Annotated in this window: 50 protein-coding genes (2 of these 50 running past the window's edge); 39 read left to right on the top strand and 11 right to left on the bottom strand. The window is 67.3% G+C overall.

Going from position 1 to position 56,551, the window contains the following annotated elements:
* Positions 1-2,015 carry the 3' portion of a DUF294 nucleotidyltransferase-like domain-containing protein gene (locus BSY19_RS24740; protein ID WP_069056483.1) on the top strand. It extends 94 nt beyond the left edge of the window, so only the last 2,015 of its 2,109 coding nucleotides appear in the window; its start codon lies beyond the left edge, outside the window; its stop codon occupies positions 2,013-2,015.
* A gap of 57 nt (positions 2,016-2,072) precedes the next feature.
* Positions 2,073-3,803 carry a carbamoyltransferase family protein gene (locus BSY19_RS24735; protein WP_069056482.1) on the top strand — a complete coding sequence of 577 codons (1,731 nt, stop codon included), beginning with the start codon at positions 2,073-2,075 and terminating at the stop codon, positions 3,801-3,803.
* Between the two features lie 18 nt (positions 3,804-3,821).
* Here the strand turns inward: BSY19_RS24735 and serA are convergent, their stop codons facing one another.
* The 4 genes from serA to BSY19_RS24720 form a co-directional block, all read right to left on the bottom strand.
* Positions 3,822-5,411, bottom strand: coding sequence for a phosphoglycerate dehydrogenase (gene serA, locus BSY19_RS24730; protein ID WP_069057376.1), 1,590 nt, complete (start codon positions 5,409-5,411; stop codon positions 3,822-3,824).
* 209 nt (positions 5,412-5,620) lie between these two features.
* Complete coding sequence (locus BSY19_RS24725) at positions 5,621-6,799, bottom strand: phosphoserine transaminase (protein WP_069056481.1); 1,179 nt, start codon at positions 6,797-6,799, stop codon at positions 5,621-5,623.
* A 124-nt stretch (positions 6,800-6,923) separates the two neighbouring features.
* A complete protein-coding gene (locus tag BSY19_RS27735; RefSeq protein WP_150129721.1) occupies positions 6,924-7,478 on the bottom strand; it encodes a hypothetical protein in 555 nt (184 codons plus the stop codon).
* Between the two features lie 1,012 nt (positions 7,479-8,490).
* On the bottom strand, positions 8,491-8,967 hold the full coding sequence (locus BSY19_RS24720; protein ID WP_257785751.1) for a YqhA family protein: 477 nt from the start codon (positions 8,965-8,967) through the stop codon (positions 8,491-8,493).
* A gap of 276 nt (positions 8,968-9,243) precedes the next feature.
* Between BSY19_RS24720 and BSY19_RS24715 the strand changes: the two genes are divergently transcribed.
* Together BSY19_RS24715 and BSY19_RS24710 are read left to right on the top strand one after the other, a co-directional pair.
* Complete coding sequence (locus tag BSY19_RS24715) at positions 9,244-9,609, top strand: endonuclease domain-containing protein (protein WP_210184397.1); 366 nt, start codon at positions 9,244-9,246, stop codon at positions 9,607-9,609.
* A 235-nt stretch (positions 9,610-9,844) separates the two neighbouring features.
* A complete protein-coding gene (locus tag BSY19_RS24710) occupies positions 9,845-10,108 on the top strand; it encodes a hypothetical protein (protein WP_069056478.1) in 264 nt (87 codons plus the stop codon).
* Between the two features lie 13 nt (positions 10,109-10,121).
* Here the strand turns inward: BSY19_RS24710 and BSY19_RS24705 are convergent, their stop codons facing one another.
* The 3 genes from BSY19_RS24705 to BSY19_RS24695 are packed head-to-tail and all read right to left on the bottom strand — an operon-like array spanning position 10,122 to position 12,479.
* Complete coding sequence (locus tag BSY19_RS24705) at positions 10,122-10,577, bottom strand: RbsD/FucU family protein (protein ID WP_069056477.1); 456 nt, start codon at positions 10,575-10,577, stop codon at positions 10,122-10,124.
* 31 nt (positions 10,578-10,608) lie between these two features.
* Positions 10,609-11,457, bottom strand: coding sequence for an amidohydrolase family protein (locus BSY19_RS24700; protein WP_069056476.1), 849 nt, complete (start codon positions 11,455-11,457; stop codon positions 10,609-10,611).
* The gene (locus tag BSY19_RS24695; protein ID WP_069056475.1) at positions 11,454-12,479 is read right to left on the bottom strand and encodes an aldo/keto reductase; all 1,026 of its coding nucleotides are present in this window, start codon (positions 12,477-12,479) and stop codon (positions 11,454-11,456) included. Before BSY19_RS24695 ends, BSY19_RS24700 begins: the two co-directional genes overlap by 4 nt.
* Before the next feature lie 182 nt (positions 12,480-12,661).
* On the opposite strand from BSY19_RS24695, the gene BSY19_RS24690 reads away from it, so the two are divergent.
* The 8 genes from BSY19_RS24690 to BSY19_RS24655 all read left to right on the top strand — a co-directional run bounded on the left by BSY19_RS24690 (position 12,662) and on the right by BSY19_RS24655 (position 20,933).
* Positions 12,662-14,014 (top strand): ABC transporter substrate-binding protein, encoded by a 1,353-nt coding sequence (locus BSY19_RS24690; RefSeq protein ID WP_069056474.1) that lies wholly within the window; start codon positions 12,662-12,664, stop codon positions 14,012-14,014.
* Positions 14,015-14,224: 210 nt separating this feature from the next.
* On the top strand, positions 14,225-15,160 hold the full coding sequence (locus BSY19_RS24685; protein ID WP_442856674.1) for a carbohydrate ABC transporter permease: 936 nt from the start codon (positions 14,225-14,227) through the stop codon (positions 15,158-15,160).
* Positions 15,161-15,272: 112 nt separating this feature from the next.
* On the top strand, positions 15,273-16,091 hold the full coding sequence (locus BSY19_RS24680; protein ID WP_069056473.1) for a carbohydrate ABC transporter permease: 819 nt from the start codon (positions 15,273-15,275) through the stop codon (positions 16,089-16,091).
* A gap of 93 nt (positions 16,092-16,184) precedes the next feature.
* The gene (locus tag BSY19_RS24675) at positions 16,185-17,081 is read left to right on the top strand and encodes a dihydrodipicolinate synthase family protein (protein ID WP_069056472.1); all 897 of its coding nucleotides are present in this window, start codon (positions 16,185-16,187) and stop codon (positions 17,079-17,081) included.
* An 11-nt stretch (positions 17,082-17,092) separates the two neighbouring features.
* Positions 17,093-17,770 carry a GntR family transcriptional regulator gene (locus BSY19_RS24670; protein WP_069056471.1) on the top strand — a complete coding sequence of 226 codons (678 nt, stop codon included), beginning with the start codon at positions 17,093-17,095 and terminating at the stop codon, positions 17,768-17,770.
* A gap of 223 nt (positions 17,771-17,993) precedes the next feature.
* Complete coding sequence (locus BSY19_RS24665; protein ID WP_069056470.1) at positions 17,994-18,989, top strand: sialic acid TRAP transporter substrate-binding protein SiaP; 996 nt, start codon at positions 17,994-17,996, stop codon at positions 18,987-18,989.
* A gap of 163 nt (positions 18,990-19,152) precedes the next feature.
* Positions 19,153-19,650, top strand: coding sequence for a TRAP transporter small permease (locus BSY19_RS24660; protein WP_069056469.1), 498 nt, complete (start codon positions 19,153-19,155; stop codon positions 19,648-19,650).
* Positions 19,647-20,933, top strand: a complete 1,287-nt coding sequence (locus BSY19_RS24655) for a TRAP transporter large permease (RefSeq protein ID WP_083247818.1) — start codon at positions 19,647-19,649, stop codon at positions 20,931-20,933. Before BSY19_RS24660 ends, BSY19_RS24655 begins: the two co-directional genes overlap by 4 nt.
* A 30-nt stretch (positions 20,934-20,963) precedes the next feature.
* On the opposite strand, the gene BSY19_RS24650 is transcribed toward BSY19_RS24655, so the two are convergent.
* Together BSY19_RS24650 and ppk2 are read right to left on the bottom strand one after the other, a co-directional pair.
* Entirely contained in the window at positions 20,964-21,713 is a 750-nt protein-coding gene (locus BSY19_RS24650; protein WP_069056468.1) for an SDR family NAD(P)-dependent oxidoreductase, read from the bottom strand.
* Between the two features lie 109 nt (positions 21,714-21,822).
* Entirely contained in the window at positions 21,823-22,797 is a 975-nt protein-coding gene (gene ppk2 / locus BSY19_RS24645) for a polyphosphate kinase 2 (RefSeq protein ID WP_083247817.1), read from the bottom strand.
* Positions 22,798-22,951: 154 nt separating this feature from the next.
* Here ppk2 and BSY19_RS24640 point away from each other — a divergent pair, with 154 nt between their 5' ends.
* The 8 genes from BSY19_RS24640 to BSY19_RS24605 all read left to right on the top strand — a co-directional run bounded on the left by BSY19_RS24640 (position 22,952) and on the right by BSY19_RS24605 (position 31,062).
* A complete protein-coding gene (locus tag BSY19_RS24640; RefSeq protein WP_069056467.1) occupies positions 22,952-24,010 on the top strand; it encodes an ATP-binding protein in 1,059 nt (352 codons plus the stop codon).
* A 122-nt stretch (positions 24,011-24,132) separates the two neighbouring features.
* On the top strand, positions 24,133-25,158 hold the full coding sequence (gene pstS / locus BSY19_RS24635; protein WP_069056466.1) for a phosphate ABC transporter substrate-binding protein PstS: 1,026 nt from the start codon (positions 24,133-24,135) through the stop codon (positions 25,156-25,158).
* 163 nt (positions 25,159-25,321) lie between these two features.
* Complete coding sequence (gene pstC / locus BSY19_RS24630) at positions 25,322-26,293, top strand: phosphate ABC transporter permease subunit PstC (protein WP_069056465.1); 972 nt, start codon at positions 25,322-25,324, stop codon at positions 26,291-26,293.
* 14 nt (positions 26,294-26,307) lie between these two features.
* Positions 26,308-27,198, top strand: a complete 891-nt coding sequence (gene pstA / locus BSY19_RS24625; protein WP_069057372.1) for a phosphate ABC transporter permease PstA — start codon at positions 26,308-26,310, stop codon at positions 27,196-27,198.
* A gap of 46 nt (positions 27,199-27,244) precedes the next feature.
* On the top strand, positions 27,245-28,045 hold the full coding sequence (pstB, locus tag BSY19_RS24620) for a phosphate ABC transporter ATP-binding protein PstB (protein ID WP_069056464.1): 801 nt from the start codon (positions 27,245-27,247) through the stop codon (positions 28,043-28,045).
* Between the two features lie 43 nt (positions 28,046-28,088).
* Positions 28,089-28,808 (top strand): phosphate signaling complex protein PhoU, encoded by a 720-nt coding sequence (phoU, locus tag BSY19_RS24615; protein ID WP_069056463.1) that lies wholly within the window; start codon positions 28,089-28,091, stop codon positions 28,806-28,808.
* Between the two features lie 158 nt (positions 28,809-28,966).
* Complete coding sequence (gene phoB, locus BSY19_RS24610) at positions 28,967-29,665, top strand: phosphate regulon transcriptional regulator PhoB (RefSeq protein ID WP_069056462.1); 699 nt, start codon at positions 28,967-28,969, stop codon at positions 29,663-29,665.
* 158 nt (positions 29,666-29,823) lie between these two features.
* On the top strand, positions 29,824-31,062 hold the full coding sequence (locus BSY19_RS24605) for a TIGR03862 family flavoprotein (protein WP_069056461.1): 1,239 nt from the start codon (positions 29,824-29,826) through the stop codon (positions 31,060-31,062).
* A gap of 178 nt (positions 31,063-31,240) precedes the next feature.
* On the opposite strand, the gene BSY19_RS24600 is transcribed toward BSY19_RS24605, so the two are convergent.
* Positions 31,241-31,693, bottom strand: a complete 453-nt coding sequence (locus BSY19_RS24600) for a tetratricopeptide repeat protein (protein ID WP_069056460.1) — start codon at positions 31,691-31,693, stop codon at positions 31,241-31,243.
* A 419-nt stretch (positions 31,694-32,112) separates the two neighbouring features.
* Here BSY19_RS24600 and uvrB point away from each other — a divergent pair, with 419 nt between their 5' ends.
* From uvrB to lpdA, 14 genes are all read left to right on the top strand, one after another.
* On the top strand, positions 32,113-34,800 hold the full coding sequence (uvrB, locus tag BSY19_RS24590) for an excinuclease ABC subunit UvrB (protein WP_069056458.1): 2,688 nt from the start codon (positions 32,113-32,115) through the stop codon (positions 34,798-34,800).
* 379 nt (positions 34,801-35,179) lie between these two features.
* Entirely contained in the window at positions 35,180-35,803 is a 624-nt protein-coding gene (locus tag BSY19_RS27730; RefSeq protein ID WP_150129720.1) for a hypothetical protein, read from the top strand.
* A complete protein-coding gene (locus tag BSY19_RS27190) occupies positions 35,803-36,942 on the top strand; it encodes a DUF262 domain-containing protein (RefSeq protein ID WP_083247816.1) in 1,140 nt (379 codons plus the stop codon). The genes BSY19_RS27730 and BSY19_RS27190 overlap by 1 nt, the downstream gene beginning before the upstream one ends.
* Before the next feature lie 252 nt (positions 36,943-37,194).
* Entirely contained in the window at positions 37,195-37,488 is a 294-nt protein-coding gene (locus tag BSY19_RS24585; protein WP_069056457.1) for a hypothetical protein, read from the top strand.
* A gap of 819 nt (positions 37,489-38,307) precedes the next feature.
* On the top strand, positions 38,308-39,219 hold the full coding sequence (locus tag BSY19_RS24580) for a PepSY-associated TM helix domain-containing protein (RefSeq protein WP_236840446.1): 912 nt from the start codon (positions 38,308-38,310) through the stop codon (positions 39,217-39,219).
* Between the two features lie 275 nt (positions 39,220-39,494).
* Positions 39,495-40,673 carry a cell division protein ZapE gene (gene zapE, locus BSY19_RS24575; RefSeq protein WP_069056456.1) on the top strand — a complete coding sequence of 393 codons (1,179 nt, stop codon included), beginning with the start codon at positions 39,495-39,497 and terminating at the stop codon, positions 40,671-40,673.
* 42 nt (positions 40,674-40,715) lie between these two features.
* Positions 40,716-41,315 (top strand): TetR/AcrR family transcriptional regulator, encoded by a 600-nt coding sequence (locus BSY19_RS24570; protein WP_069056455.1) that lies wholly within the window; start codon positions 40,716-40,718, stop codon positions 41,313-41,315.
* A gap of 262 nt (positions 41,316-41,577) precedes the next feature.
* Positions 41,578-42,540 (top strand): malate dehydrogenase, encoded by a 963-nt coding sequence (gene mdh, locus BSY19_RS24565; protein ID WP_069056454.1) that lies wholly within the window; start codon positions 41,578-41,580, stop codon positions 42,538-42,540.
* A 94-nt stretch (positions 42,541-42,634) separates the two neighbouring features.
* Positions 42,635-43,831 carry an ADP-forming succinate--CoA ligase subunit beta gene (gene sucC / locus BSY19_RS24560; RefSeq protein WP_069056453.1) on the top strand — a complete coding sequence of 399 codons (1,197 nt, stop codon included), beginning with the start codon at positions 42,635-42,637 and terminating at the stop codon, positions 43,829-43,831.
* A gap of 9 nt (positions 43,832-43,840) precedes the next feature.
* Positions 43,841-44,725 carry a succinate--CoA ligase subunit alpha gene (gene sucD, locus BSY19_RS24555; RefSeq protein ID WP_069056452.1) on the top strand — a complete coding sequence of 295 codons (885 nt, stop codon included), beginning with the start codon at positions 43,841-43,843 and terminating at the stop codon, positions 44,723-44,725.
* 125 nt (positions 44,726-44,850) lie between these two features.
* Positions 44,851-47,808, top strand: a complete 2,958-nt coding sequence (locus tag BSY19_RS24550; RefSeq protein WP_069056451.1) for a 2-oxoglutarate dehydrogenase E1 component — start codon at positions 44,851-44,853, stop codon at positions 47,806-47,808.
* Positions 47,809-47,854: 46 nt separating this feature from the next.
* Positions 47,855-49,135 (top strand): 2-oxoglutarate dehydrogenase complex dihydrolipoyllysine-residue succinyltransferase, encoded by a 1,281-nt coding sequence (gene odhB, locus BSY19_RS24545; protein ID WP_069056450.1) that lies wholly within the window; start codon positions 47,855-47,857, stop codon positions 49,133-49,135.
* A 28-nt stretch (positions 49,136-49,163) separates the two neighbouring features.
* Positions 49,164-49,547: an MAPEG family protein gene (locus tag BSY19_RS24540; RefSeq protein WP_069056449.1), complete on the top strand. Its 384-nt coding sequence runs from the start codon at positions 49,164-49,166 to the stop codon at positions 49,545-49,547.
* A gap of 108 nt (positions 49,548-49,655) precedes the next feature.
* On the top strand, positions 49,656-51,056 hold the full coding sequence (gene lpdA / locus BSY19_RS24535; RefSeq protein WP_069056448.1) for a dihydrolipoyl dehydrogenase: 1,401 nt from the start codon (positions 49,656-49,658) through the stop codon (positions 51,054-51,056).
* A gap of 174 nt (positions 51,057-51,230) precedes the next feature.
* Here the strand turns inward: lpdA and folD are convergent, their stop codons facing one another.
* Positions 51,231-52,100, bottom strand: coding sequence for a bifunctional methylenetetrahydrofolate dehydrogenase/methenyltetrahydrofolate cyclohydrolase FolD (gene folD, locus BSY19_RS24530; RefSeq protein WP_069057370.1), 870 nt, complete (start codon positions 52,098-52,100; stop codon positions 51,231-51,233).
* A 110-nt stretch (positions 52,101-52,210) separates the two neighbouring features.
* Here folD and BSY19_RS24525 point away from each other — a divergent pair, with 110 nt between their 5' ends.
* From BSY19_RS24525 to BSY19_RS24505, 5 genes are all read left to right on the top strand, one after another.
* Positions 52,211-53,539: a cytosine deaminase gene (locus tag BSY19_RS24525; protein WP_069056447.1), complete on the top strand. Its 1,329-nt coding sequence runs from the start codon at positions 52,211-52,213 to the stop codon at positions 53,537-53,539.
* A 127-nt stretch (positions 53,540-53,666) separates the two neighbouring features.
* Positions 53,667-55,091, top strand: coding sequence for an FAD-binding oxidoreductase (locus tag BSY19_RS24520; protein ID WP_069057369.1), 1,425 nt, complete (start codon positions 53,667-53,669; stop codon positions 55,089-55,091).
* 2 nt (positions 55,092-55,093) lie between these two features.
* Positions 55,094-55,675: an NAD(P)H-dependent oxidoreductase gene (locus tag BSY19_RS24515; RefSeq protein WP_069056446.1), complete on the top strand. Its 582-nt coding sequence runs from the start codon at positions 55,094-55,096 to the stop codon at positions 55,673-55,675.
* A 118-nt stretch (positions 55,676-55,793) separates the two neighbouring features.
* A complete protein-coding gene (locus BSY19_RS24510) occupies positions 55,794-56,276 on the top strand; it encodes a MarR family winged helix-turn-helix transcriptional regulator (RefSeq protein WP_069056445.1) in 483 nt (160 codons plus the stop codon).
* Positions 56,277-56,402: 126 nt separating this feature from the next.
* Positions 56,403-56,551 carry the 5' end (the start) of a DMT family transporter gene (locus BSY19_RS24505; RefSeq protein WP_069056444.1) on the top strand. It continues 769 nt past the right edge of the window, so only the first 149 of its 918 coding nucleotides appear in the window; its start codon is at positions 56,403-56,405; its stop codon lies beyond the right edge, outside the window.

Genomic DNA, 56,551 nt, shown 5'->3' with positions numbered 1-56,551 from the left:
TGATCGAGTTCGCGGCGGTTCATCTCGATGGCGGGCGTCTCGACCGCGCCAACGCCTTCCAGAGCCTCGTCGCCTGCGATGTCGAGATCCCGGCCGCGTCCCGTGCCGTCCACGGGCTCGACCGGGAGGCCCTGCGCGGGGCGCCCGCCTTCGAGGTGCTCTACCCCGGCATCATGGCCTTTCTCGCCGGGCGGGTGGTGATCGGCCACACGATCGGCTTCGACATCGCCATGCTGACGAAGGAGGCGGAGCGGCTGGGGCAGCGCTTCGTGCAGCCGCTCGCGCTCGACATCCGCCTGCTGGCGCAGCTCGCCGAGCCGGGCCTGCCCTCCTATTCGCTGGAGGCGCTGGGCGCCTGGCTCGAGATTGCGCCGCAGGAACGCCACCGGGCGCTGGGCGATGCGATGGCGGCCGGGCTCATCTTCCTCGCGCTCGCCCCGCGCCTGCGCGACCGGGGCATCCGCACGGTCGGGGAGGCGGTGGCGGCCAGCCGCCGCATCACCGACGCGATGGCGGGCGCGGCCCCGCCCGCCTGGGAGCTGCGCCCGCCCGCGCAGGATGGCGACCCGCTGCCCAAGCTCGACAGCTATCCCTACCGCCACCGCGTCCGCGACGTGATGCGGGCCGATCCGGTGATCCTGCCGGAGGAGACGCCCGTCGCCGCGGCGCTGGCCGCGATGACCGGCCGGGGCGTCAGCTCGGTCTTCCTCGGTGGCGAGGGCGCCGGTCCCGAGGCCACCGCCATCCTGACCGAGCGCGATCTCCTGCGTGCCATCGGCCGGCACGGCGCCGAGGCGCTGGCGCTGCCGGCCGGCCGCTTCGCCTCGCGGCCGGTCGTGGCGGTTCCGGCCGACGCGTTTCTCTACCGCGCGATCGGGCGGATGAGCGCCCGCAACATCCGCCATCTCGCCGTGACCGACGACGAGGACCGGATCGTCGGGGTGGTGACGCCGCTCAAGCTGCTGCAGCTGCGCGCCGGCACGGCGGTCGCGCTGGGCGACGACATCGACGCCGCCCCCGATGCGCCTGCGCTCGGGCAGATCTGGTCGCGCCTGCCGCTGATGGCGCGTGCGCTGCTGGCGGAGGACGTGCCGGCTCGCCTGATCGCGGCGGTGATCGCGCGCGAGGTCGGCGCGCTGACGCGGCGCGCCGCCATCCTGGCCGAGGCGGAGCTCGTGGCCGAGGGCGCGGGGCCGGCGCCCTGCGCCTATGCGGTGCTCGTCCTCGGCTCGGCCGGGCGTGGCGAGAGCCTGCTGGCGATGGACCAGGACAATGCGCTCGTCTTCGCGGAGGGGGAGCCGGAGGGGGAGGCCGATCGCTGGTTCGCGCGGCTCGGCCGGCGCATGGCGGCGATCCTCGACGAGGTCGGCGTGCCCCTGTGCAAGGGCGGGGTGATGGCCTCCGAGCCCGCCTTCCGCGGCTCGCTTGCGACCTGGCGCCAGCGCATTGCGCAATGGCTCGGCCGCTCCAGCCCGGAGGATCTGCTCAGCGTCGACATCGTCTTCGACTTCAAGGCCGTGCATGGCGACAAGGCGATGGCGGAGCGGCTCTGGCGCGATGCCTGGGCTGCGGCCAAGGGGCAGATCCCCTTCCTCAAGCTGCTGGCGGAGAATGCCGGCCAGCCGGCGGCGGGGCTGACCCTGTTCGGGGGGCTGCGCACCGAGGATGACGGCCGCATCGACCTGAAGCGGACGGGGCTGAAGGACATCGTCACCACGGCGCGGCTGCTGGCGCTGCATCACGGCCTGCCGCGGCACGCGACGCAGGCGCGGCTGGAGGCGGTGGCGGAACTCGGCGCGGGCGGTGCGAGCGATCTCGCCGAGATCGACCGCGACCATGCGCTGCTGCTCGACTGCATCCTGAGCCAGCAGCTCGCCGACATCGCCGAGGGGCTGAGCCCGTCCAACCGGGTGGCGCCCGGCACGATCGGCAAGGCCCGGACGGCGGCGCTGAAACAGGCGCTCGGGCGGCTCTCGATCCTCGACGATCTGCGCCGCGACCAGCTCTCGGGGTGATCCCCGCCGATTTCATGCTAGGGAGGGCGGTGCTCACCGGATGCCCGACCTGCCAGCATGACCTACACGATCGGCCTCGCCACCACCTTCCATGATCCCGCCATCGCGATCATCGGCCCCGACGGCAGCGTCCTCTTCGCCGAGGCGACCGAGCGCTATCTCCAGTTCAAGCGCGCGCCGAACTGCGAGCCCGACACCGCGCCGCGGATGGAGGCGCTGCTGAAGCGCTACATCCCCGCCGATGCCCAGGTCGCGATCGCGACGAGCTGGGGCGAAGACTTCACCGGCTTTCTCGACCAGATGAGCCGGGCCGGGTCCTTCACGCTGGAGGCGCTGCTCAAGCTCTCGCCGGAGCTGAACCGCTCGCTGGTGCCCGAGCGCACCGAGCGCGCGCTGATCGCCTCGCTGCATCAGGGCCAGCAGCGTGCCGGCATCGGCACGTTGCTCGGGCTCGACCGCGCCTTCGGCCGCGCCAACGTCACCGGGCTCACGCGCTTCGGCCATCACCTGTCTCATGCGGCCTATGCCTGCTGGTCCTCGCCCTTCACGGACGCCGCCTGCCTCGTCGTCGACGGCATGGGCGAGACCGGGGCGTCCGCCATCTTCGCGCTGGAGGGCGGGCGTATCCGCGAGGTCAAGCGCCATCGCGGGCGCGAATCGATCGGCTTCTATTTCGGCCTCGTCACCGATCTCGCCGGCTTCGACCAGGCCAAGGGCGAGGAGTGGAAGATCATGGGGCTCGCGCCCTATGGCCGGACCGACGACCGCCTGATGGCGCTGCTGCGCCGGCTCTATACGATCGAGGGCCACAGGCTGTCCTTCGCCAAGGCCGATGTCGTGCAGGCGGTGGCGGCGGAGATCCTGAGCCTGCGCCCGGCGGACGCGCTCGACAGCGGCTGGGCTGATCTCGCCCGCTGCGGGCAGGATGTCTTCGCGGAGATGATGGAGGCGCTGCTGGGGGAGACGGCCGCGCTGGTGCCGTCGCCCAACCTCGTGCTCGCCGGCGGCTGCGCGCTGAATTCCTCCTTCAACGGCAGGATCGCGGGCCGGCATGGCTTCGCGCAGGTCTTCATGCCCTCGGCGCCGGCCGATGACGGCAATGCGATCGGCGCCGCCTGGCTCAGCCATGCGCAGCGCAATCCCGACTGGCGCGCGCCGAAGGGGCCGCTCTCGCCCTATCTCGGCTCGACCGTCTCGACCGAACCGCTGGAGCGGATGCAGGCCTGGGAGCCGCGGCTGCGCAAGCTCGCGCCGCAGGAGGTCGCGCCGGTGACGGCGAAGCTGCTCACGGAAGGCAAGCTGATCGGCTGGGTGCAGGGGCGCGCCGAGTTCGGGCCGCGCGCGCTCGGCAACCGCTCGATCATCGCCGATCCGCGCCCGGCCGACGCCAAGGACATCCTCAACGCCAAGGTGAAGTACCGCGAGGCCTTCCGGCCCTTTGCGCCCTCGATCCTGGCCGAGCAGGCGCCCGACTGGTTCGAGCATTATCAGGACGCGCCCTATATGGAGCGCACCCTGACCTGGAAGGCGGCGGTGCGCGCCCGCGTCCCGGCCGTGGTGCATGAGGACGGAACGGGGCGGCTGCAGAGCGTCACGGCGGCGCGCAACCCGCGCTATCACGCGCTGATTTCGGCCTTCCACGATCTCACCGGCGTGCCGGTGATCCTCAACACCTCCTTCAACATCATGGGCAAGCCGATCCTCCACAGTGCGGAGGATGCGATCCTGATGTTCTACACCAGCGGGCTCGACGCGCTGGTGATCGAGGACTGGCTCCTGGTGAAGTAGCCAGTCCTCGCGCGGTGGTCAGAACTTCAGCCGCCGGGCGCGCTTGACCATCGGAATCTCGTGGATCTGGTCGAGCAGCGCGTCGGAGATCGCCTCGTCGACCGCGACATAGCAGATCGCGTCGCCGCCCGGCTTGTCGCGGCCGAGCGAGAAGGTCGCGACATTGACGCCGGCGGCGCCGAGCAGCGAGCCGAACTGGCCGATGAAGCCCGCCTTGTCGGCGTTGCGGACATAGAGCATGTGCGGGGCGAACTCGGCATCGACCTGGATGTCGCGGATCTCGACGATGCGCGGCTTGCCGTCCTGGAAGACCGTGCCGGCGGCGTGGCGCGGCATGTCCTCGGCATCGACGACGATCTTGATGCGGCTTTCGAGATTGCCGGCGACCTCGCGGGTCAGCTCCTCGACGACGATGCCCTTCTCCTTGGCCACCATGGCGGAGTTGACCATGTTGATCTCGGGCAGGAAGGGCCGGAGCACGCCGGTGATGGCGGCGGCCGAGATCGCCTTCAGGTTCAGGCTGGCGACCGCGCCCTCGTATTCGATGCGGATGCCCTTGACCGGGGCCTCGGTGAGCTGGCCGAGGAAGGAGCCGAGCTTCTCGGCGAGATCGACGAAGGGCTTCACCCGCGGCGCCTCTTCCGCCGTGATCGAGGGGAAGTTCACCGCATTGGTGATGGCGCCCTTCAGCAGATAGTCACTCATCTGCTCGGCGACCTGGAGGGCGACATTCTCCTGCGCCTCATTGGTGGCGGCGCCGAGATGGGGCGTGCAGACGACATTGTCGAGGCCAAAGAGCGGGTTGGATTCCGCCGGCTCGACCGAGAAGACGTCGAAGGCCGCGCCCGCGACATGGCCGGACTTGATCAGCGCGGCCAGCGCCTGCTCGTCGACGAGCCCGCCGCGGGCGCAGTTGATGATGCGCACGCCCTTTTTCGTCTTCGCCAGCGCCTCGGCCGAGAGGATGTTCCTGGTCTTCTCCGTCATCGGCACGTGCAGCGTGATGAAATCGGCGCGCTTGAGCAGATCCTCGAGCTCGACCTTCTCGACGCCGAGCGCGACGGCGCGCTCGGGCGAGAGATAGGGGTCATAGGCGATGACGCGCATCTTCAGGCCGATCGCGCGGTCGGCGACGATCGAGCCGATATTGCCGGCGCCGATCAGCCCGAGCGTCTTGCCCGTGATCTCGACGCCCATGAAGCGGTTCTTCTCCCACTTGCCGGCCTGCGTCGAGGCGTCGGCCGCCGGGATCTGGCGGGCGAGCGCGAACATCATCGCGATCGCATGCTCGGCGGTGGTGATCGAATTGCCGAAGGGCGTGTTCATCACGATCACGCCGCGCGCCGTGGCGGCGGGGATCTCGACATTGTCGACGCCGATGCCGGCGCGGCCGATCACCTTCAGCCGGGTCGCGGCCTCCAGCAGCTTGGCGGTGGCCTTGGTCGCCGAGCGGATGGCGAGGCCGTCATAGTCGCCGATGATCGCGGCAAGCTTGTCCTTGTCCTTGCCGAGATTGGGATCGAAGGTCACGTCGATGCCGCGATCCTTGAAGATCTGCACGGCGGCGGGGGAGAGGGCGTCGGAAATCAGAACCTTGGGCGCTGTCATGAGGATGGCTTTCGACTGGCGCGGCGCGTCGGCGCTCTGCGCTTGCGTGAAGGAGGAGGCGGAAGGAAACACGGCCGTCATCCTGGACAAGCGGCGAAGCCGCGCAGGCCGGGATCCATCCTAGGGCACCGCGGTGCCTTATGATGGATCCCGGGACTTCGCTGACGCGAAGCCCCAGGATGACGGTGAGGGTGTTGGAAGGGGCGCGCTTACGCCGCCTTCTTGCCCAACCCGGCCTTCGCCTCGGCGAAGGCGTAGGCCACCCACGGCAGCAGCGCCTTGAGGTCGCGCGACTGGACGGTGGCGCCGCACCAGATGCGCAGGCCGGGAGGGGCGTCGCGGTAGTGGCCGAGGTCGTAGCCGGCGCCGGCCTTCTCGATGATCGAGACGACCTGCTTGGCAAACGCCGCCTGCGCGTCCGGAGCCAGCGCGGTCACCGCCGGGTCGGTGAAGGTCAGGCACACGCTCGTGTTCGAGCGCGTCTTCGGCTTCACCGCGAGGAAGTCGATCCAGTCGTTCTCTTTCACGAATTTCGCGATGACGCGCAGGTTCCCGTCGGCGCGCTTCACCAGCCCGTCGAGCCCGCCGACCTTCTTGGCCCAGGCTAGCGCATCGAGATAATCCTCGACCGCGAGCATGGAGGGGGTGTTGATCGTCTCGCCCGAGAAGATCCCCTCGATCAGCTTGCCGCCGCTCGTCATGCGGAAGATCTTCGGCAGTGGCCAGGCCGGCTTGTAGGTCACCAGCCGCTCGACCGCGCGCGGCGAGAGGATGATCATGCCATGGGCCGCCTCGCCGCCCAGCACCTTCTGCCAGGAGAAGGTGGTGACATCGAGCTTGGGCCAGTCGAGCTTCTGGGCAAACGCCGCGGAGGTCGCGTCGCAGATCGTCAGACCCTCGCGGTCGTCGGCGATCCAGCTCGCATCGGGCACGCGCACGCCCGAGGTCGTGCCGTTCCAGGTGAAGACGACGTCGCGGTTCTTCGTGTCGACCTTCTTCAGGTTCGGCAGCTCGCCATAACCGGCCTCGAAGGTGCGGACATCGGCCAGCTTGAGCTGCTTGACGACATCGGTGACCCAGCCGGCGCCGAAGCTCTCCCAGGAGACCATGTCGACGCCGCGGGCGCCTAAGAGCGACCACATCGCCATCTCGACGGCGCCGGTGTCGGAGGCGGGCACGATGCCGATGCGGTAATCGGCCGGCACCTGCAGCACCTCGCGCGTCAGGTCGATCGCCGCTTTTAGCTTGTCTTTGCCGATCTTGGCGCGGTGCGAGCGGCCGAGCGCGGCGTCACCGAGTGCCTTGAGGGACCAGCCGGGGCGCTTGGCGCAGGGGCCGGACGAGAAATGCGGCACGCGCGGACGCGCGGCCGGAACCGAATTCACCATCGATGTCTCCATCCTTACAGATGGGCGCGCCGCGTTGGGGCGGCGTGTCCCGTCGATGGGGGTAAGGCGCGAGGGCGGGGGGAGTCAAGGGTAGGGGGCTAATGCCGACGTGCAAACCAGAAACCTAGCCTTTTTTCGTCAGCCCAGAACCTGATTTGTTCTCATGTGCAATGTAGTCGTGTATTAGCTGTACGTGGATAACGTTCATATCGACGCCGGTTTGCCCAAGTTCTGCCAGTAGATTTTTTTGACGGCTTTTATCCATATCGACTTGGTCGAACGAATCGCCGGCATTGCCTCTCGTGCGCAACGATCGGAGCGGCGGCATGCCGATCTTTGTGAACTCGAATAGATATTGAGAATGTACGAGTGAATTTCGAGTTTCTCGTAATTTATGAAGATCATTCATTATAGATTCAAAATGCGCGATCCATTCGGGTCGGGTGCGCGCTCGAGCAAAAACTGGATCTTGAAGAACCATTTCCCTCAATTTTTTGATCTTTTCGTAATTTGACATTCTTGCTAGTCGCGACTGGCTCTTCCCCCAGTTTTCGTGGCCCCACCCCAATAAGAGACATTGATCAATCAATCCTTCTACCCATTGGAAAATGATTACGTATTTCCCAATCATCGCGAACATGGATTCTGTATCGGCATCTGTCCAAGCTGATTTTTCCAAGATCACCCCCCCCAAATTTTCCATTTTCGTGGAAGATGAATCATGCGACGGTGTCAAGCAAGGCGCGGGGAACCCCTCTCCTTACAGGAGAGCGTTCTCTGTCGCGGTTCCCGCGGCTGTTCGGCTGGGTGGGAAGAGGCGTCGCGGTTGCGAGGGCGTCGGCGAAGGGCGCGGGGAACCCTTCTCCCGGATGGGAGAAGGGCAGGGATGAGGGACCGCCGCTGATTGTTTGAGACGAGACGGAGCCGTTGCGCCTTCCATTGAAACGGCAGGCCCTCATCCGGCGCTCCGCGCCACCTTCTCCCATCCGGGAGAAGGGAAGAGAGCGTCGCGGTTGTTTATCCCCGCCTCTCCCAGCGCCGTTAATCTGCCCCCACCTCATCCCCGAGGGGCCGCCATCCGGAAGGCAAGCCGTTGGTGGGGATGGGCGCGGCGCCTGCGGCTGGCCTTGCACGCCAGTCCCGGGAGGCTTCGGGGCACCGCCCTGGGGGTACTACGGCCCCTGCGCGAGGAGCTCGCTGGACCGGTCGTTGGCATCACGCCTTCGTCCCATGCCGGACGGCGCGACAACCCGATGAGGGGAACTGGCGCCCGAGGGCTCGCGGCGCAGGCTGGCCTTCGACCCGATAAGCGCGGCCCGAGGTCCGAAATCGCCGACAAGCGGAGCGCCACGGGGCGTGCGGGCAGTGGCTCAATCTGCCCGCGCCGCATCCTGGCTCAATGGATGCGGATTTACACCCACGCGCCTCGCGGCGCTCCGCTGCCCCTCGTTTTCGACGCCTGCGTGCGAGCGCGGGCGGGGATTTCGGCTGTGTGCGCTTGAGGTGAAGCGCGGGGAACCCTTCTCCCGGATGGGAGAAGGGCAGGGATGAGGGACCGCCGCTGATCGTTGAAACGCGACGGAGCCGCAGCACCTTATTGCCGAAACGGCAGGCCCTCATCCGGCGCTCCGCGCCACCTTCTCCCATCCGGGAGAAGGGTAGACGGCGTCGCGCTTGCGGCGCGGGGCGCTTTACGCGTGTTCCCGCGTCAACCGCTCGGCGAAGGAGATGCCGATGGCGGACAGGACGAAGGTGAAGTGGATCACGGCCACCACCGCGACGATCTGGATGTTTTCGAAGCTCAGGCCGCTGCCCAGATACGTCTTCAACGCATGAACGCCGGAAATGGAGATGATGGCGAAGGCGAGCTTCAGCTTGAGGTTGTAGGTGTTGACGTGGTCCAGCCAGTCCGGCTTTTTCGCGACCTCGTCGTCAAAATGGCCCGTGGTCACGAAGAGCGAGACACCCGCCAGCGCCACGACCCAGACCAGTTGCGCCACCATCGTCATGTCGACCAGTTCGAGCACCTTGATGATCAGGTCGATCTTGCTGAGGTCGCCGAACATCAAGGTGGTCATCAGCTTGTAGGCTTCGACGAGGAACTTGCCGAGGATGCCGAGAATGATCGCCACTAGGCCCACGTAGAAGAACATCATGGTGAATCTCATGCCGTAGAGCAGAGAGCCGACCCAGGACAGTAGTCTTTCCATTTCTGATGACCTTCAACCAGCATTCCCCAGATGAGCGCTGGATTCGGGCGACTTCTGCCCGGTTTTGTGATGTTTGACAAGGCCGTGCCGACGTCGCCCGCCTGCGCAGGACGTTGCGGAGATTGCAGGCGAGCGCGTGACGCCGGAGGCGAACCGCGTTGGCGGCGAAGGACGCGGGGAACCCCTCTCCCGGATGGGAGAGGGGCAGGGGTGAGGGACCGCCATTGATCGTCGATGCGATCGGCGGCAGCATCACGGCCTATGACGTCCGAACAGCGCCAATTTGCGAGACGGCTCCGGCGGCAAGCCACCGAGCCAGAAGACGTCCTCTGGTCGCTGTTGCGCAACCGCCGTCTCGATGGGCTCAAGTTCCGCCGGCAGGTTCCGTTGCTCGGCTACACCCTCGATTTCGTCTGCATCGACCGCAGGCTGATTGTCGAGGTCGATGGACGCCAGCATGGCTGGGAAGCCGACTATGACGCCGAGCGAACGGCCGAGATCGAGCGCTTTGGTTTCACCGTGATCAGGTTTCGGAATGCCGAGATCATCGATGACCGGGATGCCGTTCTGGCTGCGATCCGCAAGGCGGCCGGCGGCTAGCGCGAGCCTCAGGCGGTGAGGGCCCGCTGCTGATGAACAGAGCGAAACGGAGCCGTTGCGCCTGCTTGGGGCGACGGCAGGCCCTCATCCGGCGCTCCGCGCCACCTTCTCCCATCCGGGAGAAGGGAAGAGGCGTCGCGACACCGGCACCTCTCCTGCTGGGACGGGTGCGCCTTCGGGGCAGCATCCCTGCGGCGATCGTGCTAGGGCGACCCCAGTGCAAGGAAAACGGACCATGGCCCAGAAGACGCCCGAACAGCTCGCCCGTGAATTCGAGGGGCGCAAGGCCAAGGGGCTGGCCAAGGGCGCCGCCGCCTTCTGGCCGAACATCCTCGCCAATGCGGTGCTGAAGCTGACCGCGGCGCGCGAGGAGATCACGGTCGCGGCGCTGACCGAACTGCTGACGAAGGACGCCGAGTCGAAGGACACGACGCTGGCCGCCGGGGCCAAGGAGGCGCTGGCGCGTCTGCGCCAGGCGGTGGCGAAGGGGGAGGATTGAGGGTTGTGGAGCCTCACCCCGGCTCGCCGGCGATGACGCCCTTGCGCAGCAGGAAGCAGCCATAGGGCCGGGGGTCGCCGACCTGGACCACGGCGAAGGCGTGCCGTGCGGTCTCGTAGAAGGCGAAGCGCTCCATGCCGGCGAGCGGGTGGGGCGCGCCCAGCGCGGCTTCGACCTCGCGCTGCACGGCGGCCTGCACGGCGGGAATCGTCTTGGGCTCGTCGACGACATACATGCGGCGCACGGCGTCGGGCTCGAAATCGTCGATCGGCAGCACGGAGAGGATGGCGCGGGCCGCCCGCTCCATGGTGAGCCCCGGCAGGCGCACGAGCCGGCCGCTGGTGGTGGCCCGCGCGATCGTCTCGGCGGGGTGGTTGGCATCGACCAGCGCGAGATCGTCGCCATGGCCCATGGCGGCGAGGATCCAGAGCAGATCGGCGGAGAGGACGGGGTCGAGGGTCTTCAGCATGGCGGGGTCGTCCTCTCCGGCGAAAGGCGGGTCACAGCCGCCCCCGCCGGGCGCAATAGACGCGTTGCGCAGTGCCGCCGAAGATCGCAGCTCGCTCGTCCTCGTTGCAGCCGCCGAGCAGCGTCTGCGCCGCGTCGAACCAGCGGTCGTAGGGCGCGCGCAGTGTCACCACCGGCCAGTCGCTGCCGAAGATCAGGCGGTCCGGGCCGAAGGTCAACAGCAGATGGTCGACGACCGGGCGCAGCGTCTCGAGGCTCCAGTCCGGCGCGGCTTCGGTGACGAGGCCGGAGAGCTTGCAGAATGTGCCGGGATGGGCGGCGAGCGCTTTGATCCCCTCGCGCCAGGGCCCGAGATCGCCAGCGACGAGATCGGGCTTGGCGCCGTGGTCGATGACGACGGTGAGCTGCGGCTCGCGGGCGAGCAGCGCGAGCGTGGCGGGGATATGCGGCGTCTTGATCAGGGCGTCGAAGACGAGGCCGTGGGCGACCATCGCGGCAAGAGCCGGCGCGAGCGAGGGGCGCGCGAGAAAGGCGAGGTCGGGGATGTCCTGCACCATCGGGCGCAGGCCGACCAGCAGCGGGTCGGCGGCCAGCGCGGCGATGCGGGCGGGGGCGTCGGGCGCCTCGACATCCACCCAGCCGACGACGCCGGCAATGAGCGGCGTGCGCGCGGCGGTGTCGAGCAGGAAGCGCGTCTCGGCCTCGGTCGGCGCGGCCTGGACGAGGATCGTCCGGTCGATGCCGTGGCGGGCGAGCAGGGGGGCGAGGTCGTCGGGCGTGAAGTCGCGGTGGATCGGGCCGAGCGCGGGCGTCAGCCAGCCATAATCGCCGCGCGCGATCTGCCAGAGATGCTGGTGGGCGTCGATGCGAAGCGGATTCATTGGGGCACCGGGACATCGGCGGCGAGGAGGCCTTCCGCCTTGAGGTCCGCCCAGAGCGCGGCCGGGACGGGCTGGGCGAGTTCGGCGATCTGGTCGGCGACCTCGGCGGGCGAGACCGCACCCATGACGAGGCTCGCCACCGCCGGATGGCCGAGCGGGAACTGCAGCGCGGCGCGGCGCAAGGGAACGCCATGGCGGGTGCAGACGGCCTCGATCGCGGCGACGCGGGCGAGGATCCCGGGCGGGGCGGGGTTGTAGTTGTAGCGCGCGCCGGGGACCGGGCCGGTGGCGAGGATGCCGGAGTTGAAGACGCCGCCGAGCATCAGGCCGATGCCCTTCTCCAGCGCGAGCGGCATGAAGGAGGCGAGTGCCGGCTGCTCCAGCAGCGAATAGCGCCCGGCGAGCAGCATGGTGTCGAAGTCCCCAGTGCGGGCGAAGCGCTCGCACATCTGCGCCTCGTTGACGCCGACGCCGATCGCGCGGACGGCGCCGGCCGCCCGCAGGGCCTCCAGCGCGCGATAGGCGCCGTTCATGGCCTCGCCGAAGCGCTGCTCGATCAGCGCCGCGCCATGCGTCCAGACATCGACATCGTGGATCAGGACGATGTCGATGTGGTCGACGCCGAGCCGCAGGGCCGACTGCTCGAGGGAGCGCATCGCGCCGTCATAGGAATAGTCGAAGCGCATCCCGTGCGGCAGGCCGCCGCGATAGCCCGAGCCGTCGCCGCGCCCGGCAAAGGGCTCCGCGACGCGGCCGACCTTGGTCGAGAGGACGAGCCCCTCGCGCGGCACCCGCCGCAGCGCCGCGCCGATGCGATGCTCGGAGAGGCCGTGGCCATAGAGCGGGGAGGTGTCGAAGAGCGTGACGCCGCCCGTGATCGCGGCCTCGACGGTGGCGACGGCTTTCGCCTCGTCGAGATGGGCATAGAGATCGCCCAGCGGCGCGCCGCCGAATCCGAGCGTCGAGACGGGCAGGCGGCTGCGGCCGAGCGGGCGCGGCGCGAGGGCGGGGGCGGGCGGCATCGGGCGTTTCCGTGATCGTTGGCGGGAGTATGTGCACACCGACATGTTAGCTTGCAACCGTCTTCGATCGGGATTAGCGTCCGCCCCAAGATGGTGGCCGGCGATCAGGGACGAGGTCCCGCGCCAGCGCCGCAGAACAGCCCGAAACGGGCGATGCGTGAGCAGTCCAGGGAGGACGAGAGATGAGCCAGACCCCGATCAAGCCGAGCCGCCGCGCGCTGATGCGCGGCACCGCCGCCTTCGCCGCCGCGGGCGCGATCGGCTCGCCGCTGGTGCTGCGCGAGGCGCGCGCCCAGGCGGCCTTCAACTGGAAGCGCTTCGCGGGCACCAGCATCGACGTGCTGCTGGTGAAGAACCCGCGCTCGGAGATGTTCCAGGCGGCGGAGAAGGAGTTCACCGAGCTCACCGGCATCAAGGTCTCCTCCGAGCAGGTGCCGGAGCAGCAGCGGCGCCAGAAGGCGGTGATCGAGTTCGCCTCGGGCAAGCCGAGCTTCGACGTGTCGGGCATCTCGCTGCATGTGCAGAAGCGCATGGCCGCCAAGGGCAAGTGGTTCGAGGATCTGAACCCCTACATCAAGGACGCCTCGCTGACCTCGCCGGACTTCGCCTTCGAGGATTTCGGCGCCGGCCCGGTCGCCTATGCGCGGCAGGCCGACGGGTCGCTCGATACGCTGCCCTTCTTCGTCGACTACTGGATGGTCTACTACAACAAGGAGCTCTTCGACGCGAAGGGCGTCGCCTTCCCCAAGACGATGGAGGAGATGTTCACCGCGGCGCAGAAGCTGCACGATCCCGCCAAGGGCGTCGCCGGCTTCGTCTCGCGTGGCCTCAAGAACGCCAACGTCCCGGTCTGGTCCTGCCTGATGCTCGGCCAGGGCATGGAGGCGACCTCGGCGGACGGCAAGCTGCAGACCGATACGCCCGAGGCGATCTGGGCGGCCGATCTCTACCGCAAGCTCAACAAGGAGACCGGCCCGGTCGGCTCCGTCGGCTTCAACTGGAACGAGTGCCAGACCACCTTCATGCAGGGCCGCGCCGCGATGTGGCTCGACGGCATCGGCTTCGCCACGCCGCTGGAGGATCCCAGCAAGTCGCGCATCGTCGGCAAGGTCGGCTATGGCGTGACGCCGCCGGGGCCGAAGGCGCATCATGCCGGCATGTTCGGCGACGGCATCGGCATCTCGCGCGGCTCGCAGAAGAAGCAGGCCGCCTGGCTCTACATCCAGCACATGACCAACAAGGCCCAGCAGCTCGCCATGCTCAAGGCCGGCGCCGGCGCGCCCGCGCGCTCCTCGGCCTATCTCGACACCGCGACGATCCAGGCGTCGAAGTTCGGCAAGCAGTATTTCGACTGCCTGCTGGCCTCGGCCAAGATCGCCCGGGCGGCGCTGCCGCAGATCGTGCCGGTCACCGAGTTCCGCGACGTCTTCGGCGTGGCGCTGACCAACATGATCGGCGGGTCGGATGTCGCCGCCGAGCTGAAGAAGGCGACGGAAGCCTTCGCGCCGGTGCTCGCCAAGAGCGAGCAGGGGTAACTGGTTTCGTTGGAAGGAAGAGCGCGGGGAACCCTTCTCCCGGGTGGGAGAAGGGCAGGGATGAGGGACTGCCGCTGATTGCTGAGGTGCGACGGAGCCGTTGCGCCTCTTTGCTACAGCGGCAGGCCCTCATCCGGCGCTCCGCGCCACCTTCTCCCATCCGGGAGAAGGGAAGAGACGTCGAGCTTGCACAAAATCGCCGATGACCAAATGAGCATGACCACGACGACCCTTCCCGCAGAGCGGACCGAGCCGGCACAGCCTGCGCCCTTCGTCCACTCGGCCGATTTCACGCCGCGCTACTGGCTGTTCGCGGCGCCGGCCGTGCTCGTGGTCGGGACGGTGATCGTCTTCCCCTGGCTGTTCACGCTCTACATGTCCGGCCATGACTGGAAGATCGGCGGCGGGCCGGAATTCGTCGGCCTGCAGAACTTCGCCGAGCTGTTCCGCGATGCGCGCTTCATCGAGTCGATGGGGCACACGCTGTATTTCACCGTGCTGGCGGTCGTGCTGCCGATCCTGTTCGGCACGGCGGCGGCGCTGGTGTTCCACCGCGAATTCCCGTTCCGGGGCCTGCTGCGCACGGTCTTCGTGATGCCGATGATGGCGACGCCGGTGGCGGTCGCGCTGGTCTGGACGATGATGTTCCACCCGCAGCTCGGCGTGCTGAACTATCTGCTGTCCCTTCTCGGCATCGGGCCGCAGGCCTGGGTCTATTCGCCCGATACGGTGATCCCGACGCTGATCCTCGTCGAGGTCTGGCACTGGACGCCGCTGGTCATGCTGATCGTGCTGGGCGGGCTCGCCGGCCTGCCGCGCGAGCCTTACGAATCCGCGCTGATCGACGGCGCCAATGACTGGCACATGTTCCGCCACATCACGCTGCCGCTGGTCTGGCCCTTCATCATGGTGGCGATCGTCATCCGTACGATCGACGCGCTGAAGGCCTTCGACACGATCTTCGTGATCACCCAGGGCGGGCCGGGCACGGCGTCGGAGACGCTGAACATCTTCCTCTATCTGCAGGCGTTCCAGTTCTACAAGATCGGCTACGCCTCGGCCGTGGTGGTGATCTTCTTCGTCATCGTGATCATGCTCTCGCTGCTGCTGCTCTACGCGCGGCAGAAGTCGAAGTGGAACGCGTGATGGGCTTGCATCCGTCATTGCGAGCGCAGCGAAGCAATCCAGACGGATTGCGTGTTGCCCCTGGATTGCTTCGTCGGCTGCGCCTCCTCGCAATGACGGAGAGGGCTGCACGATGACCCGCCTCGCCAAGAAACTCGGCTTCTACGCCTCGGTCTTCGTGCTGGTCTCGCCGGCGGTGCTGGTCTTCCTCTGGATGATCTCGCTGTCGCTGAAGAACGAGCTCGACAACACCGCCTTCCCGCCGGTCTTCATTCCCGATCCGCCAACGCTGAAGAACTACATCGACGTCTTCGCGCAGAACAATTTCGCGCTCTATCTGTGGAACTCGATCCTGGTCACGGGCGGGGCGGTGCTGATCGGTCTCGCGGTGGGCGTGCCCGCCGGCTACGGCATCGCGCGCGGCAAGGCGACGAAGTTCGCCATCCTGATCCTGGTCGCGCGGATGACGCCGGCGCTGTCCTACCTGATCCCGCTGTTCCTGCTGTTCCAGATGACCGGGCTGGTGGGGACGATCACGGCGCTGGTCATCACCCATCTCGTCATCACCATCCCGATCATCGTCTGGATCATGATCGGCTATTTCGAGAACATTCCGATGGAGCTGGAGGATGCGGCGCGCATCGACGGCGCCTCGAGCTGGCAGGCCTTCCGCCATGTCGCGCTGCCGCTGGCGATGCCGGGCGTCACGGTCGGCGGCATCCTCGCCTTCATCTTCTCCTGGAACAACTTCATCTTCTCGGTCGTGCTCGGCGGCAAGAACAGCCGCACGCTGCCCTCGGCGGTCTACAACTCGCTGACCTTCGAGCAGATTTCCTGGGGCCCGCTGGCGGCGGCCGCGCTTCTGGTGACGCTGCCGGTGCTGCTGGTGACGGTGCTGGCCCAGCGCCAGATCGTCGCCGGGCTCTCGGCCGGAGGGCTCAAGGATGGCTGACGCGCGCAATCCCCATGACGGCGGGGCGCAGGGTCCGCCCCTGCCATCCCACCCACACGCCTATTGATCTCTCGCTCTGAAAGACGGTTTTCCATGTCCATCGATCCCAACCGCTTCGGCCTCTCCTGCGCCATCACCACCCCGATGCGGGAGGGCGGCAGCGTCGACCTGCCGCGTCTCGTCACCCATGCCCGCCATGTCCTCGCCCAGGGCTGCGACAGCGTCACGCTGTTCGGCACGACGGGCGAGGGGGCCGCGCTCGGCCTGCCGGCGCGGGCAGCGATGATGGGAGCCCTGATGGGGGCGGGGGTCGATCCGGCGACGCAGATCTATGCCGGCGTCGCGGCGGCCTCGCTGAACGAGTCGGTCGAGCAGGGGCGCCTCGCGCTCGATGCCGGCGCCAAGGGGCTGCTGGTCGCGCCGCCCTTCTACTTCAAGGGCGTCAGCGACGAGGGGCTCTTTCGCTGGTTCTCGCAGCTCTTCGAGAAGCTCGGCCCCTCCGTGCGCAACGTCATCCTCTACCATATCCCCTCGGTGACGGCGGTGGGCCTGAGCGTCGGGCTGATCGACCGGCTGAAGAAGGCGTTTCCTGGCGTCGTCACGGGCGTGAAGGATTCGTCGGGCGACTATGCCAACACCGAGGCCTATCTGAAGGCGCATGGCGAACTCGCCATCCTCGTCGGCGACGAGCGCCTGCTGGCCAAGGCGGTGCGCAACGGCGCGCAGGGCTCGATCTGCGGCGTCGCCAATCTGGTGCCGCATCTGCTGCGCCCGATCGTCTACGAGGGCAAGGACGACCCGACCGTCAACGCGCTGGTCGACGAGATCTGCTCGCATCCGGTGCTGGCGGCGGTGAAGGCGCTGGTCGGCCACTTGCACGGCGACGCCGGCTATGGCGCGATGCGCGCGCCGCTGGAGGCGCTGGACGAGGCGAGGCGCCAGCGGCTGTTTGCGGCCTATGACCGGATCATGCAGGCCAGAGCGGCCTGAGGGAGGGTGTCTTGAACCAGTCCGAGCAGGATCCGCGCGAGGGCGAGCCGCTGAAGCTGAGGGAGCGCGCCTATGCCTCCTTCACCGAGCGGCTGCTGGCGCGCGAGATCAAGCCCGGACAGTTCGTGACCCAGCGCGAGCTGGTGGCGCTGACCGGCCTGCCGCTCGGCGCCATCCGCGAGCTGATCCCGCGTCTGGAGGCCGAAGGGCTGATCAAGACCGTGCCGCAGCGGGGCATGCAGGTCGCCCATGTCGACCTCAACCTGATCCGCAACGCCTTCCAGTTCCGGCTCTTCCTCGAGAAGGAGGCGACCGCGCTCTACGCGGTGAATGCGACCGATGACGAGATCGCAGAGCAGCGCGCCCGGCACGAGGCGATCATCGCCCGGGCCGAGGCCGGCGGCGACCCGCAGCTGATCGAGGATGCGGAGGATGTCGACCGGCTGATGCACGAGGCGATCATCGACCATCTCGACAACGACATCGTCTCCAAGGCCTTCCGCGTCACCTGGCTGAAGATCCGGCTGATCCGGCAATATGAGACGCGCATCCAGAACCACATCCTGGTGCCGGTGATGCGCGACCACCTCAAGATCATCACCGCCATCGAGGCGCGCGACCCGGTCCGCGCCGCGGAGGAGATGAGCATCCATATCGGCAACGCCCGCACGCGGGCGATGAGCTACTGAGGACGTCAAGCAGGCGAGCCGGGCGAACCGGCCGTCATTCGGGAGGGACCAGCGTCGAGATCCCACAGCCCTCATCCTGAGGAGCCGCGAAGCGGCGTCTCGAAGGATGCTCCCGGAGGCTCCGGAACCATCTGGAGCATCCTTCGAGACGCGCCCCTGCGGAGCGCTCCTCAGGATGAGGGCTGTGAATCGAGGCGATGGTCCGCACAGGGAAGGAACCACCATGACCAAGATCACCAAACGCGACTTCCTCGCCGGCTCCGCTGTGCTTGCGGGCGGCGCCATCGCCATGCCGAGCGTCCTGCGCGCACAGGCGACCGTGCTGCGCTGGGGCGAGATGCTCCCCGTAACGCATCCGCAGGTGCAGATGGTCGAGCGCATCGCCAAGCAGGTGAAGGAGAAGAGCTCCGGGCGTATCGACATCCAGACCTTCCCGGCCGGCCAGCTCGGGTCCGGCAAGGACATGATGGAGTCGGTCGCCTCGGGCGCGCTGACCATGACCACGGACGGGGCGGCCGCGCTCGGCTCCTTCCTGCCGCAGCTCTCGGTGGTCGAGGCGCCCTATCTCTGGCGCGACGCCGCCCATATGGCGAAGGTCGCCAAGGCCCCGGTGTTCACGCAGATGAATGCCGAGCTGGAGAAGAAGCGCGGCATGCGCATGGCCGCCGTGACCTATTACGGCAAGCGCCATCTCACCACGGGCTCCAAGCCGGTGAAGAGCGTCGCCGACGTCGCGGGCCTCAAGCTGCGGGTGCCGCCGGTCGACACCTTCCGCGCCATGGTCGAGGCCTGGGGCGCCAAGGCGACGCCGGTGAACTTCAACGAGCTCTACCTGGCGCTGAGCCAGGGCGCGGTCGACGGGCAGGAGAACCCGCTGCCGACGATCCACAGCGCCAAGCTGCAGGAGGTGCAGAAGCACCTCATCCTGACCGGCCACATCATCACGCCGCGGCTGGTCATCGTGAACGGCGATTTCTGGAAGGGCCTCAAGGACGCCGACCGCAGCCTGCTGGAGGCGGCCATCGCCGAGGGCGTCGCCTGGCAGGACGCCGAACTCGCCAGCCAGGAGGGCAGCCTTGTGGCGACGCTGAAGGCCGCCGGCATGAGCGTGACCGAGCCGGATCTCGAAAGCTTCTCGAAGCCGGTGCTGGCGACACTGCCCAAGCAGTTCGAAAGCAAATGGGGCAAGGGCACCTGGGACGCGCTGGCGGCGCTTTGAGCTGAAGCTGGCCTTCGAAGGCTCACCGTCATGGTCGGGCTTGTCCCGACCATCCACGTCTTCCTTTGGCGAGAACTGTGTTCAAGACGTGGATGCTCGCCACAAGGGCGAGCATGACGTCGAGGGCCCTGGGGTCGCTTCCTTCACAGCCAGTGCGTAACCGATGAAATCCCTCCTCCACCTCTCCGACCGCATCGTGCGCGGGGCTGCCGTGGCGCTGCTGCTCTCGCTGCTGGTCGCGGTCCTGCTCGGCGTGCTGTCGCGCCAGCTCAATGCGCCGCTGGCCTGGACCGACGAGCTCGCGCAGTACCTGCTGGTCTGGACCGGCTTCGTCGGCTGGATCATCGCGGCGCGGCGGCGCTCGCATATCCGCATCACCGTCTTCGCCGACAAGCTGCCCGCGGGCGCCGGCCGGGTGCTGGAGATCGTCACGCAACTGGCCATCATCGTCTTCGCGGCCGTGCTGATCCGCTATTCCTTCGCGCTGATCGAGCGCAACTGGGATGTCGAGTCGATCGCGCTGCCGATCTCGGGGGCGGCGCTCTACATCGTCATGCCGCTGGCGGGACTCGCGCTGATCCTGCAGGCGCTGGCCGAGATCGGCGATGTCGTGGCGGGCCGACGCCACGTTACGGCCGAGCCGGGGAGCCAGCCGCTGTGACCACCCTGATGCTGCAGATCCTGCCGGTCTGGTTCGCCGCGCTCCTGATCGGCGTGCCGCTCTTCGTCTCGATGGGGCTGGCGGCGATCGCGTTCGCCTTTCTCGGCGGCTTCCCGCTCGGCATCGTGCCGCAGAAGATCGCGCAGTCGGCCAATTCCTTCCCGCTGCTGGCGGCGCCGCTGTTCATCCTGATGGGCAACATCATGAACTCGGCCGGCATCACCGACCGGATCTTCGCCTTCGCCACGGCCTGCGTCGGCTGGCTGCGCGGCGGCCTGTGCCACGCCAACATCCTCGCCAGCGTGATCTTCGCGGGCATGTCGGGCTCGGCGGTGGCGGATGCCGGCGGCGTCGGCACGCTCGAGATCAAGGCGATGAAGGACGAGGGCTACGACGCCGAGACGGCGGCCGCGATCACGGCTGCGTCGGCGACGATCGGCCCGATCATTCCGCCCTCGCTGCCGATGGTCATCTACGGCGTCTCGGCGGATGTCTCGATCGGCGGGCTGTTCCTCGCCGGCGTCATCCCCGGCCTGCTGATGGCCGGCGGGCTGATGGCGATGGTGGTGCAGGTCGCGAAAAAGCGCGACCTGCCGCGCCATCCCTTCCCGGGCGCGGCCCAGCTCTGGGTCGCCTACAAGGAGGCGCATTGGGCGCTGATGACGCCGGTGATCCTGTTCGGCGGGATGATGGCGGGCATCTTCACGCCCACCGAGGCGGCCGCAGTCGCCACGGCCTATGCGCTGGTGCTCGGGCTCTTCGTCTATCGCAGCTTCGATCTCGACGATCTGCCGGAGCTCGTCGTGCAGACGGTCGAGACCACTGGCGTCGTGCTGGCGCTGGTGATGACGGCCGCCGCGCTCGGCTGGTGCCTGTCGATCTCGCGCATCCCGCAGGTGGTCGGGCCGATGCTGGTCGACCTCGCCGGCAACCCGCTGATCTTCCTCCTGATCGTCAACCTGCTCCTGCTCTTCGTCGGCTGCTTCATGGAGGCGCTCGCCGCCATGCTGATCCTGATTCCGATCCTGACGCCGGCGGCGGCGCAGTTCGGGATCGACCCGATCCAGTTCGGGCTGATCTTCGTGCTCAACCTGATGATCGGCACGATCACGCCGCCGGTCGGCGTCGTCCTCTTCGTCACGGCGAAGGTCGCCAATATCAGCTTCGAGTCGATGTCGCGGGCGATCGTGCCCTGGCTGATGCCGCTGCTGGCGGTGCTGGTGGCGATCACGCTCTGGCCGCCGCTGACGACCTGGCTGCCCAATCTGGTGATGGGGCGCTGAGGTTTTGCTACCCCAGCGCCCGATCCGGGATCAGCTTTTGCGGTGGATCTGGAAGCCGGCGAAGGACTGGCTCACCGGCATGATCTCGAGGCTGTTGATGTTGACGTGGGCGGGCAGCGTCGCGACCCAGAACACCGTGTCGGCGATGTCCTGCGGCTGCAGCGGATCGGCGCCGCCATAGAGCGCGTCATAGGCGGCCTTGTCGCCGCCGTTGCGGACCAGCGTGAACTCGCTCTCGCAGAGGCCGGGCTCGATCGAGGTGACGCGCACGCCGGTGCCCTGCAGGTCCGAGCGCAGGCCGAGCGAGAACTGGCGGACGAAGGCCTTGGTGCCGCCATAGACGTTGCCGCCGGCATAGGGCCAGTTCGAGGCCACGGAGGCGATGTTGACGATGGCGCCGCGCCGCTCGATCAGCCCGGGCAGGAGGTGATGGGTCAGCGTCACCAGCCCGGTGACGTTGGTGCCGATCATCGTCTTCCAGTCCGAGAGCTTGGTCTGTGGCGCTGGCTTGGTGCCGAGCGCGAGGCCGGCATTGTTCAGGAGCACGTCGATCTTGGCGAAGTCGGCCGGCAGGGCCGCGAGCGCCGCGGCCATCGCCGCCTCGTCGGTGATGTCGAAGGTGGCGCCGTGGAAGCGCTCGCCGAGCTCGGCCTTGAGGGCGTCGAGCCGGTCGGCCCGGCGCCCGGTGCCGATGACGCGCCAGCCGGCGGCGATGAAGCGGCGGGCGGTCGCGGCGCCGAAGCCGGCGGTGGCGCCGGAGATCAGGATGGTCTTGGTCATGGTCGGGCTTCCGGGTTGGTGGGCATCGAAAAGGGAGCGCAGGACCGGGCATCGCCCGGCCGCGGGAGGGCGTTGCGCAGGCCGCTCGGCCGTGCAGCGGCGGGGTCGCTCAGACCTCGCCGCCCTTGTGGAGATAGTGCTTCACGTCGACGACGATCTTGTGGTCGAGCTCGCCGATCGCGGCCTCGTCGCGCCCGTCATAGGGGATCGCGAGCAGGACGTGGCGGATCGCATTGAGGCGGGCGCGCAGCTTGTCGTTGCCGCGGATGACGTGCCAGGGCGCCCAGTCGGTCGAGCTGCGCTCGAGCATTTCGTCGAAGGCCTCGGAATAGGCGGCGAAGCGCGGGATCGCCTCGAAGTCGATCGGCGAGAGCTTCCAGCGCTTGAGCGGGTCGTGCCAGCGCGCATGCAGCCGCAGCATCTGCATCTCCGGGCCGATGGTGATGAAGAGCTTGATCAGCCGGATGCCGTCGCGCACCAGCATGCCCTCGAAGGCCGGGGCCTCGTGCAGCAGCGTCTCGGTCTGCTCCGGCGTGCAGAAGCCCATGACGCGCTCGACGCCGGCGCGGTTGTACCAGGAGCGGTCGAAGAAGACGATCTCACCGGCCGTGGGCATCTGCGCCGCGTAGCGCTGGAAATACCATTGCCCGGCCTCGCTGTCGGAGGGCTTGGAGAGCGCGACGACGCGGGCCTGGCGCGGGTTGAGATGCTGGGTGAAGCGCCCGATGGTGCCGCCCTTGCCGGCGCCGTCGCGGCCCTCGAAGAGGATGACGACACGCTCTTTCCGCTCGCGCACCCAGGTCGCGAGCTTCTGCAGCTCGATCTGCAGCGGCTCGATCTCGGCCTCGTAGCGCTTTCGCTTCATGCGCTTGCCGTAAGGGTAGTCGCCGCTGCGGAAGGCGGCGTCGACGATCGCGGCGGGCAAGGTTTCCGCCTCGATGTCGAAGCCCTTGGGCCCCGGCGGCTTGCGGGCCGGCCTGGTCTTGCTCTTGCCCGCCGTCTCGGGCGTGGGCGCGTCCTCCTTGCCGCCGGAGACGAGGCGGATCGTGGTCTTCTGCTTGCGCGCTGACAGGCTCTTGGCCATCGGGCCCTCCTTGGCAATCGGCCCAGCCTAGCGGGGCGCGGCGCCGAAGGGAATTGACGGGCGCCGGGCTTGCCATCGGCCGGGCTTGCCATCAGGAAGAAGCGCCCGCGCGGTGCCTCCTCGTCCATCGGCGTCGCGCGCGTCGAGGTCTCCCATGCCCGATGCCGTCGATCCCCGCTCCCCTGCGACGCATGCCCTGGTGGAGGCGATCGGTTCCGCCGCCGTGTTGCTAGACGGCCAGGGCGTGGCCCAGGCGCTGAGCCCGGCGATGCGCGCGCTGATCCCGGCGCTCGATGTCGGGCAGCCGCTGACGCTGGTGATGCGCGATCCGGACCTGATCGAGGCGATCGACGGCGTCGCCCGCCAGGGCGGCCGTCAGGTGATCGAGCTTGTCGAGCGGGTGCCGGTCGAGCGCACCTTCCGCATCCATATCGCGGCGCTGACGGGGGCGGGCTGGCGGCGGCCGGTGCTCCTGACCTTCGAGGATCTGAGCGAGCAGCGCGTCACGGAGCGGATGCGCGTCGATTTCGTCGCCAATGCCAGCCACGAGCTGCGCACGCCGCTCGCCTCGCTGCTCGGCTTCGTCGAGACCCTGCAGGGCCCGGCGCGCAACGACGCCGGCGCGCGCGACCGGTTCCTCGCGATCATGCGCGAGCAGGGGCTGCGCATGGCGCGGCTCGTCGACGACCTGCTCTCGCTCTCGCGCATCGAGCTGCGCGCGCATCTGGCGCCGGAGACGCCGGTCGATCTCACCGGGATCTCGCGCGAGATCGTGGATTCGCTGACGCTGATGGCGCGCGAGCGCGAGGTCATGCTGACGCTGAAGGCGCCGGCCGAGCCGGTGAAGGTCGCGGGCGACCGCGACGAGCTGCTGCGGCTGATGGAGAACCTCGTCGAGAACGCGATCAAATACGGCAAGAGCGGCGGCGAGGTCGTGATCGACGTCGTCGACGGTCCGCTGGAGGTCAGCGTCGGCGTGCGCGACGACGGGCCTGGCATCGCGCCGGAGCATCTGCCGCGGCTGACGGAGCGCTTCTACCGGGTCGATACGGCGGCGAGCCGCGAGGCCGGCGGCACCGGGCTCGGCCTCGCCATCGTCAAGCACATCGTGCTGCGCCATCGCGGGCGTCTGACGATCGAGAGCGCGCTCGGCCAGGGAGCGACCTTCCGGGCCGTCCTGCCCCGTTTCGGGGCGCCGCCGCGCAAGCCCTGAGCGCCAGTCCTTAACGCTGCGTGACGGCTGTGTGACAGCCCTCGTGACGAATTGTCATGAAGCTGTCATGCAGACAGTGTTCTGAACGGCTCGCTGAACCTGCGACCCAGAGAGGACATCTCATGCGCAAACTTCTCATTCTCGCGGCCGCGACCATCGGTCTGTCCGGCGTGGCCCAGGCCGCCGACATCACCGGCGCCGGCGCGACCTTCCCCTTCCCGATCTATTCGAAGTGGGCCGAGGCCTACAAGAAGGAGACCGGCATCGGTCTGAACTACCAGTCGATCGGCTCGGGTGGCGGCATCCGCCAGATCAAGGCCAAGACGGTCGCCTTCGGCGCCACCGACGCCCCGCTCAAGGGCGAGGACCTGACCAAGGACGGGCTGATCCAGTTCCCGACCGTCATGGGCGGCGTCGTGCCCGCCATCAACATCGCCGGCGTCGAAGCCCGCCAGCTCAAGCTGACCGGCCCGCTGATCGCCGAGATCTACATGGGCACCGTCAAGAAGTGGAACGATCCGAAGATCGTCGCCCTCAACCCCGGCCTGAAGCTGCCCGACGCCAACATCACCCCCGTCTACCGTTCGGACGGATCGGGCACGACCTTCGTCTTCACCGACTATCTCTCGAAGGTCTCGGCCGACTGGAAGTCCAAGGTCGGCACCAACACCTCGGTGCAGTGGGCTGTCGGCATTGGCGGCAAGGGCAATGAGGGCGTCTCCGCCTCGGTCAAGCAGGTCGCCAACTCGATCGGCTATGTCGAGTATGCCTATGCCAAGCAGAACAAGCTCAGCTACGCGCTGATCCAGAACGCCGACGGCCAGTTCCCGGATCCGGACGACAAGTCCTTCCAGGCCGCTGCCGCCAATGCCGACTGGAATGCCGCTCCCGGCTTCGGCATCTCGCTGAACAACCAGAAGGGCGCCGAGGCCTGGCCGATCACCGCCGCGACCTTCCTGCTCGTCCACGCCAAGCCGGAGAAGCCGGAAGAGGTCGGCGCCGCGCTGAAGTTCGTCGACTGGGCCTTCAAGAACGGCGACAAGCTCGCTCTCGACCTCGAATACGTGCCGCTTCCGGCGACCGTCAAGGACCAGGTCCGCGCCTCCTGGAAGGGCGTCACCGACCCGGCCGGCAAGCCGATCTTCTGATCCAAGCCAAGAAGGGGCGAGGCGGGTCATCCCGCCTCGCCTCGTCTCTCCCGGCCCCCATCCCCAGCAGCGGCCCTCGCGGCTGCTGGGGATGGGGGCCCGCCCGAGAGGCCCGCTCCCCTCAGCCGCCAAGACCCTTTCCGCTACGACCGGAGTTCCACGGATGACCGCCGTGACCGACCCAATGAGCATTCCGGCCGCGCGCCCCCAGCGCAAGACGCCGAAGGGCACCTTCGACCTCATCTTCCGCAACGCCAGCTTCGCCTCGGCGCTGTTCGTGCTGATCCTGCTCGCCGGCATCATGCTGTCGATGATCATCGGCGGCTGGCCGGCCTTCAAGGCCTTCGGGCTCGGCTTCATCACCGGCTCGCAATGGGACACGCAGGCCGATGTCTATGGCGCCTGGCCGGCGATCGCCGGCACCCTGACGACCGCCTTCATCGCGCTGCTGATCGGCGTGCCGCTGTCGCTGGGCATTGCGGTCTACCTGACGCAGCTCGCCCCGCCCTGGTTCAAGCAGCCGGTCTCGACCGCCATCGAGTTGCTCGCGGCGGTGCCGTCGATCATCTACGGCATGTGGGGGCTGTTCGTCTTCGTGCCGCTGTTTGCGGCCTATGTGCAGGTGCCGCTCTCGAACATCGTCGAGGGCATGCCGATCGTCGGCACGATCCTGTATTCGCGCTCGCCCTCGGGGCTGGGCATCCTGACGGCCGGCATCATCCTGGCCTTCATGATCATTCCCTTCATCGCCTCGATCGTGCGCGACATGCTCGACCAGATCCCCTCCGTGCTGCGCGAGAGCGCCTATGGCATCGGCGCGACGACCTGGGAGGTGGTGCGCCATGTGCTCGTGCCGCAGGCCGGCGTCTCGATCATCGGCGCGATCATGCTCGGGCTCGGCCGCGCGCTCGGCGAGACGATGGCCGTGACCTTCGTCGTCGGCAACGCCAACCGTCTCTCGGGATCGATCATGGATCCAGGCTCGACCATCGCCTCGCGCATCGCCAACGAGTTCAACGAGGCGCTGGGCCTGCAGATGAACGCGCTGATCGGTCTCGGCTGCATCCTCTTCTTCGTCACCTTCGTCGTCCTCGTCATCGCGCGCATCCTCGTCGCACGCGTCAAAACCTTCTGAGCGGGTTGAAGATCATGAGCCTGACGACACCCTCCACCGTCCGTGAACTCCCCCCGACGACCTGGGGCCGGGTTCGCCAGTCGCGTCGCGTCGCCGACAAGTCGATGCGGATCATCACGGCCAGTTTCACCGTCATCGCGATCTCCGTGCTGTTCTGGATTCTCGGCATGCTGATCGTGAAGGGCATCGGCGGCTTGTCCGTCGCCACCTTCACCCAGATCACGCCCGGCCCCGGCTCGGAGGGGGGCGGCCTCGCCAACGCCATCGCCGGCTCGGTCATCCTGACCTTCCTCGGCATCGTCGTGGCGACGCCGATCGGCGTGCTCGCCGGCACCTATCTCGCCGAGTACGGCAAGGGCTCGAAGCTCGCCGACCTGATCCGCTTCATCAACGACATCCTGCTCTCGGCGCCGTCGATCCTGATCGGCCTGTTCGTCTACGTCATCCTGGTCGAGCCGCTCGGCGGCTATTCCGGCTGGGCCGGCGGCGTCGCGCTCGGCATCATCGCGATCCCGGTCATCGTGCGCACCACCGAGGACATGCTGCGCCTCGTGCCGGGGCCGCTGCGCGAGGCCGGCGCCGCGCTCGGCGCGCCTCCGTCGGTGGTCATCACCTCGATCACCTGGAAGGCGGCCAAGGCCGGCATGGTCACCGGCATCCTGCTCGCGCTCGCCCGCATCGCCGGCGAGACGGCGCCGCTGATCTTCACCGCGCTGAACAACAATTTCTGGTTCTCGGCCGATCTGATGGGCGGCGTCTCCAATCTGCCGGTGACGATCTACATGTTCGCCTCGGCGCCTTATGAGAACTGGCAGCAGCTCGCCTGGGCCGGTTCGCTGATCATCACCATGTCCATCCTGCTGCTTTCGATCATCGCCCGCCGCATCGTCCGCGGCAGCAAGTAAGACCAGCGCTTTCTCACCGTCGCGTCCGATCCGAAGGAACCCTTCGATGCTGTCCACCCTCGAACTCAGCCCGCAGTCGCTCGATGCCGATGCGCCCGTCCGGATCGCGGTGAAGAACCTCGATTTCTACTACGGCGAGCACAAGGCGCTGAAGAACATCAATCTCGACTTCCGCGACCGGCACGTCACCGCGCTGATCGGCCCCTCGGGCTGCGGCAAGTCGACCCTGCTGCGCATCTTCAACCGGATCTACTCGCTCTATCCCGAGCAGAAGGCGACCGGCGAGGTGATGCTGGACGGGCGCAACGTCATCTCCAACGACGTCGACGTCAACGAGCTGCGCTCGCGCATCGGCATGGTCTTCCAGAAGCCGACGCCGTTCCCGATGTCGATCTACGACAACGTCGCCTTCGGCATCCGGCTCTATGAGAAGCCGCCGAAGTCCGAGCTCGACGACCGCGTCGAGGGCGCGCTGCGCCGCGCCGCGCTGTGGGACGAGGTCAAGGACAAGCTCAAGACCTCCGGCATGGGCCTGTCGGGCGGCCAGCAGCAGCGCCTCTGCATCGCGCGCACCATCGCGCAGAAGCCGGAGGTCATCCTGTTCGACGAGCCGACCTCGGCGCTCGATCCGATCTCGACCGGCAAGATCGAGGACCTGCTCGAGCAGCTGAAGACCGACTTCACCATCGTCATCGTGACCCACAACATGCAGCAGGCGGCGCGCATCTCGCAGTACACCGCCTTCATGTATCTCGGCGAGGTGATCGAGTTCGACGCGACCAACACGATCTTCATGAACCCGGGCAAGAAGCAGACGCAGGACTACGTCACCGGCCGCTTCGGCTGACCTGACCGCCGCTTCCGCTCCGCATCCAAAGGACAACGCCGCGATGACCGAACATATCGTCCGCTCCTACGACGCCGAACTGGAGTCGCTGCGCCGCAGCCTCGCCGAGATGGGCGGCATGTCCGAGCGCATGCTCGGCGATTCCACGGTCGCGCTGGTGCGCCGCGACACGACGCTGGCCCAGAAGGTGATCTCCGCCGACCAGCGGCTCGACAACCTGCAGCGCGACGTCGAGGAGCGCGCCGTGCTGACGATCGCCCGGCGCCAGCCGCTCGCCAACGACCTGCGCGAGCTGATCTCGGCGATCCGGATCGCGTCGGACATCGAGCGCGTCGGCGACCTCGCCAAGAACATCGCCAAGCGCGCCGTGGCGATCTCGGGCCAGTTCTCGCCGCCGCACCGGGCCGTGGTCGGGCTCGAGCATATGAGCCGGCTGGTCCAGGCGCAGCTCAAGGACGTGCTCGACGCCTACGCCACCAACAACGAGCAGAAGGCGCTCGAGGTCTGGCACCGCGACGGCGAGATCGACGCGCTCTACACCTCGCTCTTCCGCGAGCTTCTGACCTACATGATGGAAGATCCGCGCAACATCACCTTCTGCACGCATCTCCTGTTCTGCGCCAAGAACGTCGAGCGCATCGGCGACCACACCACCAACATCGCCGAGACGATCCACTATCTCGTCACCGGCGAGTCGCTCGACATCAACCGGCCCAAGCTCGAGACCACCGACATCACGGTCGAGGCCGTGACGGGAAGCTGACAACACCGACTGCGCCGGAGCCTTCGCCGTCATGGTCGGGCCTGTCCCGACCATCCACGTCTTCGCCGGACCCACCCCGCGTTCAAGACGTGGATGCTCGCCACAAGGGCGAGCATGACGATGCGTTTCGGCACAAACGCCAAGAACGGAACCGTGCCATGGCCGCCCGCATCCTGATCGTCGAGGACGAGGAACCCCTCACCCTGCTGCTGCGCTACAATCTCGAGGCCGAGGGCTTCGTGGTCGACAGCGTGGCGCGCGGCGACGACGCCGAGCTGCACCTGCGCGACAACACGCCCGATCTCGTGCTGCTGGACTGGATGCTGCCGGGGCTGTCGGGCATCGAACTCTGCCGCCGGCTGCGGGCGCGGCGCGACACCGAGCGGGTGCCGATCATCATGCTCACCGCACGGGGCGAGGAGACCGAGCGGGTGCGCGGGCTCGCCACCGGCGCTGACGACTATGTCGTCAAGCCGTTCTCGCTGCCGGAGCTGATTGCGCGCATCCAGGCGCTGCTGCGCCGGGCGAAGCCCGGCCATGTCGCCGGATTGCTGACGGCCGGCGATCTCGAACTCGACCGCACGACGCGGCGCGTGCGCCGCTCCGGCGAGGAGCTGCATCTGGGCCCGACCGAGTTCCGCCTGCTCGAATTCCTGATGCAGGCGCCGGGCCGGGTCTATTCGCGCGCGCAACTGCTCGACGCTGTCTGGGGCCGCGACGTCTACATCGACGAGCGCACGGTCGACGTCCATGTCGGGCGTCTGCGCAAGGCGATCACGCCGGGCGACGCCAAGGACCCGCTGCGCACGGTCCGCGGCGCGGGCTACGCCTTCGACGAGACATTTGCGCGGGTTTGAAGGCGAGGAGGCGTCATGCTCGGGCTCGACCCGAGCATCTCTCGCGGGAGATGATCCTGATCGAGATTCTCGGGTCTGCGCTTCGGTCCGCCCGAGAATGACGGCGGCATTGGCCCGCCTCGCTTGACCCGCGGCGTCCGACGGCGCAAGCCGGCCCGATGCACAGCAAAGACATCGCCATCATCGGCGCCGGCCCCGCCGGGCTGATCGCCGCCGAGCGGCTGGCGCAGGCCGGCCATCGCGTCACGATCCATGAGCGGATGCCGTCGCCGGCGCGGAAGTTCCTGCTCGCCGGGCGCGGCGGGCTCAACCTGACCCATTCCGAGCCGCTGGAGACCTTCCTGCCGCATTACGGCGCGGCGCGGGACTGGCTCGAACCCGCGGTTCACGCCTTCCCGCCGCAGGCGCTGCGCGACTGGGCCGACGGGCTGGGCGCGGAGAGCTTCATTGGCACCAGCGGGCGCGTCTTCCCCAAGGCGATGAAGGCCTCGCCGCTGCTGCGCGCCTGGCTGCGCCGGCTCGACGGGCTCGGCGTGCGGCTCGAAGCCGGCCGGCGCTGGACCGGCTGGGCCGAGGGAGCGCTGACCTTCGCCACGGCGGCCGGCGAGACGGTGACGCTCACCCCCGATGCGACGCTGCTGGCGCTGGGCGGGGCAAGCTGGCCGCGGCTCGGCTCCGATGGCGGCTGGGTGCCGCTGCTGGCGGGGAGGGGCGTTGCCGTCTCGCCCTTGCGGCCCGCCAATGGCGGCTTCGCGGTGGCCTGGTCGCCGACGCTGCGCGAGCGTTTCGCCGGCGTGCCATTGAAGCGGATCACCTTGAAATTTGCCGGCAAAGAGATTGTTGGCGAGGCGATGATCGACGCCCATGGACTCGAGGGCGGCGCGATCTATGCGCTGTCGGGGCCGCTGCGCGAGGCGATCGCGCGGGACGGCTCGGCCGAGCTGGAGATCGACCTGCGGCCCGATCTCGACCTCGCCCGGCTGACCGAGAAGCTCGGCAAGCGACGGCCGGGTGAAACGCTGAGCAACCATCTGCGCAAGGCGGCAGGGCTGTCGCCGGCGGCGGTGGCGGTGCTGCGCGACAGCGTCGGGGGGAAGCTCGACGAGACGCCGGCCGCGCTGGCGGCGGCGATCAAATCCGCGCGCCTGCGCCTCACCGGGACGATGCCGATCGACCGGGCGATCTCCAGCGCCGGCGGCATCGCGGCCGGCGAGATCGACGCAGGCTTCATGCTGCGGCGCCTGCCGGGCGTCTTCGTTGCCGGCGAGATGCTGGACTGGGAGGCCCCCACCGGCGGCTACCTCCTGCAGGGTTGCTTCGCGACGGGAGTCGCGGCGGCGGCGGGCATGGTGGCGTGGTTAGGCCAAGGAACCGCAACGGAGAACCCTCTCCCGTAGGGAGAGGGCAGGGTGAGGGGTCGGCCGCTTGAAAGTGGCGTGAGACCTCACCGGCGCAGCTGTTAGGTTGGCGCGTGACGGGTCTAGGGGCCGACACCTCACCCCTGCCCCTCTCCTTACAGGAGAGGGGTTCCCCGCGATTCCTGGTCGCGGTCGCGCCCGAGAATGACGGCTTCCCCTACCGCCCCTCCGCCTTCCGGATGGCCTCGTCGAGATCCTGCCATTCATGGCAGCGGCCGCAGAGGCTGGCGAGCCTGGCGAGGTTGGCCTTGGCGCTCGCCATGTCGCCGGTCTCGATGAACCATTCGCCCTGGTATTCGAGCGCGGGCAGGAAGGTCGGGTCGCGCATCAGCGCGGCGTCGTAATACTGCTTCGAGAGCGGGTAGTTCTTCAGCTTGCGGTGCGAGAAGGCGAGCCAGTTCAGCAGCACCGGCGAGTGCGGCGAGCGCTTCAGCAGCACCTCCAGCTTCTCGATGGCGGGCGGGAAGTTCTTCTCCTCGATCCAGCGCCGCGCCTGGCGGTATTGCGGGTCGTCGTCGAGCCAGGTCCAGTCCGGCCCGACCGCCTGCGCCCCCGCCGCGGTGAGCAGGGCTGCGGCGCCCGCCATGATCGCAATGACGCGTCGGCGCATGGCGTGTCCTCCCGGCTTGGTCCCGGCCGTTGTCCCCGGCCATGAGGCCGATCCTGCAGACATCGCATGACAAGTCCATTGCGAAAGGGCGCCGCCGTCCTGGTGCCGAGGCGAGGACAGCGCGGGAACCCTCTCCCGTAGGGAGAGGGTAGGGTGAGGGGTCGGCCGTTTGAAGGTGGCGCGAGACCTCACCGGCGCAGCGGTCAGGGCGTGCTCACTGGTCCAGGGGCCGACACCTCATCCCTGCCCTTCTCCTTACAGGAGAAGGGTTCCCCGCGGTGCCCGCGCCTTATCCGGCCCAGGATTCTCGGGGCAAGCCCGAGAATGACGCTCTTCTCCTGCCAGCTCCTGTCACCAGTGCGCTCCCCCATGCGCAGCCCCCTCTCGCGCGTGGACGGGATGCGCCCCATATTGCCGGGATGTCCGACACACCTGCCAAAGACTCGCCCGCCAAGTCCAAGCCCGCCAAAAAGCCCTCCAGCGCGCGCACGCCCAATTCCAAGGCGTCGCGGCAGGAGTTGAAGCCGCTCGAGGGCTATCTCGCCGATCTGCTCAACCCGGCGATCAACCGCGGCAACGCCGTGCCCGGCGGCGCAGCCGGGTTCTCCGACAAGCCGCAGGCCGGCTATGAGGCGAAGCCGAGCTACGCCACGGAACGGCCCGGCGGCGAGGAGCGGCCCAAGCGCAAGCTCTCGAAGAAGGCCGATGCCGCCTTCATCGGGGCCGAGGGCGCGGCGGCCGCGACCGCGACCTCGCTGCAGACCCTGCTGGAGAGCGGCAACCCCTTCATCGAGCCGGGCAAGGCCTGGGTGCCGCACCGCCCGCCGCGGCCCGACAAATCCGAAGGCGGTATCCGCTTCCGGATGAACTCGGAATACGAGCCCGCCGGCGACCAGCCGGCCGCGATCGCCGAGCTGGTGGAGGGCATCTCCCGGCAGGAGCGCGACCAGGTGCTGCTCGGCGTCACCGGCTCAGGCAAGACCTTCACCATGGCGCAGGTGATCGAGAAGACGCAGCGCCCGGCGCTGATCCTGGCGCCGAACAAGACGCTGGCGGCGCAGCTCTATGGCGAGTTCAAGAGCTTCTTCCCCGACAATGCGGTCGAGTATTTCGTCTCCTATTACGACTACTACCAGCCCGAGGCCTATGTGCCGCGCTCGGACACCTTCATCGAGAAGGAATCCTCGATCAACGAGCAGATCGACCGGATGCGCCATTCGGCGACGCGCTCGCTGATCGAGCGCGACGACGTCATCATCGTCGCCTCGGTCTCCTGCATCTACGGTATCGGCTCGGTCGAGACCTATACGGCGATGACCTTCGGCATCAAGCTGGGCGAGCGCGTCGAGCAGCGCCAGCTCATCGCCGATCTGGTGGCGCTGCAATACAAGCGCACCCAGCATGATTTCACCCGCGGCAGCTTCCGCGTGCGCGGCGACGTGATCGAGCTGTTCCCGGCGCACTATGAGGACCGCGCCTGGCGCATCGGCCTGTTCGGCGACGAGGTCGAGAGCATCAGTGAGTTCGACCCGCTGACGGGGCAGAAGACCGCCGACCTCGAATTCGTCAAGGTCTACGGCAATTCGCACTACACCACGCCGCGGCCGACGCTGACCCAGGCCGTGAAGAGCATCAAGCAGGAGCTGAAGGCCCGCCTCGACGAGCTCAATTCGATGGGCCGCTTCCTCGAGGCGCAGCGGCTCGACCAGCGCTGCACCTTCGACATCGAGATGATCGAGGCCACCGGCTCCTGCAACGGCATCGAGAACTATTCGCGCTATCTCACCGGCCGCAAGCCGGGCGAGCCGCCGCCGACCTTGTTCGAATACCTGCCCGACAATGCGCTGGTCTTCACCGATGAGAGCCATGTCACCGTGCCGCAGATCGGCGGCATGTATCGCGGCGACTTTCGGCGCAAGGCGACGCTGGCGGAATACGGCTTCCGCCTGCCCTCCTGCATGGACAACCGGCCGCTGCGCTTCGAGGAGTGGGATGCGATGCGCCCGCAATCGGTGCATGTCTCGGCGACGCCGGGCAGCTGGGAGATGGAGCAGACCGGCGGCGTCTTCACCGAGCAGGTCATCCGCCCGACCGGGCTGATCGACCCGCCGGTCGAGATCCGCCCCGCCAAGCACCAGGTCGCCGACCTGCTCGACGAGATCAAGGAGGTCACGGCCGCCGGCTATCGCACGCTCGTCACCGTGCTGACCAAGCGCATGGCCGAGGACCTGACCGAGTACCTGCACGAGAACGGCGTGCGCGTGCGCTACATGCACTCCGACATCGACACGATCGAGCGCATCGAGATCCTGCGTGATCTGCGGCTGGGCGCCTTCGATGTCCTCGTCGGCATCAACCTGTTGCGCGAGGGTCTCGACATTCCCGAATGCGGGTTCGTGGCCATTCTCGACGCCGACAAGGAGGGGTTTCTGCGCTCCGAGACCTCGCTGATCCAGACGATCGGCCGCGCCGCCCGCAATGTCGACGGCAAGGTCATCCTCTATGCCGACCACATCACCGGCTCGATGGAGCGGGCGCTGGCCGAGACCGCGCGCCGCCGCGAGAAGCAGGTCGCCTACAATCTCGAACACGGCATCACGCCGCAGACGATCAAGCGCGCCATCGGCGACATCCTGGGCTCGGTCTATGAGCGCGACCATGTCACCGTCGACACCGGGCTCGCCACACCCGCCGCCGGGCATAACTTCAAGGCTGCGCTGGCCGATCTCGAAAAGCGCATGCGCGAGGCCGCCGCCGACCTCGAATTCGAAACCGCCGCCCGGCTGCGCGACGAGATCAAGCGCCTGCAGGCCACCGAACTCGCCATCTCCGACGATCCGATGGCGCGTCAGCGCGATGTCGAGGCCTCGGCCGGCAAATACAAGGGCGAGCGCAGCTATGGCGACAGCGCCAACCTGCCGCCGACGCGCGCCCGCAAACCCACGGACGCCGATATGGGCCCGCATAATTTCGGCGGCGGCGAAGGCAAGCCGGTGTCGAAGCCGGCTCCCCGCCCGCGCAAGCCGACGCTGGACGAGATGGGCCCGCGGACGGAGCAGCGGCCGAAGGGGGCTGGGGAGCAAAGGGGTGGGCGGCGGCGGGGGTAGGCGGCGGAACCGCGCCGCCCCTTTCCTTCTCCCGGATGGGAGAAGGTGGCGCGGAGCGCCGGATGAGGGCCTGCCGTCGCAGCAAGAGGGCGCCACGGCTCCGTTTCGTTACAGCGATCAGCGGGGGGCCTCACCCCTGCCGCGCTCCCATCCGGGAGAGCGGTTCCTCGCCCCTGAGGCAGAGCCAAAGGGGTGAGGGAGTGGTGGGGCCAGTGCTCTCCACCACGGACGATCTGCTTCGCTGATTTGCGGTGTGGGCGCGCGATGGCAGAGGCTGATGAGAAAGGGGCGTCACTAGAGAATATCGAGGGATGTAGCCCTTGCCCGCGACAATGCGGTCATTTACTCATAGGAGCGACAGGGCGGGAGGGTATGGGAATTGTTCGTCGATCAGGCCGCGCTCCAGTCCGAAATTCTCAGCAGAAGTGCATATGATTTTGTATCGCACTATATTTTTGAGCCTGTGCCTTTTGTTTTTCACGGAAATATGAGTCATTGGATCAACTGGAAGACTATTCTTTCGGGCCTAATTGATGTCGATCCCTATGATATTGTTTTGGTCGGGAGCGCATCTGTCGGTTTTAGCTTGAATCCATCAAAAAATTATAAAAAATTTGATGAGCATTCTGATGTTGATGTTGGAATTATTAGCGCTCATTATTTTGATTTAGCTTGGCGTTTCTTGAGGCAGAGGCGTCCATCGTGGTTGTCTTTGCCTGTCGAGATTAAGCGAGCAATTCGACAACATCAGAATAACTATGTATTCTCAGGTACTATAGCTACTAATTCGATGCTCGGAGTTTTGCCTTTTGGATCTGCTTGGCAAGGTGCGCTTGATCATATGAAAAATATTGATCCAACGCGTGGTCGTGACATAAAAATGAGAATTTATCGGGATTATGATTCGTTAAGACAATATCAGTCGTATGGAGTAGAGCAGCTCAAAACGCAAATACTTGAACAAAGTTCAGTCGATGATGACATCGATGTAGAGGATTCGTGATGGATCAGACAGATAATTTCCTGCACACTACCCATAGGACTGTATCTTGGTTTCGAAAGTCCTTTTTATCGAATGAATTAGTCTTGGCTGCGCCCTTCCAGCGGAATCCTGTTTGGACGAACATTCAGAAATCATATCTAATTGATACTATTCTCAACGGGTTGCCGATACCAGAGCTCTATATGCAGGATTTGGGCGATGAGCAGGGGGCAGAGAGGCATATCGTTGTCGATGGTCAGCAGAGAATACGAGCAATACTAGAGTTTGTCCAGGGCGAGTATGCTTTAGAGGGAGAAGAAGTGCTACGTAAGTGGCAGGGACTTCGGTTTGATGATATGTCTCCAGACGAGAAAAAAGATATATTCAGCTATAAATTTGTAGTCCGCATCCTTCCTGCGATGGAAGAGGACGGAGTTCGAAAGATTTTCAGTCGGCTAAACCGGAATGTTGTGGCGCTTAATGAGCAGGAACTAAGGAATGCAACCTATTGGGGTCCATTCATCAAGACTGTCCAAAAAATAGCTGACGAAGATCAATTTTGGTCCGAGTCAGGTATTTTTTCCGCTGCCGATCATCGGCGCATGCTTGATCACGAGTTTATCAGCGAAATCGCAATAGCCTATCTAAATGGTGCTCAGAACAAGAAAGATAAATTGGATACATATTATCAGCTTTACGAAAAATCATTTGAACGCAAAGAGGAAATTGAATCGACCTTTCGGTCGATTACAGGAGAAATATCGCATCTGTTGCCCAAATTAAGCGCAACAAGATGGAAGAAGAAATCTGATTTTTATACGCTGTTTTTGTGTTTGAGCGAGAGAGCCGCCGATTTGCCATTTGCTTCGGATGTGCGGACGACGGTGTCTGCAAAATTGCAAGAATTTGGTGCGCGTGTCGATCGGATTTTGCGCTTGGAGGAGGCTGATTGGGAAAGGCAGGATCCGAACGTAGTAGCATATGCTCGCGCTGTCTCTCGAGCAGCCTCCGATCGGGGAAACCGTATCGCTAGAGCTACAGCACTATCGAACGTGTTGTTCACTGACAATCAAATGCAAACGGGACAGACAGAAGTTGAGGCTGCAGCAGATGCAATTGCTCCAACTACCGACGCTGAGGCTCCCTTGCATAACGAATAGCTTAATCCACGATCTCACGTGGCCAAACCGACGGTGGGTTTTGAGTGTGCGCACTGAATAAGCCGCCCGCTGCGCTTAGAGTCGTTTTCTAGGCTGCAGCGGTGATGGGGCGACCCCTTCTCCCGCGAGGGGAAAAGGAAGGCGCCCCGCTTCGACAGCGAGCCTCCACCCGCCAACCCACCCCGGAACAATCCTCCCCACGCCCTGTTTCCCGCGAAAGGGCCCTTCCGGCTCCTTCAGGGAGATCAAACCATGCTCAGGACCACCCTCATCCTCGCCGCGTTCGGCTTCGGGCTGGCGCTGTCGCCGGCCGGGGCGCAGACCGCGCCGGCGGCGCCCGACACCACGCCGCTGCCGCCGACAACCTGCAGCACGGTCGAGCTGTCCAAGATGAACGCCGAGACCGCCAAGATGACCGACCCGGCCAAGAAGGCGGTCGCGATGAAGGAGCTGACCCTGGCCACCGACCTGATGGCGAAGAACGACATGAAGGGCTGCGCCACCCATCTCGGCAACGCCATCCGGATGATTCCCGGGCGGGGGTGAGGGGGAGACGGGGCAGGCGTCGCGGTTTCGCGCCCCGTCATGCTCGGGCTTGTCCCGAGCATCCACGCCTTGAACACCGCCCTTGATCCGCGAAGGCGTGGATGGTCGCCACAAGGGCGACCATGACGCGGGGGCGCTGGGAACCCTTCTCCCGGATGGGAGAAGGGCAGGGATGAGGGACCGCCGCTCGTTGCAAGAGGCGCGACGGAGCCGTTGCGCCTTCCATTGAAGCGGCAGGCCCTCATCCGGCGCTCCGCGCCACCTTCTCCCATCCGGGAGAAGGGAAGACGGCGGCGCGGTTCCCATCAATCTTATCCCCGCTGCCCGAACCCATGCCTATTCTCCTCCCGCTCCGCCCGACCAAGGGGGCTGTCGCGAGGCATCGTGCGGCCGGGCGGGGTTGCGGGTTTCGTCGCCTGAGGCCGTTGCGGGCCGAAGGCGGCGGAGGCGCAGATTGCCATCGCGCGGGTGAGTCAGGCCGCGCGACCCGAGACCCGGATAACCAGAAGGCGATCTGGTCGGCACAAAACACCTGCGCGCGGGGCGGGGCGGCGGCTGTTGGCGCTGCTTCGACACGACATTCGACATCGACATCGGCACGCAGCCGTCGACTGCGACGCCACCATCGTCCCGCGCATCCCCTCGGATACGCCTTGAAGAGCCCGAAACCCCGCGGCGTGAGCCGGACGGGGGTTTCGGTGCGTCCGGCGATCAGGTGCGGCTTTGATCCAGCGCAGGGCGGGGCGCCGCGGCTTGCGGTAGGGATGCACGTCACCTTAGAACAATTCCAAGACGACGCTGCGACCGAAAGTCATGCCCATGATGCTCAAGCCGTACTGGCTGCGGTTCCACCGCTGGGTCACGCTCGTCTTCGCCCTGCCGCTGCTGGCGCTGATCCTGAGCGGGCTCGTGCTTTCGCTCGAACCTCTGGCGCAGCGCACCCGGCCCGCCGCGCCGGTGACCGAGGCCTCGGTGCTGGCGGCGCTGCAAAAATTCGATCCGCAGGGCCAGGCGACCGGGCTGACGATCCGCACCTATGACCAGCTGATGACGCTGAACGGCGTCGGGCCGGACGGCTCGGTCGATGTCAGCCTGAGCAGCGGCGAGGCGATCGACGAGCCGGGCTGGGCCGACTGGTTCGGCACGGCGCGGCAGCTGCATGAACGGCTGCTGCTCGATCTCGGCTGGCTCGTCACCGCCTCGACCATCGCCATGCTGGTGCTGGCGCTGCTCGGCGTGCTGATGGGCTGGCCGCGCTTCCGCAACACGCTGGGCGGCTGGCACAAGGCCGGCGCCTGGCTGTTCCTGCCGCTGATCGTGCTGTCGCCGCTGACCGGGCTCGCCATCGCCTTCGGAATCAGCTTCACCCCGGCGGCGCCAGCCGGGGCGCGGCCGGCGCGACTGCCACTGGCGGAGGCGATTCCGCTCGTCGCCCGCGCGCATGACCTCGCCGACCTGACCTCGCTGCGGGTTCGCGGCGGGCGGCTGCTGGCGCGGGTCTATGTCGGCAACCGGCTGACCGGCGTGGTGGTGACGCGCGAGGGGCTCGCGACGCCGCCGATGAACTGGCCGCGCGCGCTGCACGAGGGCAACTGGCATGCGCTCTGGGGCAGCGGACTCAATCTCGCGCTGTCGCTGGTGCTGGCCGGGCTCTGGGGCACGGGGCTGGTGATCTGGGCGAGGCGCCGCTTCCGCAAGCGCAACCCACGGCCGCGGCTGGCGGCGGCCTGAGGCAGGGCGCGGCTTTCGGGGCTTGGCGCGGGGAACCCCTCCCCCTTGTGGGGAGGGGCAGGGGTGGGGGTCGTGCCGCCTGGTGACCGCGAGCCGGACCAGCGCGGCTGCAACGGCGATACGGCTCCCTCTTCAGCGACGCGCCCTGGCTTTTCGACCCCCACCCCTTCCCCTCCCCACAAGGGGGAGGGGTTTGCCCCCCTCCGCTCTTGCCGGGCCGGCGGGGCTGCCGTAACCCGGGAGTCCCCAGCGCCTGCCCGAAGACCCTCGCCGCCATGACCGCCTCGATCGCCCAACGCTATGCCGCCCTGGTCGACACCGGGGCGATCGAGCGCGATCCGGCGCAGGTCGCGGTGGTGAAGCGGCTGCAGGGCCTGGCCGAGGCATTGGCCGCGCAGCGCCTGGCGCAGAAGAGCAGCGCGCTGGGCTGGCTGTTCGGCAAGAAGGCGGCGGCCAAGGATGCGCCCAAGGGGCTCTACATCTGGGGCTCGGTCGGCCGCGGCAAGACCATGCTGATGGATCTGTTCTACGACTCCGTGGCGGTGCCGCAGCGTCGACGCGTGCATTTCCATGAATTCCTGGCCGACGTCCATGGCCGCATCCATGCCTATCGCCAGAAGCTCAAGGCCGGCGAGGTCAAGGATCCCGACCCGATCGGCCCGATCGCGGCGGATCTGGCGAAGGAGGCGCGGCTGCTCTGCTTCGACGAGTTCACCGTCACCGACATCGCCGATGCCATGATCCTCGGGCGGCTGTTCACGGCGCTGTTCGCCGCCGGCGTCGTGGTGGTCGCGACCTCGAATGTCGAGCCGTCGCGGCTCTATGAGGGCGGGCTGAACCGGGCGCTGTTTTTGCCCTTCGTGGCGCTGCTGGCCGAGAAGGTCGAGGTTCTCAAGTTGGAGGCGCGGACCGATTTTCGGATGGAGAAGCTCGGCGGCGCGCCGGTCTACCGCGTGCCGGCCGATGCGGCGGCTGAAGCGGCGCTCGACGACGCCTTTCGCAAGCTCTCCGGCGCGGCGAAGGGGCAGCGCCTCGTCATCGACGTGAAGGGCCACGAGCTGGTCGTGCCGCAGGCGGCGGCGGGCGTGGCGCGGGCGGGCTTCGGCGATCTCTGCAGCAAGGCCTATGGCGCCTCGGACTATATCGCGCTGGCGCAGCGCTTCCACACGCTGGTGCTCGACGACATCCCGGTGCTCGCCGACGAGCAGCGCAACGAGACCAAGCGCTTCATCATCCTGATCGACACGCTCTACGAGCATCATGTGAAGCTCGTCGCCTCGGCGCAGGCCGAGCCGCACGAACTCTACCGTGCCAAGACCGGGCGCGAGGCCTTCGAGTTCGACCGCACGGTCTCGCGGCTGATCGAGATGCGCTCCGACGATTATCTCGGCCTTCCGCATGGCCGGGCGGATTCGGCGGCGAGCGGTGACAGCGGCGGGCTGGTGGAGACGTGAGGATGGTGTCGCTGATGTCAGTCCCCGGGGCCCGATAGCGCCATGACCCAGCGCGAGCCGAGCGAGACCCGCATCCTCACGGTCGCCAGCGAGCATCTGCGCCGGTTCGGGCTGAAGCGCTTCACGGTCGTCGCGGTGGCCGAAGAGGCGGGCATGACCCATGCCAATGTCTACCGCTACTTCCCCTCGCGGGCGGCGCTGGTCGATGCCGTCGTCGACGTCTGGCTGAAGGCGACCGAGCGGCGGCTCGCCGACATCGCGGATGGGCCCGACCCCGCCGACGACAAGCTCGAGCGGCTGATCCTGGCGCTGGCCAAGGCCAATCGCGACCTGCTGACCGAGGAGCCGCAGCTCTTCGCGGCGCTGTCGCAGGCGGTGGCGAAGCGCCATGCGATCAGCCGGCGCAACCGCGCGCGGGTGCGGGCGCTGTTCGAGCGGGTGATCGACGAGGGCATCGCGTCGGGCACCTTCGAGCCGCGCGACCGCGACCGGGCGATCGCCTTCGTCATCGACGCGACGCACCGCTTCATCCATCCGGCGGCGCTGGAGCTGGAATCGGACGTGCCGCAGGCCTCCGTCGACATCCGCCTGTCGACGCTGATCCGCGTCTCGTTGCGGGTCCTGATCAGCGGGATCGTCTGACAAAACCCTGTGACGAATTACATCTCATGTAAATTGTCATTACGGCCATTCCGTGTCATTCTGGGGCGGTTGATTAGGCGTTCTCCGCTAAGTGCTTGATAAGTCGAGGGCGGGTTCGGCCCGCGCCGGGCGGCGGCGGCCTGTGCCGGGCGGTCCCGCCGGATCGCGCGAGGGTTGCGGCAAAAGGGCCATTTGGGTCAAAGGAACGCACGGTTTCGCCGGGACTCCGGCTTTTCGCAGCGTCAGGACAAAGGACTAGGCCATGGCCCGCAAGAAGATCGCCCTCATCGGCGCCGGCCAGATCGGCGGCACGCTCGCCCATCTCGCCGGCTTGAAGGAACTCGGCGACATCGTGCTGTTCGACATCGCCGACGGCATCCCGCAGGGCAAGGGCCTCGACATCGCCGAGTCGGCTCCGGTCGACGGCTTCGACGCCGCCTACAAGGGCACCTCGTCCTATGAGGACATCAAGGGCGCCGACGTGATCATCGTCACCGCCGGCGTGCCGCGGAAGCCCGGCATGAGCCGCGACGACCTGATCGGCATCAACCTCAAGGTGATGAAGGCCGTCGGCGAGGGCATCAAGACCTACGCCCCCAAGGCCTTCGTGATCTGCATCACCAACCCGCTCGACGCGATGGTCTGGGCCCTGCAGAAGTTCTCAGGGCTCAAGCCCAACATGATCTGCGGCATGGCCGGCGTGCTCGACTCCGCCCGCTTCCGTCACTTCCTGGCCGACGAGTTCCAGGTCTCGGTCAAGGACGTCTCCGCCTTCGTGCTCGGCGGCCATGGCGACGACATGGTGCCGCTGGTGCGCTATTCCGGCGTCGCCGGCATCCCGCTGCCCGACCTCGTCAAGATGAAGTGGACGACGCAGGAGCGCCTCGACGCCATCGTCGAGCGCACCCGCAAGGGCGGAGGCGAGATCGTCAACCTGCTCAAGACCGGCTCGGCCTTCTATGCGCCGGCGGCCTCGGCGATCGCGATGGCCGAGAGCTACCTCAAGGACCAGAAGCGCGTCCTGCCGGCGGCTGCCGCGCTGCGCGGCCAGTACGGCGTCAAGGACATGTTCGTCGGCGTGCCGGTGGTGATCGGCGCCAAGGGTGTCGAGCGGGTCGTCAAGATCCGCCTCAACGCCGCCGAGAAGGAGATGCTGGCGAAGTCGGTCGCCTCGGTGCAGGGCCTGATCGACGCGTGCAAGGCCATCGATTCGTCACTGGCGTGATCCAGGACGGGCGGGTCCGGTGGTGCGCACATTGCGCGCCGCGCGGAGCCGCCCGCCCCGCCATCCCCCATAAGCTTCCAGGGAAACCGAGCACATGAACATCCACGAATACCAGGGCAAGGCCGTCCTCAAGGAGTTCGGCGCGCCGGTCTCCGCCGGCTTCCCCGCCCTGACGGTGGCGGAGGCGGTCGAGGCCGCCAAGAAGCTGCCGGGACCGCTCTATGTCGTGAAGTCGCAGATCCATGCGGGCGGCCGCGGCAAGGGCAAGTTCAAGGAGCTCGGCCCCGACGCCAAGGGCGGCGTGCGTCTCGCCAAGTCGGTCGAGGAGGTCGAGTCCCACGCCAAGGAGATGCTCGGCAACACGCTCGTGACCGCGCAGACCGGCGAGGCCGGCAAGCAGGTCAACCGCCTCTACATCGAGGACGGCTCGGACATCGAGAAGGAGTTCTACCTCTCGGCGCTGGTCGACCGCTCGACCTCGCGCGTCGCCTTCGTGATCTCGACGGAAGGCGGCATGGACATCGAGGCGGTCGCCCATGACACGCCGGAGAAGATCGAAACCATCACGGTCGATCCCGCCACCGGCATCATGCCGCATCACGGCCGCGCCATGGCGCGCATCCTCGGCCTCTCGGGCGACCTCGCCAAGCAGGCCGGCACGGTGCTGGGCCAGATCTACACCGCGTTCGTGGCCAAGGACATGGACATGCTGGAGATCAACCCGCTGATCGTGACCAAGCAGGGCCAGATCAAGTGCCTGGACGCCAAGATCTCGTTCGACTCCAACTCGCTCTACCGTCACCCCGAGATCGTCGCGCTGCGCGACACGACGGAAGAGGACGAGAAGGAGATCGAGGCCTCGAAGTATGACCTCGCCTATATCGCGCTCGACGGCACGATCGGCTGCATGGTCAACGGCGCGGGCCTGGCGATGGCCACGCTCGACATCATCCAGCTCTACGGCGAAAGCCCGGCGAACTTCCTCGACGTCGGCGGCGGCGCCTCCGAAGAGAAGGTGACGGCGGCGTTCAAGATCATCACCGCCGACCCGAAGGTGAAGGGCATCCTGGTCAACATCTTCGGCGGCATCATGAAGTGCGACGTCATCGCGCGCGGCGTCATCGCCGCGGTGAAGGCGGTGGGCCTGCAGGTTCCGCTGGTCGTTCGGCTTGAGGGCACCAACGTCCAGGAAGGCAAGGACATCATCTCGTCCTCCGGCCTCAACGTCATCCCCGCCGACGACCTCGACGACGCCGCGCAGAAGATCGTGGCCGCGATCAAGAAGGCTTGAGGAGCAACCATGTCCATCCTGATCGACAAGAACACCAAGGTCATCTGCCAGGGCTTCACCGGCAAGAACGGGACCTTCCACTCCGAGCAGGCGATCGCCTATGGCACGCAGATGGTCGGCGGCACCTCCCCGGGTAAGGGCGGCTCGCTTCATCTCGGCCTGCCTGTCTTCGACAGCGTCCACGAGGCCAAGGCCAAGACCGGCGCGACCGCGTCCGTCGTCTATGTGCCGCCTCCGGGCGCGGCGGATGCGATCTGCGAGGCGATCGATGCCGAGATCCCGCTGATCATCTGCATCACCGAGGGCATCCCGGTGCTCGACATGGTCAAGGTCAAGCGTTCGCTGGTCGGCTCCAAGTCGCGGCTGATCGGGCCCAACTGCCCCGGCGTCGTGACGGCGGGCGAGAGCAAGATCGGCATCATGCCGGCCAACATCTTCAAGCCCGGCTCGGTCGGCATCGTCTCGCGCTCGGGCACGCTGACCTATGAGGCGGTGTTCCAGACCACGCGCGAGGGCCTCGGCCAGACGACCGCCGTCGGCATCGGCGGCGACCCGGTCAAGGGTACCGAGTTCATCGACATGCTCGAGATGTTCCTGGCCGACGACAACACCAAGTCGATCGTGATGATCGGCGAGATCGGCGGCTCGGCCGAAGAGGACGCGGCTCAGTTCATCAAGGACGAGGCCAAGCGCGGTCGCAAGAAGCCGATGGTCGGCTTCATCGCCGGCCGCACGGCGCCTCCCGGCCGCCGCATGGGCCATGCGGGCGCGATCATCTCGGGCGGCAAGGGCGGCGCCGAGGACAAGATCGCGGCGATGGAAGCCGCCGGCATCCGGGTCTCGCCCTCGCCGGCGCGCCTTGGAAAGACCTTGGTCGAAGTGTTGAAGGGCTGAGGGTTTCGCGCGTCGTGGTCGGCCTCGAGCCGACCATGACGCGGCGCGCGGAACTCCCGAAGAGATGGTCGGCTCAAGGCCGACCATGACGCGCTAGGCAGGCAGGAAAAAGGGCAGAAACGACCATGGCTCGCCAGGACATCAACGAGGCTCTCGCGCAGACGGGTTTCCTCTATGGCGGCAACGCGGCCTATATCGAGGACCTCTACGCCCGCTACCAGGCCGATCCGAAGTCGGTCGACGAGCAGTGGCAGGGCTTCTTCGCCGGGCTGAAGGATGATGGCGCGTCCATCGTCCAGAACGCCAAGGGCGCTTCCTGGACCAAGCCGAACTGGCCGGTTCACGCCAATGGCGAACTGGTCTCGGCGCTGGACGGCAACTGGGCCGTGGTCGAGAAGGTCGTTTCCGACAAGCTCAAGGGCAAGGCGCAAGCCGCCGGCGCCACGCTGTCGGCTTCCGACGTGCAGCAGGCGACGCGCGACTCGGTGCGCGCGATCATGCTGATCCGCGCCTACCGGATGCGCGGCCATCTCCATGCCAAGCTCGATCCGCTCGGGATCGAGCAGGTCAAGGACACCGAGGAGCTGTCGCCGGCCGCCTTCGGCTTCGGCGAGGCCGATCTCGACCGCAAGATCTTCATCGACAACGTGCTCGGCATGGAGTTCGCCACGGTCCGCGAGATGGTGGCGGTGCTGCAGCGGACCTATTGCAGCACGGTCGGCATCGAGTTCATGCACATCTCCGATCCGGAGCAGAAGGCCTGGCTGCAGGAGCGCATCGAGGGGCCGGACAAGGAGATCGCCTTCACCCGCGAGGGCAAGAAGGCGATCCTCAACAAGCTCGTCGAGGCCGAGGGCTTCGAGAAGTTCATCGACCTCAAATACACCGGCACCAAGCGCTTCGGCCTGGACGGCGGCGAGGCGCTGATCCCGGCGCTGGAGCAGATCATCAAGCGCGGCGGCGCGCTCGGCGTGCGCGACATCGTCTTCGGCATGGCCCATCGCGGCCGCCTGAACGTGCTGACCCAGGTGCTGGGCAAGCCGCATCGCGCGCTCTTCCACGAGTTCAAGGGCGGCTCCTTCGCGCCAGATGACGTCGAGGGCTCGGGCGACGTGAAGTACCATCTCGGTGCCTCCAGCGACCGCGAGTTCGACGGCAACAACGTCCACATCTCGCTGACCGCCAACCCGTCGCATCTCGAGATCGTCGACCCCGTCGTGCTCGGCAAGGTGCGCGCCAAGCAGGACCAGTTCGGCGACATCGTCGAGCGCTCCAAGGTGCTGCCGCTGCTGCTGCACGGCGACGCCGCCTTCGCCGGCCAGGGCGTGGTGGCGGAGTGCCTCGGCCTGTCCGGGCTGAAGGGCCACCGCACCGGCGGCTCGATCCACTTCATCATCAACAACCAGATCGGCTTCACCACCTATCCGCGCTATTCGCGCTCCTCGCCCTATCCGTCCGACGTGGCGAAGATGGTCGAGGCGCCCGTGTTCCATGTGAACGGCGACGATCCGGAGGCGGTGGTGTTCGCGGCGAAGGTCGCGATCGAGTTCCGGCAGAAGTTCCACAAGCCGGTCGTCATCGACATGTTCTGCTATCGCCGCTTCGGCCATAACGAGGGCGACGAGCCGGGCTTCACCCAGCCGCTGATGTACCGCAAGATTCGCGGCCACAAGACGACGCTGGAGCTCTACACCGCCAAGCTCGAGGCCGAGGGCGTGATCCAGCCCGGCGAGGTCGACGAGGCACGCGCCGCCTGGAAGGCCAAGCTCGAGATCGAGTTCGACGCCGGCCAGGCCTTCAAGCCCAACAAGGCCGACTGGCTCGACGGCCGCTGGGCCGGCATGAAGGCGATCCGCGCCGACGAGGACGATCCGCGCCGCGGCGCCACCGGCGTCGAGGCCAACGTGCTGCGCGAGATCACCGAGAAGATCACGGCGGTGCCGCCGGGCTTCAACGTCCACAAGACGATCCAGCGCTTCCTCGACAACCGCCGCAAGGCGGTCGAGACCGGGCAGGGCATCGACTGGGCGACCGCCGAGGCGCTGGCCTTCGGCTCGCTGCTGCTCGACGGCAACCCGGTGCGCCTGTCGGGCCAGGATTGCGAGCGCGGCACCTTTTCACAGCGCCATTCGGTGCTGATCGACCAGGAGACGGAAGCCCGTCATACCTCGCTGAACCATATCCGCGAGGGCCAGTCCCGCTACGAGGTCATCAATTCGATGCTCTCGGAGGAGGCCGTGCTCGGCTTCGAATACGGCTACTCGCTGTCGGAGCCGAACGCGCTGACGATGTGGGAGGCGCAGTTCGGCGACTTCGCCAACGGCGCGCAGGTCGTGTTCGACCAGTTCATCTCGTCGGGCGAGCGCAAGTGGCTGCGCATGTCGGGCCTCGTCTGCCTCTTGCCGCATGGCTATGAGGGCCAGGGGCCGGAGCACTCGTCGGCCCGTCTCGAGCGCTTCCTGCAGATGTGTGCCGAGGACAACATGCAGGTGGCGAACTGCTCGACGCCGGCGAGCTATTTCCACATCCTGCGCCGCCAGCTGAAGCGCGACTTCCGCAAGCCGCTGATCCTGATGACGCCGAAGTCGCTGCTGCGCCACAAGCGCTGCGTCTCGACGCTGGAGGAACTGGCGGAAGGCTCGACCTTCCACCGCGTGCTGCACGACGACGCCGAGCGCGGCAACTCGACGACCAAGCTGGTCAAGGATTCGAAGATCCGGCGCGTCATCCTCTGCTCGGGCAAGGTCTATTTCGACCTGCTGGACGAGCGCGAGAAGCGCGGCATCGACGATGTCTACCTGATGCGCGTCGAGCAGCTCTATCCCTTCCCGCTGAAGTCGCTGGCGCAGGAGCTGGCGCGCTTCAAGGGCGCCGACGTGGTCTGGTGCCAGGAGGAGCCGAAGAACATGGGCTCCTGGACCTTCGTCGAGCCCTATCTGGAGTGGGTGCTGGGCCATGCCGGCGCGAAGACGAAGCGGCCGCGCTATGTCGGCCGCCCGGCCTCGGCCGCGACCGCGACCGGCCTGATGTCCAAGCATCTCGCCCAGCTCAACGCCTTCCTGGACGAAGCCTTCGCCGGCTGACGCCCAGACACCCAAAACGTCAGACAGAACAGAACAGAGGCCTGACATGGCGACCGAAATCCGCGTACCCACCCTCGGCGAATCCGTCTCCGAGGCCACGATCGGCAAGTGGTTCAAGAAGCCCGGCGACACGGTCAAGGCCGACGAGCCGCTGGTCGAGCTCGAGACCGACAAGGTGACGCTCGAGGTCAACGCGCCGGCCGCCGGCGTGCTCGGCGAGATCGTCGCCAAGGAAGGCGACACCGTCGGTGTCAGCGCGCTCCTGGGCATGATCTCGGCCGGTGGCGCGGGCGCCGCCAAGGCCGAGGAGAAGAAGGCCGACGCCGCCGTGGCGCAGGCCTCCGGCAAGGCCGGCGAGACGACGGGCGCCGCCGCCGAGGCGAAGTCCGGCGCCGTGGCCGGCGACAGCGAGATTAAGCCTGCCACGAAGTCCGCCGATTCCGGCCCGGCCGTCTCGCGGCTGGCGGCCGAGAGCGGCGTCGACCCGTCCAAGGTCGCCGCGTCCGGCAAGGACGGCCGCGTCACCAAGGGCGACATGCTGGCCGCGATCGCCACCGGTCCCGCGGTTGCCGCCTCCGCCCCGGCCGCGCCCGTCCAGGTGCGTGCGCCGTCGCCGGTGGACGACGCCTCGCGCGAAGAGCGCGTGAAGATGACCAAGCTGCGCCAGACCATCGCGCGCCGCCTCAAGGACGCCCAGGCGACGGCCGCGATGCTGACCACCTTCAACGAGGTGGACATGTCGGCGGTGATGGCGCTGCGCAACCAGTACAAGGACGTGTTCGAGAAGAAGCACGGCGTGAAGCTCGGCTTCATGGGCTTCTTCGTGAAGGCCTGCGTGCAGGCGCTGAAGGAGATCCCCTCCGTCAACGCCGAGATCGACGGCACGGACATCATCTACAAGAACTACTACCATGTCGCGGTGGCCGTCGGCACCGACAAGGGCCTTGTCGTGCCGGTCGTGCGCGATGCCGACCAGCTCTCCATCGCCGGCGTCGAGAAGGCGATCGGCGTGCTCGGCAAGAAGGCCCGCGAGGGCGCCCTCAAGATCGAGGACATGCAGGGCGGCACCTTCACCATCTCGAATGGCGGCGTCTACGGCTCGCTGATGTCGACGCCGATCCTGAACGCGCCGCAGTCGGCGATCCTGGGCATGCACAAGATCCAGGAGCGCCCGATGGTCGTTGGCGGCCAGATCGTTGTGCGGCCGATGATGTATCTGGCGGTCAGCTATGACCACCGCATCATCGACGGCAAGGAGGCGGTGACCTTCCTCGTCCGCATCAAGGAGGCCCTGGAGGACCCGGCGCGTCTCGTGCTGGATCTCTGAGGCTTCGGCCGTGCAGGGCGGCGCAGCCATGGCGGCGCTGGGCGTCGCGGGCGTCGTCCTCCTGCTCGTCCACATCGCCGCGCAGGTGGTGAGCGTCACGCTGGAACGCGGTTCGGCCTGGAATGCCGGACCGCGCGACGAGGGGAGTGCTCCCACGGGAAGGATCGCCGGACGCGCCGAGCGCGCGCTGCGAAACTTCCAGGAGACGTTCCCGGCCTTCGTCCTGCTGGTCGCGATGCTGATGGTGCTGCAGCGGGCCGATGGGATCGGGCTGCTCGGCGGGCTGGTCTGGCTGGCGGCGCGGGTGGTCTACCTGCCGCTCTATCTCGCCGGTGTCCCGCATCTTCGGACGCTGGTCTGGCTCGTCTCGCTCGCCGGGCTGATGCTGATGGCCGTGCGGGCGGTCTACTGAAGGCAAGGGAGACGTCCATGGCCATCCGTCCCGGTCTCTTCCGCCCGATCACGGGCCCATCCTGCTCCCGAACCTGATATCCTCGCCTGAATTTCACGAGAGAAACCCATGTCCTACGATCTCGTCGTCATCGGTACCGGCCCCGGCGGCTATGTCTGTGCCATCCGCGCCGCCCAGCTCGGCCTCAAGGTCGCGGTGGTCGAGAAGCGCAAGACGCATGGCGGCACCTGCCTCAATGTCGGCTGCATCCCCTCCAAGGCGATGCTGCACGCCTCCGAGATGTTCGAGGAGGCCGGCCACAGCTTCGCCAAGCTCGGCATCGTCGTCGGCCAGCCCAAGCTCGACCTGAAGGCGATGTTCGCGCACAAGCAGGAGACGGTGGACGCCAACGTCAACGGCGTCGCCTTCCTGCTGAAAAAGAACAAGATCGAGCCCTTCCACGGCACCGCCTCGATCCCCGGCGCCGGCAAGGTCGTCGTCACCGCCGAGGACGGCTCCACGAAGGAGCTCGAGACCAAGAACATCGTCATCGCCACCGGCTCGGAGGCCGCCGGTCTGCCGGGCGTGACGGTCGACGAGAAGACGGTCGTGACCTCGACGGGGGCGCTCGAACTCGCCGCCGTTCCCAAGGAGCTGGTCGTGGTCGGCGCGGGCGTGATCGGCCTCGAGATCGGTTCGGTCTGGGGCCGGCTCGGCGCCAAGGTCACCGTGATCGAATATCTCGACCGCATCCTCCCGGGCATGGACGCCGAGGTCGCCAAGCAGTTCCAGCGCATCCTGGAGAAGCAGGGCTTCAGCTTCCGCCTCGGTGCCAAGGTCACCAAGGTCGAGACGGGCAAGAAGGGCGGCGCGACGCTGACGGTCGAGCCCTCGGCCGGCGGTGAGGCGAGCACGCTGGCCGCTGACATCGTGCTGGTGGCGATCGGCCGCCGCCCGAACACGGACGGGCTCGGGCTGGAGGGTGCGGGCGTCGCGACCGAGCGGGGCCGCGTCGTCATCGATGATCATTTCAAGACCAATGTCGCGGGCATCTACGCCATCGGCGACGTGGTGCGCGGCCCGATGCTGGCGCACAAGGCCGAGGACGAGGGCGTCGCGGTCGCCGAGATCATCGCCGGCAAGCACGGCCATGTGAACTACGACGCGATCCCCGGCGTCGTCTACACCTCGCCGGAGGTCGCTTCGCTCGGCAAGACCGAGGAGGAGCTGAAGGCCGCGGGCGTCGACTACAAGGTCGGCAAGTTCCCCTTCACCGCCAATGGCCGCGCCCGCGCGATGCGCCAGACCGACGGCTTCGTGAAGGTGCTGGCCGATGCCAAGACCGATCGCGTCCTGGGTTGCCACATCATCGGGCCCCGCGCGGGCGATCTGATCGCCGAAGTGACCGTGCTGATGGAGTTCGGCGGCTCGTCGGAAGACCTCGCCCGCACCTGCCACGCCCATCCGACGCTGGCCGAGACGGTCAAGGAAGCGGCGATGGCCGTCGAGAAGCGCCAGATCCATATGTGAGGTATCGACGAACCGCGCCGCTCGGGCGCGGTTCCCATGAGAGCCCTCATCCTGAGGAGCAGCCTTAAGGTTGCGTCTCGAAGGATGCTCCAGAGCGTGCTGGAATCATCCTTCGAGACGCCGCTTCGCGGCTCCTCAGGATGAGGGCTCGCTCTGTTTTGGCGACCGAAAAGCCTACCCCCTCCGCGCCTTGAACGCCGTCAGCGTGTTGCGCAGCAGGCAGGCGATCGTCATCGGGCCGACGCCGCCGGGGACGGGGGTGATCGCGCCCGCGATCTCGGCGGCTTCCGCGAAGGCGACGTCGCCGGTCAGCTTGCCGTCGGGCAGGCGGTTGATGCCGACATCGATGACGGTGGCGCCGGGCTTGATCCACTCGCCTCTGACGAAGCCGGGGCGTCCGACGGCGGCGACGACGATGTCGGCGCGGCGCACCACGGCAGCCAGGTCCCTGGTGCGCGAATGGGCGATGGTCACCGTGCAGTCGGCCTGAAGCAGCAACTGGGCGACGGGACGGCCGACGAGTTCGGAGCGGCCGATCACCACCGCCTCGAGGCCCGCGAGCGCGGGCAGGACGCTCTTCAGCAGCAGCATGGAGCCCAGCGGCGTGCAGGGCACGAGCAGCTGCTCGGGGTCGATCTTGCCGCCGGCAAGGCGGCCGGCATTGATCGGATGCAGCCCGTCGACATCCTTGGCGGGGTCGATGGCGTCGATCACGGCGGCGGTGTCGAGATGCTTCGGCAGCGGCAGCTGCACGAGGATGCCGTCGACCGCGTCGTCGGCGTTGAGCTCGGCGAGCTTGGCCAGCAGTGCGGCCTGGGTCGTCTCGGCCGGCAGGCGGTGGGCGACCGAGTTCATGCCGACCTCGACCGCCAGCTTCTCCTTGGACGCGACATAGACGCGGCTGGCGGGATCGTCGCCGACCAGCACCACATGCAGGCCCGGCACCTTGCCGCTCGCCGCTCTGATGCCGGCGACCTCGGTCGCGATCTCGCCGCGCAAGGCGGCGGCGATGGCCTTGCCATCGATCAGTCTGGCCTGCGGCATGGGGACACTCTCCATCGGCGGGAAGCCGCCCTCATGCGGCGCCGGCTTGCCCGCCGTCAAGCGCGCCGGTATCGATCGTGCATGGCGAGGCCGATGGAGATGCTGTTCCCGTGAGTACCGGTTTCGCCGCTGTGCCGTCCGCGCCGTCATTTCGTCTGACGCAGGCCCGCGTGCCGCTCTGTCTCGTCGCGGCGGGCGGGCTCGCCGCCGACCGCGACGGGCTGACGCTGGTCGACCTTGCGGTTGAGGAGGGGCGGATCGCCTCTATCCTGCCGGCAGGCACGGAGGGGCTGCAGGACGGCCCTGTGCTCGATCTCGACGGCGGCATCGTGCTGCCGCGCCTGGTCGACTGCCATGTCCATCTCGACAAGGGCCATATCTGGCCGCGGCAGCGCAATCCCGATGGCAGCTTCATGGGCGCGCTGAACAGCGTGATGGCCGACCGCGAGGCGAACTGGTCGGCCAGCGATGTCCGCGCGCGGATGGCGTTCGGCCTGCGCTGCGCCCTGGCGCATGGCACGGTGGCCGTGCGGACGCATATCGATTCGCTCGGAAAGCAGATCGGCCTTTCCTGGCCGGTGCTGGCGGAGCTGCGGGCGGAATGGGCCGGGCGGATCGCGATCCAGGGCTCGCCGCTCTTCGGCATCCAGTTCGCGCTGGATGCGGCCCATGTTCGCGACGTGGTCGCGGCGGTGAAGGCGCATGGCGACCGCCTGTTCGGCTGCGTCAGCTACATGATCCCCGAACTCGACGCTGCGCTGGACGTGATCTTCCGCACCGCGATCGAGAACGGCTTCGATCTCGATTTCCATGTCGACGAGACCAACGACCCCGCCGCGCGCTCGCTGGAGCACATTGCGGACGCGGCGATGCGGCATCGCTTCACGGGCAAGATCCTGGCCGGGCACTGCTGCTCGCTGGCGCTGCAGGAGCCGCAGGCCGAGGCGCGCATCATCGCCAAGGTCAGGGAGGCCGGCATCGCGGTGGTCTCGCTGCCGATGTGCAACATGTATCTGCAGGACAGGACGCCCGGCCGCACCCCGCGCTGGCGCGGCGTCACCGCGCTGCATGAGCTGAAGGCGGCGGGCGTGCCGGTGATGATCGCGTCGGACAACACCCGCGACCCGTTCTACGCCTATGGCGATCTCGACCTGATCGAGGTGCTGCGCGAGGGCACCCGCATCCTCCAGCTCGACCATGCCGGGACCGACTGGGCCAATGCGGTGGCGCGGACGCCAGCATCCATCATGGGGCTGGACGGGAAGGGCGTGCTGTCGCCCGGCGGCCCGGCCGACCTGATCCTGACCCGGGCGCGGGACTGGACCGAGTTCTTCGCCCGTCCGCAGTCGGACCGCACGGTGCTGGTCGCCGGCCGCGCGATCGACACGACCCTGCCGGACCATCGCGAGCTGGATCATCTGATGGGCGGGCGGTCGTGAGTCTCTTGTTCGCCCTGACCGTCATGGTCGGGCTTGTCCCGACCATCCACGTCTTCGTTTGTCGAGACCTGAGTTCAAGGCGTGGATGCTCGCCACAAGGGCGAGCATGACGGTGGAGCCGCATCACATGACCACCCGCTACGACATCGCCGCGCTCAAGGCCCGCCTCGGCGCGATCCGCAGCGAGGATAATCCGGCGCTGGTGAAGCAGAAGAGCCGCGACTTCTTCTGGTACTCGCCGGTGCTGAAGCGGCAGCTCGACCATGTCACCGCAGACCTCGTGGTCTCGCCGACAAGCGAGGCGCAGGTGCTGGAGGTGCTCGCCGCCTGCCACGAACTCGGCATCCCCGTGACGCCGCGCGGCACGGGGACCGGCAATTACGGACAGGCCATGCCGCTCTCGGGCGGGGTGCTGCTCGATCTCTCGGGCTTCGACAAGGTGCTCGACATCGCGCCCGGCCGCTATGTCGCGGAGCCCGGTGCGATCATGGCCCGGATCGACGAGCAGACGCGGGCCCATTCGCGGCAGGAATTGCGGCTGCACCCCTCGACCTACCAGACGGCCTCGATCGGCGGCTTCATCGCCGGCGGCTCGGGCGGCGTCGGATCGATCAAATGGGGGGGGTTGCGCGACTGGGGCAACATCATCCGGCTGAGGGTCGCGACGATGGAGGCAAGCCCACGCATCCTCGAATTGCAGGGCGAGGACCTGCACAAGGTCGCCCATGCCTATGGCACCAACGGCATCATCACCCAGGTCGAGATGCCGCTCGGGCCGGCCTATGAGTGGGTCGATGCGATCCTGGGCTTTCCCACCCTGCGCGCGGCGACCGAGTTCGCCAACAGCCTCGGCGAGCAGGACGGGCTGGCGCTGAAGAACCTCTGCGTCGTCGCAGCGCCGGCGCCGCACGACTATTTCCTGCGCCACCGCAAGTTCCTGCCGCGCGACAGCCATCTCGTCATCGTCATGGTCGCCGATTTCGCGGTCGAGTCGCTCGCGGCCTATGCGCGGCGCTTCAAGGGCGCGGAGCTGCTGCTCCGCTCGGACAAGCTGTCGCCGGAAGAAGCGAAGGGCCTGCCGCCGGCTTACGAGCTGGGCTGGAACCACACCACGCTGCGGGCGCTGCGGGTCGATCCTGCGATCACCTATCTGCAGGTTCTCTATCCCTTCCCCAACCAAGTCGAGTTGGTCGAGGCCATCCATGCCCGCTTCGGGGACGAGGTGATCTGCCATCTCGAATTCGTCCGCTTCGACGGCAAGGTCACCTGCTTCGGCCTGCCGCTGGTGCGCTTCACCACGGAGGAGCGACTGGAGGAGATCATGACGATCCATGAGGAGATGGGCGCGCCGATCTTCAATCCGCACCGCTACACGCTGGAGGAGGGCGGCATGAAGCAGACCGACGAGGCGCAGCTCGCCTTCAAGCGCGAGGCGGACCCGCAGGGCCTGCTCAACCCGGGCAAGATGATCGCCTGGGAAGACCCCTCCTATGACTACCGTGCGGGCGGCACCTTCCTGTTCCGCAGCCTGTCCGAAGCCGGGGTCGGCTAAGGATGCGCGTGCTCGTCCTCTATGCCCATCCCAATCCCGAGAGCTACGGCGCCGCGCTGCATGCCGCGGTGGTCGAGACCCTGATGGCGGCTGGACACGAGGTCGACGACTGCGATCTCTATGCGGAGGGCTTCGATCCGCTGCTGAGCCGGGCCGAGCGTGTCGGCTATCATGACCTCGCCACGAACACCGATCCCGTCGCCGGCTATGTCGCCCGGGTGCAGGCGGCCGAGGCGCTGGTGCTGTGCTTCCCGGTCTGGAATTTCGGCTATCCGGCGATCCTGAAGGGCTTCTTCGACCGCGTCTTCCTGCCCGGCATCTCCTTCAAGCTGGTCGATGGCAAGGTCCGGCCCAATCTCTGGACCATCCGCAAGCTCGTCGCCGTCACCACCTATGGCGGCACGCGCTGGCGCGCCTTTCTGATGGGCGACCCGCCGCGCAAGGCGGTCTGCCGGGTGCTGCGGGCGGTCTGCCACCCGACGGCGCGGCCGCGCTATCTCGCCCATTACGACATGAACCGGGCGACGCCGGAGAGTCGGGCGGCCTTCCTGGCTTCGGTGACGGAGCGGATGCGGGCACTGTGACAGCGGCCGCGAAGGCTGTCATCACACTGTCATCTTGGCGCGCGAACAGGCAGCCGGCGAAGCGACTTCCTGATCCGCATAAGGATCGAGACCGAGGTTGAGCTGGGGATCGCGCGAGATGACCAAGGCACTCGAAAAGAGCGTCGGCCGGGCCTTGCTCGTCACCGCGCGCCTGCACCGCGCCCGCATGGGCGAACGTCTCAACGCGCTAGGCCTCTTCCCGGGCCAGGAGCAGGCGCTGAAGGCCTTGCAGCCCGCGCCGATGACGATGGGCGAGCTCGCCTCGCTGCTCAGGGTCAAGCCGCCGACCGTCTCCAAGACCATTGGCCGGCTGTCGCTGCAGGGGCTGGTGACGCGCGAGGGCGGCGGCCGCGACGGGCGTCTCGTGCAGGTCGCCCTCACCGAGAGCGGCCACAAGACGGCGCAGGCGCTCGATGCGGTCTGGACGCAGGTCGAGGAGGAACTGCTCGACCGTCTCGACGGCAAGGAGCGCAAGCAGTTGCGCCGGCTGCTGCGCAAGGCCGCCAAGGGCCTCTCCAAGGCCGGTGTCGACGTGGACGACGCCGAAGCGGATGGCGACGAGGCCGACAGCGACGCCTGAGCCGGCACACGCCGCCGCCGCCGAACCCGGGCGGCGCATGGAGCGCATGCGTCGTGCCGCTGGCCCGCCGGCGCAAATCGGTCCACTCTGGCGCGGCCATTCTCGCCGCCCCTCGACGGACCCGAATTGCCCGCCGCCTCCAGCCATCTTCCGGAAACGCGCCGCTCGCGGCTGATCGCCATCGGGCTGATCTGCGGCGCGATGCTGTTCTTCGCCCTGCTCGACGCCAGCGCCAAATGGCTCTCGGCGCATATGGACCCGCTGCAGACGGTGTT

Source organism: Bosea sp. RAC05 (genome assembly GCF_001713455.1).
GTDB lineage: Bacteria > Pseudomonadota > Alphaproteobacteria > Rhizobiales > Beijerinckiaceae > Allobosea.
This window is presented reverse-complemented; position numbering and strand designations above follow the sequence as displayed.

What these genes read in the sequence shown, in the direction of transcription:
- BSY19_RS24735 (WP_069056482.1), top strand. Translation starts at nt 2,073, where the DNA reads ATGACCTACACGATCGGCCTCGCCACCACCTTCCATGATCCCGCCATC.
- serA (WP_069057376.1), bottom strand. Translation starts at nt 5,411, where the DNA reads ATGACAGCGCCCAAGGTTCTGATTTCCGACGCCCTCTCCCCCGCCGCC.
- BSY19_RS24725 (WP_069056481.1), bottom strand. Translation starts at nt 6,799, where the DNA reads ATGGTGAATTCGGTTCCGGCCGCGCGTCCGCGCGTGCCGCATTTCTCG.
- BSY19_RS24720 (WP_257785751.1), bottom strand. Translation starts at nt 8,967, where the DNA reads ATGAGATTCACCATGATGTTCTTCTACGTGGGCCTAGTGGCGATCATT.
- BSY19_RS24715 (WP_210184397.1), top strand. Translation starts at nt 9,244, where the DNA reads ATGCGATCGGCGGCAGCATCACGGCCTATGACGTCCGAACAGCGCCAA.
- BSY19_RS24710 (WP_069056478.1), top strand. Translation starts at nt 9,845, where the DNA reads ATGGCCCAGAAGACGCCCGAACAGCTCGCCCGTGAATTCGAGGGGCGC.
- BSY19_RS24705 (WP_069056477.1), bottom strand. Translation starts at nt 10,577, where the DNA reads ATGCTGAAGACCCTCGACCCCGTCCTCTCCGCCGATCTGCTCTGGATC.
- BSY19_RS24700 (WP_069056476.1), bottom strand. Translation starts at nt 11,457, where the DNA reads ATGAATCCGCTTCGCATCGACGCCCACCAGCATCTCTGGCAGATCGCG.
- BSY19_RS24695 (WP_069056475.1), bottom strand. Translation starts at nt 12,479, where the DNA reads ATGCCGCCCGCCCCCGCCCTCGCGCCGCGCCCGCTCGGCCGCAGCCGC.
- BSY19_RS24690 (WP_069056474.1), top strand. Translation starts at nt 12,662, where the DNA reads ATGAGCCAGACCCCGATCAAGCCGAGCCGCCGCGCGCTGATGCGCGGC.
- BSY19_RS24685 (WP_442856674.1), top strand. Translation starts at nt 14,225, where the DNA reads ATGAGCATGACCACGACGACCCTTCCCGCAGAGCGGACCGAGCCGGCA.
- BSY19_RS24680 (WP_069056473.1), top strand. Translation starts at nt 15,273, where the DNA reads ATGACCCGCCTCGCCAAGAAACTCGGCTTCTACGCCTCGGTCTTCGTG.
- BSY19_RS24675 (WP_069056472.1), top strand. Translation starts at nt 16,185, where the DNA reads ATGTCCATCGATCCCAACCGCTTCGGCCTCTCCTGCGCCATCACCACC.
- BSY19_RS24665 (WP_069056470.1), top strand. Translation starts at nt 17,994, where the DNA reads ATGACCAAGATCACCAAACGCGACTTCCTCGCCGGCTCCGCTGTGCTT.
- BSY19_RS24660 (WP_069056469.1), top strand. Translation starts at nt 19,153, where the DNA reads ATGAAATCCCTCCTCCACCTCTCCGACCGCATCGTGCGCGGGGCTGCC.
- BSY19_RS24650 (WP_069056468.1), bottom strand. Translation starts at nt 21,713, where the DNA reads ATGACCAAGACCATCCTGATCTCCGGCGCCACCGCCGGCTTCGGCGCC.
- ppk2 (WP_083247817.1), bottom strand. Translation starts at nt 22,797, where the DNA reads ATGGCCAAGAGCCTGTCAGCGCGCAAGCAGAAGACCACGATCCGCCTC.
- BSY19_RS24640 (WP_069056467.1), top strand. Translation starts at nt 22,952, where the DNA reads ATGCCCGATGCCGTCGATCCCCGCTCCCCTGCGACGCATGCCCTGGTG.
- pstS (WP_069056466.1), top strand. Translation starts at nt 24,133, where the DNA reads ATGCGCAAACTTCTCATTCTCGCGGCCGCGACCATCGGTCTGTCCGGC.
- pstC (WP_069056465.1), top strand. Translation starts at nt 25,322, where the DNA reads ATGACCGCCGTGACCGACCCAATGAGCATTCCGGCCGCGCGCCCCCAG.
- pstA (WP_069057372.1), top strand. Translation starts at nt 26,308, where the DNA reads ATGAGCCTGACGACACCCTCCACCGTCCGTGAACTCCCCCCGACGACC.
- pstB (WP_069056464.1), top strand. Translation starts at nt 27,245, where the DNA reads ATGCTGTCCACCCTCGAACTCAGCCCGCAGTCGCTCGATGCCGATGCG.
- phoU (WP_069056463.1), top strand. Translation starts at nt 28,089, where the DNA reads ATGACCGAACATATCGTCCGCTCCTACGACGCCGAACTGGAGTCGCTG.
- phoB (WP_069056462.1), top strand. Translation starts at nt 28,967, where the DNA reads ATGGCCGCCCGCATCCTGATCGTCGAGGACGAGGAACCCCTCACCCTG.
- BSY19_RS24605 (WP_069056461.1), top strand. Translation starts at nt 29,824, where the DNA reads ATGCACAGCAAAGACATCGCCATCATCGGCGCCGGCCCCGCCGGGCTG.
- BSY19_RS24600 (WP_069056460.1), bottom strand. Translation starts at nt 31,693, where the DNA reads ATGCGCCGACGCGTCATTGCGATCATGGCGGGCGCCGCAGCCCTGCTC.
- uvrB (WP_069056458.1), top strand. Translation starts at nt 32,113, where the DNA reads ATGTCCGACACACCTGCCAAAGACTCGCCCGCCAAGTCCAAGCCCGCC.
- BSY19_RS27190 (WP_083247816.1), top strand. Translation starts at nt 35,803, where the DNA reads ATGGATCAGACAGATAATTTCCTGCACACTACCCATAGGACTGTATCT.
- BSY19_RS24585 (WP_069056457.1), top strand. Translation starts at nt 37,195, where the DNA reads ATGCTCAGGACCACCCTCATCCTCGCCGCGTTCGGCTTCGGGCTGGCG.
- BSY19_RS24580 (WP_236840446.1), top strand. Translation starts at nt 38,308, where the DNA reads ATGATGCTCAAGCCGTACTGGCTGCGGTTCCACCGCTGGGTCACGCTC.
- zapE (WP_069056456.1), top strand. Translation starts at nt 39,495, where the DNA reads ATGACCGCCTCGATCGCCCAACGCTATGCCGCCCTGGTCGACACCGGG.
- BSY19_RS24570 (WP_069056455.1), top strand. Translation starts at nt 40,716, where the DNA reads ATGACCCAGCGCGAGCCGAGCGAGACCCGCATCCTCACGGTCGCCAGC.
- mdh (WP_069056454.1), top strand. Translation starts at nt 41,578, where the DNA reads ATGGCCCGCAAGAAGATCGCCCTCATCGGCGCCGGCCAGATCGGCGGC.
- sucC (WP_069056453.1), top strand. Translation starts at nt 42,635, where the DNA reads ATGAACATCCACGAATACCAGGGCAAGGCCGTCCTCAAGGAGTTCGGC.
- sucD (WP_069056452.1), top strand. Translation starts at nt 43,841, where the DNA reads ATGTCCATCCTGATCGACAAGAACACCAAGGTCATCTGCCAGGGCTTC.
- BSY19_RS24550 (WP_069056451.1), top strand. Translation starts at nt 44,851, where the DNA reads ATGGCTCGCCAGGACATCAACGAGGCTCTCGCGCAGACGGGTTTCCTC.
- odhB (WP_069056450.1), top strand. Translation starts at nt 47,855, where the DNA reads ATGGCGACCGAAATCCGCGTACCCACCCTCGGCGAATCCGTCTCCGAG.
- BSY19_RS24540 (WP_069056449.1), top strand. Translation starts at nt 49,164, where the DNA reads ATGGCGGCGCTGGGCGTCGCGGGCGTCGTCCTCCTGCTCGTCCACATC.
- lpdA (WP_069056448.1), top strand. Translation starts at nt 49,656, where the DNA reads ATGTCCTACGATCTCGTCGTCATCGGTACCGGCCCCGGCGGCTATGTC.
- folD (WP_069057370.1), bottom strand. Translation starts at nt 52,100, where the DNA reads ATGCCGCAGGCCAGACTGATCGATGGCAAGGCCATCGCCGCCGCCTTG.
- BSY19_RS24520 (WP_069057369.1), top strand. Translation starts at nt 53,667, where the DNA reads ATGACCACCCGCTACGACATCGCCGCGCTCAAGGCCCGCCTCGGCGCG.
- BSY19_RS24515 (WP_069056446.1), top strand. Translation starts at nt 55,094, where the DNA reads ATGCGCGTGCTCGTCCTCTATGCCCATCCCAATCCCGAGAGCTACGGC.
- BSY19_RS24510 (WP_069056445.1), top strand. Translation starts at nt 55,794, where the DNA reads ATGACCAAGGCACTCGAAAAGAGCGTCGGCCGGGCCTTGCTCGTCACC.